Origin of the sequence: Pseudoalteromonas sp. PPB1 (genome assembly GCF_015356275.1) — a bacterium.
GTDB classification, from domain to species: Bacteria; Pseudomonadota; Gammaproteobacteria; order Enterobacterales; family Alteromonadaceae; genus Pseudoalteromonas; species Pseudoalteromonas rubra_D.
The window spans coordinates 115,343-173,013 of record NZ_JACEQV010000011.1 but is presented as its reverse complement, the minus strand read 5'-3'; the positions used below and the strand labels follow the sequence as shown (position 1 = coordinate 173,013).

The window sequence follows — 57,671 nt, the reverse complement described above, 5'->3', positions numbered from 1 at the left end:
CAACATACTGAAGTAGAGCCAACAAAGCCTAATATGCCCATAACGCCAAGCGTCACAAAAGCAATTGCCATAGGGAATGCTTTATCGAATAAACTGAGTGCGCCCAAAAAAACACCTAAACACGCTAACGCAACCAATATCAACGATGGTACCCAGCCAATTATGATTGAAATACCAATTATGAGTTGATTGCGGAATTCCATTGGTTACCTAACGCTTGCCGTAAACGGCACAAGATCGCAGGCTAAAATTAGCTACGAAGGAGCACAAGCCTGCTGTTTTGCGCCCCTTGATTAAAGCGTTTGTTAACTACAAAAAGATTCCCATTACTTTTTTATTTTCTGGGTTCACTAATATTCTTATTTCTTTTGCTTCATAACCTTGACTATGCACTTGGTAGACGAGTTCAAAGTGATAGGGAAGATTATCTACTTCATAATATGCTAGTTTTAAAACTGGTTTAACAACAAACTCTCCAGAAACACTTTTGGTAAGCTCAGATAAAAGCTCCTCGAAGTTATCTCTAGTAATCAACGACTTCAATCTGGCATCAGTGTGGTCATATAACTCTAAGCTATTGCCAGAAAAAATCTCTTTTACAAACTTTGCTTTACTTTTTGATTCGGATTCTAAAATATCAACATGCTCAATTTGAAATTGACTTATGTGGTTGTAAATTTGAGATATTTTACCTTTTAACACTTCCATTTCTGAAACATCAAAAGTAGCTTTATCAAATTTTAAAATATATGTAATCGCTCCATTTGCAAAAGATGCCGGATAAAAATCTATAGCACCTAACCTTGCAACATCCGTGATATCCAATGACTTTAAAATATAACGATTATCGAACGAAGATAACAGATTAAAATGCTCTTTGTTACGAATCTCATCAAAGCCAGTGTTAACAACTACTTTGTGAGCTTCCTTTACTTTTGCAGAACAACCAAAATCCAGTTGTGTTAAAACGAATACAACAAAAAGTACGATTAAAATTTTAATCAATTTATTCATTAATTTTCACTCATTGACCTAGGTAGGTCACAATTTGTAGCTAACGCCTGTTAACAGGCAATAAAATAGTTGGTTAAAATAAGCGAAAAAGGAACACAAGCCAACTGTTTTGTGTCCTTTGTTTAACGGCCTTGTTAGCCCTGCCAACCACTACCAATGCGCTCAATTAACAGGGTATCATTTATGACACCTCGAATAGGATACTCCATCTGTTTAGCTGATAACTCTCCAACTCGAACTTCCTTTTCGCCATCCCATAGCCACCAGACCTCAACAATACCCGACTTGTTTGCGACACCTGCTCGAAAAGTAGGAAAGTCTTGATATTCATCTTTAATTGCTATATTACCAATGACTCTAACAATTCCACGAGCTCAGGCTGCAGACAATGGGAAGAAAGTTGTGAATTGATGTTTTGTAGACAACAGTTCAGCGATATCTCCCACTTTTTGACTAATCTGGAAAACACGTAGCAAGGAACCATGCTGTTTATTCTTATGGGTATATTGAGCATAACCTGTTCCATTATTCGGTAATGGAATCTCAATAATGTCACCTAATTTTGGACGTTTACTCATAATTTCCTAGGAAGGGCTAACAATTTATTCTACCCCATTATGTCTAATGGATGCTTTATCCGGACACCCACCCCAATTTTTGGTAACTCTCCTACAGCTGAAACCAACCCGGTACTCGCCTGTAATCACAAACTAACAAAAATTGTCCATAATAAATAAGAAGTTTGTTAGATTGCTCTAAGGCACGCAGTTACAGGCTGACATGAAGGCACAGCCAGCGCTCACTCGTCGCAATGCTAAACAAAGCACTTTGTATCGTTAGCAAATATATTAAACACTAAAGGAAGCTCTATGAAAGCGTTATTACCAGTTCTACTTGTTTTGTTCCCTGTATTGGCAAATGCGGCGGATATCAACTGTAAAGGCAAAGTCACTTGGGTGATGGACTATCCTCAGCAATGTAATGGCAACACTGCATTCAGGACAAGCGGCTCTAATGGCAAGTGGATTTGTCCGCCGTCGGACAAAGGTAACGCCATTGTTTTGGCAGCACTCGCGGCAGGTAAAAGCATAGAAGTTTACATTGATGATAAAAATGGCTCCATTAGCTGCTCGTCACTTCCTGATTATGTGAGCGCCAGATACATAATCATTAACCCCTAAATTCTGAGTCATTACGCAGTGTCTGGGGTGACGCTGGGGCTTGTGAGTTCGGTTGCAACGGGGTGTTACTGCATCGTACGTTGGCATATCCCGGCTCACAAGCGTCCGGGATGACGGTGGTGGATGTCAGTTTTGAAAAAGAAATGCTAGTTTTGAAGTAGAAGTTCGGCCGGATCAGGTTTGACTGCCAGGTCGGAACTCATTCATACACTGTTTCGCTTTGATTTTGGTGCTTTCTGATAAAAATGCGCTACATCATGGATTCGCCATTACACCCCAAAACCTAATTGCTGTACTTTACTCAAAACCTGTTGATAGCGAATGTCTGCGCAGCTGCCAAACCCGGAGCGTTGTCTGAATTTTGAAGACGTTGCCAAAGGCGAGGTCATGCCGGTTAGGAATCGGGTCAGTATTGCCAGGCTTGGCGTAACGCCAATTTGGGTCAAATGCTGTTTTAGCGCATTTAAGTCGCTTCGTAATGTGTCGTCCGAGGGAAATTCTGTCTGCTTAGACTGGGTTAATTGTGCAACCTGGCCTCGGCACGCTGAGCAGTGTCCGCATTGCTCTGGGGCATTTTCATCATCAAAATAACGCGCTAAGTTGTAACTCAAACACGTATTTAACTCAAAAAAGCGCAGCATGGCGGCGATGCGTTTAACCTCAGCTTGCTCCTTCTCTAAAAAATAATCGGCAAGCTCTTTGGCCAAATTAGGCTCTGCCAGCTTGGTTTCGTCTACCTGATAAACCTGCATCATGCGTTTTGACTCAAGCTCAATGTGCCCTTGCTCATGCAAGTAGTCCAGTGCCGCTACAATTCGATTTCTGTCGTGCCCTAGTTGCACTAAGGCCTGAATATCAACGGTGCCCCACACTTTCTTAAATTGCGTATTGGCAATTATCTGCTGGATAAATTGCTGACGGTTCGCATCGAACATGCTGATGACGTCCTGCTCTGTGCGTAACCACTTGAATCTAAAGTCGGCGTAAAAGGCGTATTTGGCCTCAATTACGCCTTTGAGTTCGAGCTGCACCAACAAGGTTTTTAATGCCAGCAATCGGATATTGCTGACTTTAGAGGCGCTGAGCTCCTGCATTTCCCATAACCCCTGCTGTTGCTGCGACTGAATTTCATCAATCAGTGCCTGAATGCTGGCTTGCTCTGGGGTGTCGGCGTAAACAAAGTTCTCAAGCGTCGCAACGCCATCTAAGTTAGCAAGGGTAATGCATTCAGAAAATTGCCCGTCGCGCCCTGCGCGGCCTATCTCCTGGCTGTAATTCTCTATCGATTTTGGCAGATCGTAGTGCACCACAAAACGAATATCGGATTTGTCTATGCCCATACCAAAGGCAATCGTGGCAACGATCACTTGTTTGTGATTGTTCATGAAGTCGTTTTGGATACTCTGACGAAGGCTGTCATCCAGTCCGGCATGATAGGCGGCAGCGTTTACGCCCGCTGCCTGCAATTGCTTAGCCACATGCTCAGCCTGTTGTTGCAGCGTGACATACACAATGCCTGCGCCAGCTTGTTGCTTTAAATAGCCAATTAGTGCCTGCACTTTTTGCTCTTCCGGATAGGCATATACACTTAAATCCAGGTTGGCGCGATAAAAGCCCGTTTGCACGATATGCTCGGGTTTTATATCAAACCGGTTCGCCATGTCGCGCTTTACTTTTTTGGTCGCGGTGGCGGTGAGCAGCAGCACTAATGGAATGTTTAACTCATTACGATAGTCGGGTAGCTTAAGGTAATCGGGCCTGAAATTGTGACCCCATTCAGAGATACAGTGCGCTTCATCAACCACCAGCATAGAAACAGGCACTTGCTTGATGAATTCTCTGAAACGTTCGTTCTTAAATCGCTCAACCGAGATCATCAGCACTTTAATGCTGCCATTTCTGACATTTTGCATCACAGACTGACTTTGCTCTCGAGTTAACGTTGAATCTAAACTGGCCGCATTGATATTTTTGCTGTGTAAAAACTCCAGCTGATCTTTCATGAGCGCCAGCAGAGGCGAAATAACTAAGGTTAAATTGGGGAGCTGCAAGGCCGTCAGCTGATAACACAAAGATTTACCAGAGCCGGTTGGGAAAATTGCGAGGCTAGAGTGACCGTTAACCAGCTGTGTGACAGTTTGTTCCTGGCCAGGTCTGAATGCTGAAAAGCCAAAGCGCTGCGATAAGGTCTGGTGGATCACCGATTCGTTCATGATGCAAAATTCCGTGTTAACAACTGTCGTGTAAGATAACACAATACTGATCTCCAGTAATACCTAACCAGTTTGACGGGTTGGATAGCAACTGAGTTACGGCGGGGTTGGTAGGGTTCGCGACTAAAAGGAACCACAGTATTGCTGGCCAGTAGATCCCGGCTCGCAAGCGTCCGAGATGACAGTGGGGTGTGTATGTTCGGATGCAACGGTGCACCACTGTGCCACACGTTGGTAAATCCCAGTTCACAGACATTCAGAAGACAGGAGTGGATATCCAACTCCCTAACCTCTGTGCTCGTACCTCTTAAGCATAACCTCTGTCATTAAAAAATACTCTGTGATTGACTCTTGCTCTCCATATACAATTTGCTTTTCGACCTTTGAAAACGGAAACATAATAAAATCAGGACGAATTTCAAGCGCGGGAACCCCTTCGATTATTACCCAACTACCACCATATTTCCTTAATAGAGCCTCACCTAAATACGAACCCAAAGTATCGACCAAAGTAAGGTCCTGATTACGATTAATAAATCCATCCAACCATTTAACAGATCTTTCAGAGTAATCAAATTCAAAATCTACTAACTTTGACATGGAAGAAACAACAAGCTTTGCATTCTCTTTGAGTTTAAACTCCAATTCTGAATTCATAGCCTCAGGGACAAGCTCAACGCTACTGGTTGATTGCACACCAGACGTCTGACAGCCTAAGATAGGCAAAATTAAAATAAACAATAATAGAATCTTCGACATTTCTTATTCCAAATAATAAAAATCTAGGCACGTATACGTATTAGAATTCAACACCGCGCAAGCGCCTTACTTAACTAATGCAGTGTTAGCAAGCTTTGCCAGACCCCTCCATAAATTCAGGCTTGTAGAGCAAAGGTGCTAAGCTGCCCCTATGGTTTTTTTAATGTGCAATGCTCGCGGTTATAGAGTCGATCCATATACTCATTGATGTTCGGAAAGTCATCCAGCAACTTTTGCTCTTGTCCCCAGCACAAGGTGTATGCAAGTACGATATCTGTAACCGAGAATTGGTCGTCAACCAGGTAGTCGTACCGGGAAAAGTGCTTTTCTAACGCTGTGGCCGATTTTTTATACAGCATGTTATTTTGCGGGACAATTTCCCGAACGTGTTGCTCTGCTGGTAAAACAAAATCCATTGAGTTGATCTCGGTTGACTGTACAAAAGGCTCCAGCTCACTCAATGTAAAACAAACCCATTGATTATGCAGGTTTCTCGACCAACTTGAAGGCGCTGCTATCAACTTCTTATCTGGCACTAGATCGGCTATCGCCGTGACAATGGCCGCTGACTCAAAAAGAGGCTGTCCATTGATTAATACCGCGGGTAACTTGCCCAATGGGTGAATATTTAACAGCTCCGTAGACTTAAATATCTCTACTCCGTTTTGCACTGACTCGAATGTTAGCCCTGCCTCAAGCAATGCCCAGCGTACCCGGGCAGACCTTGTCGGGCCTAGTTCAAACAATTTGATACTAATCTCTTCAACCATAATCGCTAGTTAGTTTATTTATCCGAAGTTGTAATGATTTTGCTGCTTACTACTTACGACCTTACAGCAGGGTACCTGGTAGCATACCCATAATAAAAACAAATGGCTAAGTGTTTACTACAAAGTGGTTTGTCAGGTACTTGACCAGAAGGAACTTCTGCATTGCAGGTTAGCCGCTCCCTGCTCGCAAGCGTCCGGATGACAGTGGAGTTTGTTACGTTCAGCTCAACAAAGAGCTCGGACCCTTACGAATCAATCCACTATCAATAAACGTAAAGCCGCTTTTTATCCAAGCTCTACAGAGGGCTTATGCATAACAGAAACCATATAAAAAGCAAGCACTCACAAACAACACTTCATGTAATCTGAGCAACACAGATCATGCATACCTGCCGAACGTTATTTTTGTGTAATAGGATGTAATAAAATTTGGGAAACCTTGCTGATACACTCAAAGACTGTTGAAAAATTAATCTACCGATAATTTTTGCACAGCAAGGAAAGTAAACCATGAGTAAGCAAGACCCCATTGCGCAATTACAAATTGAAATTGCGCAACTTCAATCAGCATTTGAAGATCTGAGCAAACACTGTTCTGAAACCAATACCCACGGCGCCATATTACGCTGCGCTTCATGCATCCCTCAGCAGCTTAACTGCACAGACAAGCCCACTAACCCGCAACAGCCGAATTTTGTGCCAGATTTTAATGTGCCGCTCATTGCAGCCGGTGGTGGCGATCAAAACTGTGAGATCCTTGAAAAGCTCGGGCCATTGGCCGGGTTAATTGGGACCTGGGTTAGCACACGATACGGGGGATTTAATGTTATGCCGATCCCGCAAGATAATGCCCCGAATGGCTTCATCTTAAAAAATATCCCCTACTACGAGGTCATGACCTTTAGCGCGATTCAGGGCAAAGTGGCTAACCGGGCGGGTAATTACGAGCAAGATGCCTACACCATTTTTTATTCGCAACGGGTATTTTTTGCCGATGGCCCGCAAAAAGATGAGCTCGTCCATGCTGAAAATGGCAGTTGGTTACATCAGGTGATTGCACCTCAGGGGCAAGGTACCCTGAACAAGAAACCCTGGGTGCCGGATACCCCCGATCCGCTCCCGATGCAAGCACCGGACCTGACTATTGTAAAACAAGTGTCTGTACCGCATGGAAATTCAATTTTGGCTATTGGAGGGCACGATTGCTTCAAAGGTGCGCCCAGCATTCCTGTTGCCAACGCCCTGCCCACGGCTGGCGGTGCAAGCTTTAAAGTCCCTTATGGTCCTGATATTCCTGAAAACCCCAATGTGAACCCCAACATTGTTCTGCAAGTTGCTTTAGACAGTCTTTACCAGCAAGGCATAGGCGTAATCGACACCACAGTGCTGGATGTCGATACGCAAGCCGACGGCAATATCGCCAACACGCCCTTTATGCAAACGCACTCCAATGTGCCTCGTTTCAAAACCACTATGTGGTTAGAGCGACTATCCAATGGCCAGAATATGCTGCAGTACAGTCAGGATATTACGCTGGACTTTAGTTTAATAAACGGCAAAGACCCCAGCAAACGAAGCCGTTACATGTTTCCACACATAACGGCCAACACCCTGTTTAAAGTGCAATAAGTTCCCTATTGCAATGTGATGAATGTGTCTTTTAAAGACATGCTGTTTGCCACTTATGACATGTGCGGCAAGCAACAAACCTAGGTTGTTTTTGGTACTCGATACCAAATAACACAATAAACTTAACTTAAGGAAAGTATGATGAGCGAACAAGCTATCAAAGAACTTCAGTTACAGGTAACTGAGCTCACCTCAAAGTCAAAGCACTAGAAGCACGCTGTAACCCGTCTGGCATTGCCGACTGTGCTGTATGTTACTACTGCACACCTTGTGCTCCATGTGCCGCACCAACAATCCTGTGTGTCCCGTGCACTACCACACTATGTGCAACCTGTGCACCTGTTGGTACTAGCTATCAGCCGCTGGGCCCACCTACCCCCTGTGTAGCCTGCATACAATGTGAGACGACCCATAAGTGTGTAACCTGTGAGCCAGTTACTAACTGTGTCACTTGCTATCCCTGCATTGTTAATTTCTGTGCGCTCTGTCAACCGGGCCAGACTCTGCAATGTCAGCAATGTGCACCTGTCACTCAATGTGATACTTGCTACCCTTGTATTGTTAACTTCTGTCAGCAATGCACTCCAATCACGCAATGCGTCTACTGCTATCCATGTACCGTTACCCTCTGTCAACAATGTGAGTCTGTCACTCAGTGTGATACTTGTTATCCATGTATTGTGACTTTCTGTGTTATGTGCCAGCCGGGTCAAAACGGGCAATGCCAGCTATGTGCCACCAGAAAGTGCGAAACCTGTTATCCGTGCATCGTTAACTTCTGCCAGCAGTGCCAGCCGGTTACCAAGTGTGACACCTGTTACCCATGCACCGTGAATTTCTGCGCTTTGTGTCAAACGGAACAAAAGGCACATTGCCAGCAGTGTGCACACATCACCAAATGTGATACCTGCTACCCCTGTGTGGTGAACTTCTGTGCGCAGTGTTATCAGTGTGCGTCTCAATGTGTGCAATGCGCTCAACAGTGTCTTCAATGCACTTATCATTGTGCTCAGTGCACCCAACAATGTGTGCAGTGTGCTCATCAATGTCTTCAATGCACCCACCAGTGTTTGCAGTGTACCCATCAATGCGTTCAGTGTACCCAGCAGTGTTTGCAGTGTACTCATCAATGCGTTCAGTGCACCCATCAGTGTGTGCAGGGTTACCAATGCGTAACATGCACACCATGCAGCACCGGCGGCTAGCACGCAGTTATTGACACTCCCCGCTTTGTGCGAGGAGTGTCTTAAGAAATTGGATGTTTAATTTATGAAAAAGCTAAGATTGACCCCGGCTGCGAGCATTAATCCCAACAGCAATGGTGTGTTATTAAGTTCAGATTTGGGAGACTTCCAGATTCACGGTCGCGATACCTCCGACTTTGTTGAAAAAATCCTGCCATTGCTTAAGGGAGAGCTGACACAGGCTGAAATTTGCACCCGTTTACCTGAATATGGGGATGCAAGTATTGAGGCCGTGCTGCAACTGCTCAGCCAGTATGGTTTGTTGGAAGAAGTCTCTGAACAACTTGAATTTCAGCCGCCCGGTTTAGTACAAACCCGCTTTTTACGCCCCTGGCAGCAAGCAAGCCAACAACCACATAGCCAGGACCAGGTATACTCTCTTGATCCCTGCCGGGTACTCGTTATCGGCCTTGAACCCTGGGCTGTCACGCTACTGGAAGAGCTGGGTACTGCGGGTGTCGGCCATGTTCATTTATTAGATAAAGAAAATATCACCAACGACGATTTAACATGCCACCGCTTTCTCACGCCACAAGACATTGGTAAACCCAGAGCACAGGTCTTTACAGCAGCACTGCAACAGCGCAACCCCTGGATGCAGATCAGCCACTCTGAGCTCACCTGCGATAACCCCCAGTTAGGCAGCCCATCAAATGACTGGGATTTGGCCATTGTCACGTTAAGTAAAGATGCCCACTTTTGGTCGCATAAAGTCTCTGAATATGTGCATCAGCACACGATTAAAACACTTTATGGCCACCTCGACGGTCTGGAGAGCTGGATAGGTCCGGTGGTCAATTTAGATGACACCACCTCAGGCTCATGCTGGAACTGCTTAAGACTCAGAAAGCTGGGCACAGAACAACACGGTGAGCTTGCACACGAATTAGAAAAAAGCCATAAAAAGAATCGTGACGGCCGTGCCCGCAGTATGCTTACACCCATGTCTGCCATCACGGGCCAACAGCTTGCCATGGAGGCATTAAAAATACTCTGGGGCTATAGCGAAAGCGAACTGGTATCGCGTGTCATGGTACAAAACCTGGTTACGCACCAGGCAGAAAAACATGCCATTATCCCTATTCCCTGGTGTGATGTTTGTGGTTTTGATCATAGCAATATGAATACCCACGCGTTATCCATACACCGAGATACCCACTCTGCCACTAACCCGCTAAATCAACTCCAGGATGTTGAGCAATTTAAATCGCTATTTGAAGGCTGGGTCGATCCCCTCACAGGGATCGTCCGCCAGCTCACGGGACATGCGCCACATTTACCTGACTTCCCGATCACAGCATCTGCCGGGGTATCCTCGTTTACGGAGGGCGAATTTGACCCAAGAGCCTCAGGTCAGGTTGGCTCAGGTAAAGGGTTGGATACTATTTCAGCGCATATTAGTGCCGTCGGTGAGGCTCTGGAGCGCTACTCGGCGGCCAGATACCAATTGAGTGATTGCAAATATGCGTCAATTAGCCAGTTAAACGGTGACTATGTCGATCCGGATACTTTAGTGTTGTATTCCAATAAGCAATACAGCACGCCTAATTTCCCGTTTCACAAATGGCACAGAAAACAAAAAATACACTGGTGCCGCGGCAACTGGCTGGCAACCAAAGAGCCTGTCTGGGTGCCGGCATTGGTCAGCTATTTTAACTTTGCCTGCCCTTATAAAGAGCAGTTTAGTCAGGTGTCATCAAATGGGCTCGCGGCTGGCCAAAACAACGATGATGCTGCACTCAGAGCCTGTTATGAACTCATAGAACGCGACGCCATGATGCTCACCTGGTATGCACAGCTGCCCTGCGAACGTCTCAGTTACGAGGCGCTAAACCAGGGAAAAATGCGCGTTATGATTGAAGAGTTAACTGAGCTGGGCATTGAGCTCGAATGCTACTTACTGGATGTGGGATTACACGTGCCAACGGTCGTGTGTTTAGCGCTGGGAGATGGCTATCGCACCCCTGCAGTCTCAGTGGCCCTGGCCACGCATGGAGATATCAAAGTAGCCATGCGCAAAGCATTGCTAGAACAAGGCCATGTAATGCCTTATCTGTGCCAGTTAATGCGCTCTGGACAGGCAATTCCTCAGCAAGTCAGTGACGTAACAAGCCTGGAAGATCACGCGGCCTATTATTTTAGTAAAAGCAAACTCGCGGCCTTTGACTTTATGCGCCGACCCATCAGCGAGGCGAAAACGCTGGAAGACTGGCCGTATGAGGTGATCACACACGTCGGCCAGCTTAAGCAACGCCTGGATACAGCTGGGGTCGAAGTTGCCATTGTGGATGTTACCTCACCAGATATGGCACTCAGCCCGTTCAGGGTTGCGCGTGCTATTGGTGTCAACATGCAACCCATTCACTTTGGTGAGCAATTTAAACGGGTAGACAACCCAAGGCTGCGCAAATTGTTGCAAGGGCGGCCGGTTAACCAAGAGCCACATCCAATTGCTTAGAAAAAGGATAATATTATGAAAGTACTCGTTTGTGGTACCCACTATGGTTCCACGTATATTCGCGCTTTAACTCAGTTTCCACAAGACAGCTTCACCTGTGTGGGTGTCCTGTCAAAAGGCAGTGAACATTCTCAACAGATCGCACACCAACTGGGTGTGCCCTATTACACTGATGTCAGTGCAGTTCCGGCTAACTCTATTGATATCGTATGTGTCGCAGTATCGGGCGATGCGGGTCAAGCCATTGTCTTATCTTTGCTAAAGCAAGGCGTTTCTGTGTTGTGTGAGCACCCCGTTGATCAGGCGTTTGTACAAAAAGCACTGGCACTAGCCGAGCAGCACCAGGTGTATTTTCACGTCAATGGGCACTTTGCCGACCTCTACGCTCCTCAGGCATTTTTACAATCCATCCTGAACGCGTATCAGCAAGGGTTTGGTTGTATGCACTATGCCATGGGTGCCAATTTAAGAACGCTTTATTCAGCGCTGGATCTGTTAGGCCGTGCACTGGGAGGGTTTGAAGGACTCGAGGTCATCAAATACAACGGCAAGCCAATGGCGTTTCAGCCTGTCATGCTCAAAACCGACAGCCTTACTGTCTCTGTCTTATGCCAGAACTTTTCGTCTGCTGAAGATGACGGCAGCGCTACTTTTTTAAACCATCAGTGCTCTGCGCTATTTCCGCATGGTACTTTAACACTCAGCGAAACCACAGGCCCGTTAAGCTGGTTTCCTTCAAGCCAAAGCCTGCCGAGTGAAACATGGCGAACCTATATGCCTGTTGAGCTTGTCCCCATGGACAAACAGCAATTAATGACCCACAGAGATCAGTGTAACCTCAACGCCATTGCGGCATTGGCAGCCACAATACAAGGCGAAACACAGCCGCTATATCAGCAGCCAGATTATTTATCAGCATTAAGCGGGTTATGGCAGGCAGTATTAATGGAATTACAGCCCCAGGCCAAAGACGACTGCGCTGCATAACAGTCAATGTGCTTTCCACCGGGTATAGTTTGTACCCGCTGGAAAGACAAAAAGTGTTGTATTTTAACGTAGAACATACCCGAAAAGTATAGGTGGATATCCACACTGTATCTTCCTTGTAGTACCCTTTGTTATCAGTTTTGGGTGGGTCTCAACAAAATGGCATTCAATGTTGGCTTTACTTCGCCATTGTCAGCATTGATATGACACATCGTTTTTGTGAGGGAAAATAAAGGTCGTGCGCATTAAGGAACACTTTTACCGGCTTTCCCATTGCAAATGCGGCAAGCGCAGCAGAAACAAGGTGTGTATCACTTTTCCTTATTGCAGCAACACCTGTATTGCAATCGGCCGACTCAAAGCCGCCTTCAATTTGTAATTGGACTACATCCGGATGGCTTGACATATTTGCACCAGCAAAGGCAATCGAAGTGATTTTGCCCTCATTAGCCGCAAAAACGCTGGATGAAAGGGCACTTAAAAATAAGCCTAACACTATTTTATTTTTCATAATTTCCTCAGATATGGAGTGGTCGAACAGACTTGGCTTTGACATGTATGCAATGCGCGCTGTTCATTGTTTGATCAGGCCGCTGCCAGAATATCGTATTCTGTTAACATCCTGGTTGCTTTATTGGAGTAGCTTTTGATGAACAAGCTGTACGCGCTTTGATTCCTAACGCAACTTATTTCTGTCAGCGTTCTCATTTACCTTTATTAGAACCAATTTATTACTATTATACAAGCACCTATGGCGCAATCAGGCGATTCATAGCAAGAGTTTTTGGTGCTTTTGGTTGACAGTTCCCGGCTCGCACGCGTCCGCGATAATGGCGCTGCATGTGATAACAGCCCTGCTTTCAACCCTTTATTTTCAATCACAGTTTTGTGAAAAACTTCATGTAATTTGTCCATGAAACGGCCCTGACGTCGAGGATCGGTCCTTTTCTCACCTCAAAACGAAGCCAGGTGTATTTCTACCTGACAACTTTAGAGTTTAAACTCTTTTCTTCACACTTCTTGCACTTTTCACGCCTATATTTGCCGCGGTTGCTCGTACAGGGTGCGTAAATAGCGCCCTGGTTAAGGACCAGCATCACACTAAAAGGAGAGGATTTTTACTATGAAACCAAGCAATACACCGGCGCTGCTGTTGGCAGGTGCGGTAGCAACATCTTGCCTATCATTTGCAGTAAGCGCCGCAATAGAAACCGATGATGAGAAAGTCACCCGACTGGATCTGCAAGGGCAGATAGACAACTTTGCGCCATTTTCTAAAACCCTGTGGGCCGGGGCGCACAATGCCTATGCCTCACATGCCTGGAGCAAAGGTACCTATACCGACGTCAATCAATACTATTCACCCAAAAGTCTGCTTAAGCGCGGCATTCGGGTAATGGAGTTTGATATCTATCCGGAAGGCACCTTTGATTCAACCCCTATGCTGTGTCACAACTCACTGGAAAATAAAGCTATTTGCTCCAGCTTTCACGCTAAGTTGTCGGAAGGGTTAGACGACATAAAAGACTTTCTGAAAGACAACCCGGACGAGGTTGTTTTACTGAAGATCGAATCATACAAGCATAACGACCATAAAAACTGGCACAACAAAATTGGCGAACGTCTGGAAAAAGACATCGGCGACTATCTGCTGATGCCGTCGGACTGGGGCTATGCCGATAAGAGCTGCGCATCCTTGCCAGTGTCGCACCTCACCAAACGCGACATTCTGGCTGCGGGTAAGCAGCTGGTTGCCGTAGTGCAAACCCCCAGAGATCACAGCAATTTGTGCTCCTATCACAGCAGCGGTAGCTACTCCAAGTTCTGGAACACCGTGTTTATCGGCGTAGATGCCTTTGATGCCAATGGTAACCTGCAAAGCAATCAGCCATTTTGTCAAAACGGCAGCAATGAGTGTGTAAATGGCGACCAAACCGCGCATTACCTAGCCAACAATATGACAGTGATCATTGATGGCGCGACTCAGCTCAACCCGGATGGCCCGAGCTCAAGTAAAACCGGTAGCAATGTGATCAGCAAGTGGGCTAACAAAGGCGCACAAATTCTCGAACTGGCGCTGGTCGAGGCCAATAACACCAGTGCTGCCAGCGGCTATGGTGCCAATGAGGTCCAGATTGAGGACTTTATCTGGTCGTGGAAATCAAACCGACCCAATGGCTCTGGTGACTGTGCGAGTCTCGAAAGCGACGCTGCAATTGTCGACAAAGCCTGCTCCACTTATCAGTACCATGCTTGTGTGGATGACAACCGCAACTGGCAGCTGACCACCAGCAAAGGCAGCTGGGACATGGGCTTTGCGAACTGTCAGAGCCTGGGCGGCAGCTATCAGTTTGCGATGCCATTCAACGCCTATGAACATGTTCAGCTGCAAAACGCCATCGGCAACAGTTCAGAGCACCATTGGGTGAACTATTACAAGGCATTCGACTCTTTCTGGTTGTCTAACTCTGCTGAATATATCGACTGGCAGTACGTGAAAAACAACGCAATAGGCTCGACCAGTAAAGGCGACGCCTTCAACGATATTGCTTTATTAAAGCGTAAAGCTCTGGTGGGCGGCACCTTTAACCTCAGCTCAGTACGGGTTCGCTCAAACAATCGGGTGGATGGGTTTCAGGCTTGTTACGAGACCAAACAAAGCCTGTCACATGCTAGTGTGGGCACATCCGAGTTTTGTGTTACTTACGGTGGCAGCGGCGGTAGCTGGGGCAATAAACTGACCTTTGATACCAGCAAAGGCGAGCATCTGAAGAGTCTGCAGATCTGTAAAGACGATGGCAAATATGGCTACGATACCGTGTACTACCTGAAGCTGACTTCCAGCAATGGCAATTTGGTCAAAGGGGGGACAGCCTCTGGCAGTTGTACAACCTACTCAGCCAGTGCCAGCCAGCAATTGTTTGCCTTTCATGGCACCGAGAATAAAGAACTGAACTCACTGGGAGTTTACCGTATCGCCAGTTCACAGGTCAACGGCGGCCTCTATGCAACAGGCTGGCTTGACCGCGATGACCCGGCCAGTGGTGATAACGAGCTGTTCAGCTCACACCAGTCTGCGGGCAACATTGCAGCTAGTTGCAGCACCAATGATGTTGCAGGCGTCGTTGCGCGAGTCAAAGGCAGCAAGCTGGACTCAAGCCTGAGCGGGCAAAACCTGGTCAACAACAGCTCTGGCTTTGCCTGCTGGAACTCCAGTAATGGCGGGAACAGCAGTTATACCACCTGCGAAGACTATGAAGTGAGATACTTTTTTACCAAGTCTAGCTGTTTGCCGTAAGTAAGCGTATAAACCACTGCACTCTATCTGCCATAGAGTGCAGTAACACAAAGCGCGATTACAGCTAATCTACCTCTACATGAGTTACTTTGCAGCTACCGCCAGGAGTATCCTGAGAGTAAGCAACCGTAGAAAGCTTTCGATTCGCCATCTTGGCCGCCATCACAAGCGAGTAGAAGTTTTCACATTCCTTTGAAGCGATTGGGCAATAGAGGTTACTCCATGCACAATCTGTTGAAAACGGCTTATCAAAAGACATATAAAATACCTGGCCAGCATGGCTACCCAGACGCTTGATATTCACCTGATGTTGCGTAAAGTGCTTAGTACTTGCTTGTGTGCTTATACATATAAAAGACAGAACAATTAAAAAGTATTTCATTAAAAATCCATTTGTTGGTGACTGAATTATGAGACAGCCTGTTATTGTCCCTTTATTGTACACCAGCAAGTGGAGTGTATGAAATGTAAACAACCTTTTTGCCTGATAAATTCCGTCTCTCGCACAACAACTCAGTGCTATCTAATTTGATATCGCTATTTCGTTATGGGTCCACATTCGGCGTCAACACTTGCGTCGACGACAGGGTTTCCTGCGGCCCCACCTTAGCCGCGCCGCCGATAATATGGAGTTGCTCGTTTAACGAGACAGAGCCATGTCCGTGACGTGGCTGAGGCAAGTCCGGCAGCGCCTGCCACCGATTGGTCTGCGGATCGTACGCCCAAACCTCATCGAAGGCTTTACCTGCCTGCCAGTTACCTTTCGGGCCAAACACCTCGCCGCCCGACACTATGATTTTGCCATCCAGAACACTGGCCGACAAACCGCCGGAAGCCACCGGCAGCGGCGCAATAGGCGTCCAGGTTTCAGCTTTTGTATCATACACTTCCGCGTAACTCAGATTAGCACCATCCTGGCCTGATGTACGTCCACCAATAACATAGATCTTATGACCAATGACTGCACTGGCAGCAGAATTTCTGACCAGGCTCGCTGATTTCAGCTTTCGCCAGTAGGAGTTGTTAATAAGCACATAGTGGGCGTCGGTATCGACATTTTTACCAGTCTCTCTAGAAACCGTTTTACCGCCAATCACATGAATATTCTTACCGACATTGGCATACACAGATTCAGCCAATGGAATAGGCAGCGACGGGCCGGTGCGCCACACTTGTAAATTACCATCCAGGCGGAATACAGAGCTTTGAATTTCCCAGGCGCTGCCTTTAGCGCCCGTAAAGCCACCGATACCATAAATGAAGTGCCGATTACTAACCATACCAAGGTGGTGACGTGGCGCAGGTAAGGACGGTGCTTTTGTCCAGAATTCTTTTGCCGGGTTAAGTAGAAAGACGTCTGTGCTTGGACCTAGCCCCGAAAAGGACGGAGAGTCAGAGGGTGTGAATCCGCCCCCAACAAAAATACGTTCATTAAATACAGCAGGATATACTTCTTGCAGTGCCATGGGTAAGTCTGGACCTGCTGTCCAGTTGTAGGCCTGGCTTGGTGTGTTGCTCTGGGTGGCCTGAAGTGAACCCGATAGCAGCAGACATAGGATACTTGCTGATAAATGTCGCATTCTTGCTCCTTAAAACTCTGTGATCTGGTTATACGTTGTTGTAATAGCACAAGATCAGATATTGTGCCGTCATCTGACGTACTGTTACCGTAAAATATTACCGACATCAACAAAAAGCCGTTGTATACACTGCCCAAAGAGTCAGACTGTGGATTTGCGCTGACACTCAGTGAACAGGTCCCGTTTAACCAAATCAAAAATTACATAAAATTATCATATGTAATCTCGCGTAATAACATTAAGCAGGTACTGCACTACATTCTCTGGCGACAATACTGTCAATTGAGGGAATGAACATGAGCAAGAAAACGCTAACGAATGAAGTGGGTGCTCCTATTCGTCAGGATAGTGCCAGCATTACTGTCGGTAAAGAAGGGCCACTGACTTTTGACAATATCCATTTATTCCAGAAGCTCTCGCATTTTTCTCGCGAGCGCACACCTGAACGGGTACTCCATGCCAGAGGCACCGGAGTTTTTGGTACCTTTAAACTAGACAACGATCAAAGCGCAATTACACACGCAAAGTTCTTAAACGGAACAGGCAAAGAAACCAAAGTCTTTGTCCGCTTTTCAACGATATTCGGTGGGATTGACTCAAGCGACTACGAGCGGGATCTACGTGGGTTTGCCGTAAAGTTTTACACCGAAGACGGTAACTACGATTTATTAATGCTGAGCTCACCAGTATTTACGGTGCGCGATCCATTAAAACTACCGGATTTTGCTCACTCAGAAAGAAAAAACCCAAAAACCAATCTTCCCAGTCCGCAAAGCAAACTGGAGTTTGTCAGCAAACAGCCACAAACCCTCTCTGCATTTACCTTTGTTAACTCTGACCGTGGCATACCTGCGTCTTATGCCAATATGAACGGCTTCAGTATTAACGCCTTTGTATTCTATAACAAAGCGGGTCAACGCTGTTTTGGTAAGTACAAATTCCAGACTCAGCAGGGAATTAAAAACCTGATCGGGACTGAAATCGCCAGCGCTGATCCCAATGGCGCACAAAAGAAAATGGTTGAAAGCATTGAAAACGGCGATTTTCCTAAATATGCCGTCATGCTACAAACCATGACAGAAACGCAAATTGAGCAGTTTGAGCAGCGCTTTGGTTACAACCCATTTGATGCAACAACAACCTGGCCAGAAGATGTTTACCCGTATGAAAGAATTGGCGAATTGACGCTCAATGAAAACGTCTCAAATAACTTTGCCGAAAATGAACAGTCAGCATTTAACCCAGCCAACTTTGTGCCAGGTATAGGCTTGTCACCTGATCGCGTGTTGCAAGGGCGCATGTTCATTTATAATTTAACGCAACAACATCGGGTTGGCACGAATGTTAATCAGTTAGATGTCAACAAACCACGCTGCCCGGCAGGCTTTCACGACTATCAACGTGACGGCAATATGGCCCTAGGTGATAATCAGGGCAGTGGTCCGAACTTTTTCCCCAATGGCGATCCTAACGCCCCACAGCCAGCGCCCTCTGCGCAAGACCCTTATATCATCGCTGGAAGTGATGTAGCCGTAGATAACTACGATACAATCAATGACGACAACTATTCTGAACCCAGAAAGTTGTTTCTGGCCATGGCTGATGATGAGCAGAAGCGTCTTGCGGTAAACATCGCTGACGCATTAAAAGGTGCCAACGACGATACGATTACCGATGCGATTCTGACCGACCTGAGTAATATTGATGACAAGTATTTAAGTCTGGTTAAGCAAGCGCTGGAGTCCGACGATATTTATCGATATCTTCCTCAGGGCTCATATCGCCTCACTTCACAAAATGCCACAGTAGAATTGCAGTGTGAAGCGAGCGATGCAGATGGCGTGGTACGCGAGGTGTCGACTTCTATTGAGCACCTCATTGGCGGGCTGCGTTACGAGCATAGCCAACTATTACCGGAACCCGCAGACGAGCCTTATGATGGTTTTATTCCAACTGGCAGCTATCGTGAACACTGTACTAATATCCGTCTGATATTGACGGCAAGCTGTCAAAAGGAAGATAAAAGCTGGCAGGTGTCTAAGCTGGATATCACTAACCTGCTCTATCCATCAAGCATCGAAAATATAGACGGGGTGCTGACAATTCGCTAATTGGTCAGGTTTGAAGAAACGCCGTTAACGGGGCCGCGCTGAATGTACACATTGCGACAGTCAGCCTGGCCCTTTTTTATCTAAATCAAGCCAAAAGTTCCTTACGCACGATTTCAGCGCCGGCACTAAGTGCATTCAGTTTGCCCCGGGCAATGTCACGGGCAAGCGGTGCCATACCACAATTGGTGCAGGGATAAAGCTTATCGGCATCCACATATCTCAGTGCTTCTCTAAGTGTCGCTGCGACTTCCTCAGGCGTTTCTATGGTATCCGTTGCCACATCAATGGCTCCCACCATGACTTTTTTGCCTCGAACCAGGGATAATAACTCAACAGGCACCCGCGAGTTGTGGCACTCCAGCGAGATAATGTCTATGTTCGACTTTTGCAGCTTAGGAAATACTTCCTCGTACTGACGCCACTCTGAACCCAACGTTTTTTTCCAGTCAGTGTTGGCTTTAATACCGTAGCCATAGCAAATGTGTACCGCAGTTTCGCACTTAAGGCCTTCGATGGCCCGCTCCAAACAGGCAATGCCCCAGTCATTCACTTCATCAAAGAAGACATTAAAAGCAGGTTCATCAAACTGGATAATGTCGACACCGGCCGCTTCCAACTCTTTAGCTTCCTGATTCAATACCTTGGCGAACTCCCAGGCCAGCTTTTCGCGGCTCTTATAGTGAGCGTCGTATAAGGTATCCACCATGGTCATCGGACCGGGCAGTGCCCATTTGATAGGTTGATTGGTCTGCTGGCGTAAAAACCGAGCATCCTCAACAAAGACCGGCTTCTGACGACTGATCGGTCCAACCACCGTGGGTACACTGGCATCATAGCGGTCGCGAATTTTAACTGTTTTACGGTTTTCGAAATCCACACCGTCGAGGTGCTCAATAAAGGTGGTCACAAAGTGCTGACGGGTTTGCTCGCCATCGCTGACAATATCAATCCCTGCCAGTTGCTGCTCCAGCAACGACACTCGCAGTGCATCTTGTTTGCCGTCAACGAGCGCCTGATCTTCAAGTTTCCAGGGAGACCACAACACCTCAGGCTGTGCCAGCCATGAAGGTTTAGGTAAGCTACCAGCGGTGGACGTAGGTAAAAGTGTTTTCATAATATTTGCCGTTTATTCTCGTTAACTATCAGGCGTAGTTCGCCGACCACTGCTCAAGCACACTTTGGTAAGGTTTAATAAAGTGCTCATGGGCAAATTTACCCTGCTCCACCGCCAGTCTGCTGCGCTCCTCACGGTCATAAACGATTTGCGTCAGAGAATGGTCCTGGTTTTTCAGATTTGGCTGATAGCGCTGACCGGCAACCGCATTGGCGTTATAAATCTCAGGGCGATAGATCTTCTGAAACGTTTCCATGGTGCTGATAGTGCTGATCAACTCCAGGTTAGTGTAGTCATTCAACAGATCGCCAAAGAAGTAGAATGCCAGCGGGGCAACACTATTTGGCGGCATAAAGTAGCGTACTTGCAGGCCCATTTTCTTAAAGTATTGTTCGGTCAACGAGGACTCATTAGGCTCATATTCATAGCCCAGCACCGGATGCTGATTTTCAGTTCTTTGGTAGATTTTGCTGTCTGACACGCTCAGGCAGATAACCGGCAGTTTTTTAAAGTTTTGTTTATAGGCGCTTGAATTCACGAAATGTTTGAACAGTTTGCCGTGCAACTCACCAAAGCCTTCAGGAATGCTAAACTGTGACTTACCTTTATTGTGGTCCAGCAGTACCACACTGAAATCATAGTCTCGTACATACGATGAGAAGTTATTGCCGACTATACCTTCGATGCGATCACCGGTTTTGTGATCGATGATGTTGGTTTTTAGCACTTCAATTGATGGGAAAGCCTCTTTGTTACCCGCCACGTCGATATCGACCGAGATGATTTCCAGCTCAATGGCATAGCGGTCACCGTTGGGATTATCCCAGTTAGCCAGCGCATTGAAACGATTGTCTATCATCTTTAGTGCATTACGCAGGTTGGCCTGGCGGCTTTCCCCTCTGGCCAGGTTAGCAAAGTTAGTGGTGATCCGTGTGCTGTCTGACGGATGGTAGTTTTCATCAAAAATGATGCTTTTAACTGTAAAAGTAAACTCGTTATTCATGGCGTTCTGGTATCCAATATTCTGTGATTAACCCAAATGTACAATGTGCTCTTCCCGGTGCAGCGCATGCACTTAGCCATCGTTAAGCTAGCCTGGCGTTTGGAGCAATTACATTGTTACCCGGACAAGCACTTGAAGAAAAACGGTTTAATTTCACCTAAAACTTGAGTTGTATTCATGGTTGTTGCGAGACTCTGGCATTTTGCAGGGGGCTCATAGAAAAATGGCAACCAAAACACCTAGAAATAAAAACATCTAGCCATCCAGATGCTTAAATTGAATTTACTTCATGTAAAACGTGAGGAATATTCAAAGCTTATCTGAAAAGCCACAGACATTATCTTGATATACTCGCTCAGAACGTGGCGAACCGGTTACCAACAGACGAACCGTCGATATGCTCGCCACCCGTCTAACCCCATATAATATAATGAGAAAAACGGAATGAGTGACTTGTTGTTATTGATAGCATGCTGCGCCTTATTAGGCAGCGGTGTTGGTTTTCTGGCCGGGCTCCTTGGCATTGGTGGAGGGCTGGTTATTGTCCCGGTCCTGAGCAGTATTTTGCTGTATTTTGCGGTCCTGCCTGCGGAGCAGGTGATAGTTGCCGCCATCGCTACCTCTTTGGCCTCTATTCTGTTTACCTCAACTTCATCAGCCATCGCCCACCATAAAAATGGCAATGTGCCCTGGGAACTTGCCCCCTGGATTATGACCGGGGTTGCGCTGGGTGCGCTGATCAGTGGTTTTTTAGCCGCCATGTTGCCCGAGCAAATCGTGCGCTGGGTCTTCGCCGTCAGTGTGGTCTTGATCGCTCTCAAAATGTTTTTTGGCAGTAACAAATCCGCTTCAGACGAGCGTAGCATGCCAAATAAAGGACTGTTAACGGGGTTTACAACCATCACAGGCGGGCTCTCAGCTATGATTGGTATCGGTGGCGGTGCACTGCTGGTGCCCCTGCTGACGTTTTTCTCTATTGATATGAAAAAAGCCATTGGCTGTGCCTCAGCCTGCGGTATCGTGATTGCTCTATTTGGTTCTGTAGGTTACATCACATCGGGCAGTGCACAGTTTGCCTTGTCAGATGGGTTTGCCGGGTTTGTGTATTTACCCGCCCTATTGGGCATCGTATGTACCTCGTGGTTTACCGCGCCGCTGGGGGCCAAGTCTGTGCAGCATTTGCCCGTTCCGACTATCAAGAAGCTATTCGCGGGCTTGCTGGTCTTGGTGGCTGGGAACATGATTGCCTTTTAGCCCAGGACAACAGGCAGCTGCTTGGCTGCCTGCAATTTTCTCACCTATTCAAATCAGAAAGGATTGATAGAACAAGGCCTGTCAGAGTATATGTAGCAAGGATTTTCGATGGTTTTGCTCGACATCGTGATAGAGTAGTCACCCGATAAATCAATATACAAAGATGCGCCTTCAATTTTTGTTGCTGATGAACTTAACCTGATGTATTGCCCAGCGGCTAAGCTCTTAAGTCTGTCCTTCACCGATACGCCCAGTTGACCAAATCTGTCGTCAGGAATCGCTTTGTCGAGTGAGAACAAAGAAGCACTCCAGCCATCGGTTTTCGTATTAAGATAACCATGGATTTTGCTGCTAATAATACCTTCAACTTTGTTATTAATGTAATTGCTGAGCAAAGGTACGCTAATACCAAAAATCCGGGAGTCGACATCAATGTTTAGATTAATCGGATTCACGTTAAGACCATAAGCCTGGCCTGTGACAAAGTCATACTTTGCCGTAACGACAATATTTTGCGCCGAAACACGCGCATATGCTTTCGCAATGAAAGACGGCACATTCTTGATGGTGTATTTTGCTTTGGCGTTAAACCCAAAACCGTTAACGTTTGCCAGGATCTCTCCATTACCATTTGCCGAGAGTTTAGTAGAGAGGTTCCCAGTCAAGTCCGTATTGGTATATCTGTGCTCTACCAAACCGGTGGCGTTGTTTCGCAGCTCCTGATCCAGCTTAGTATGCAACTCGCTCTTCAACTGGTTGCGCATCGCAACCTGTTTTGACAGAACACGGTAAACGGAATTATGTAAATCAGGCGACACCCGCACACATTTCGTTGAGTTACCCGCTTTGATCCAGACCCTTTGAACGGTCTCATATTGTACATAGCGGTCCATGTTCAGACCAATCATTAAGTCATCACATTCACCGGGCATAGATGCCTGCGCATTTGCAGCAAACAAACCACTGAATACCAAAGGTAAAACGAACTTAGTAACTTTCACACATTTCTCCTTAATTGTTTAATTGCAGTACAAGTTCACACAAACGGTACAATGTTAACGCGAAATTAACCAGTTAAATTGAGGTTACATTTAAATAATTTTTTTGTGACTGTAAAGCCAGCGGTACACTAATGGATTTTCTGCAACTTTGCCATTGTATTTCCTTACACATGATTCAAAGCCAAACATATGAACTATATCCATAACAATATCTTGCTCTCATTGAGGGATAAATAGATTAGGCAATCACTGCCAACATCACCTAACTTGTTTCACTAAAAAGCACATTGCAATTATTCTCATACGCGACACAGAATGAAACAACACAGTAATCATTCAAAAAGACTGACTAAACATGATGATCAATATTGTGAATATCAAAGAGACAACTTACACATGAGGTGACTTTGCCGGATGAGTAGCGTTTAAAGGGTAGCAAAGCAATGCCTTAACGAGTGATTGAACGGACTATCAGACATGACTCACCGCATTACCAGCTCCCTTATCTGCCAACATGTACTTCTTTGGACATTGTTTTGGCATTTAGCCATCGGTTTCATCAGGTGATATGGCAACTCAGGTATTTGTTGAGTTGCCATATATATTCGCCCGACTATCAGAAATCGGGGAACAGGTTACACGCTGTATCGGCGTATATATAACAGGGGTTTTGGAATACCTTGTTACTCATACTGATGGAAAAGTCGCCGGACAGGTCAACATAGAACGACGCACCATCCATCTTTTGTACAGAAGAAGACATCTTGATGTACTTACCTGGCAGCAAGCTGGTCAGTCTGTTTTTCACAGACACGCCCAATGAACCAAATTTGTCATCCGGAATTGCCTTGTCCAGTGAGAACATAGCCTTACTCCAGCCGTTGGTCTTTGAATTCAGGTAGTCTTCAATCTTGTCGCGGATCACGCCTTCAACTCGGCTATTGATGAAATTACTCAGCACAGGGACACTGATACCAAAGATCCTGGAATCAACATCCACATCTAAATGGAGCGGATCAACTTTAAGGTCATAGGCCTCACCTTTCACAAAGTCATATTTTGCGTTAACAGAAATACGCTCAACCTTAACCGTTGCGTAGGCGCTCGCAATCATTGAAGGGACATTTTTCAGGGTATATTTTGCTTTGGCGTAAAACCCGAAGCCATTCACATTGGCGAGGATCTCACCATTGTGATTGGCCGTCAGGGTTGTAGACAGGCCACCTTTTAGTTCAAAGTTGGTGTATCTGTGTCTGAGTGAGCTGTTAATGCCATTTTTCAACTCCTCATCCAGCCTGGTTCTGAGTTCCGTCTCCAACTGGTTGCGCAGTGAGCGCTGTCGGGCAAGTACATCATAAACAGGATTGTGAAGATCTGGCGACATACGTACGCACTTTGACTGACTACCAGCACTGATCCAGAGCCTTTGTACTTCTTCTGATTCATGATAGCGGTTCATTTGAGAAGTGATCATAAAATCATCACACTCTCCGGGCGCTGATGCCTTAGCATCAGTTACATAAGAGGCAGCAAGGCTACTAACGAGTAGAGGTAAAACGAACTTAACGACTTTCACTGTCATTCTCCTTATATCATTTGTGATTTGAGTTCGAAGAAATGGTACACAGCGAAAAATCGCGCAACAATTGAAAACAGGGACAAAAAAGCTCAAGTTTCATCAAGAAACATAAAATTAGCCATATCTTGTAACAGATTTTGCTTTCTTGTCACCGCATTTAAGCTTAACCCTATGATTTATAATAATAGAAAAAGAAAATGTGAGGCACTGCTGCATGGCGAAATAAATGCAGCAGCCAACCCTAAATTGTAATCTATGCCCTTGAAATCTGTTAAAACACCGTGGCAATGGGCTGCTTTGCTGTCAGGGTAAAACGCTGCGTTAACCCCAGACGCTTGTATTTAGCACGCATGGCTAGCTGCTTTTCGTTGTTTTTGCCGTACAAGCCATTGTGAAATCGCAGCCCTTGCTTGTGATCAACGCCAACAAATTTACCCATCACCACGATTTGATCAATTTCGCCCTGGTCGCCATGGTGTGCGGTTTGAGGTGACAGCATCAAACCTTCAATGTGCTTTTGGGTCTCTCCCTGGGTCATAAAAACCTGCGCATGGATGGCTTTAAACAGCGTATTGTGAGCCTGTTTAAACTCCTCGACGGACAAATGGCCATTCTTATCGGTATCCGCCTTTGGAAAACTCAATGGGTCGATGGCCACCACCAGATAGGCACCTGACTCGTCAAAGTTCAGTGTGCCCTGCTCGGCCACCATTAAATGTGCATGGGCTGCGCTGCTGAGTGAAAGGCCAGCGGCCATCAGTAACCCTGTGATGAAATTGTGCATGCTTAAACCTCCGGTCACTACAACTGACCTTTGACACAACGCTGAAAATACGGGTAAGTATCGGTGGCATAGTAATGATAGATCCCCTGAGGGAACTCAGGTGTTACGCCATAACGGCCATTACATTCATCCAGATCGCCACTGCCTGCAACGTATTCCCAATCCTGTGCAAACGTCCCTAAGGCGTAAACTGATGTGGCTGGCCGACTACTGCTGACGTTTTGTACCAGCTGATAACTGCCCGTCATCACCTTTAACGCCGACCCAGCGTCCTGTGCATCGCTGTAACCGTAGCGGGCATAAATGGGAAAGCCGTCAGCCGCCCAGCCAATCAGGGTCATACTGGACTCTGAACCACCACGCATCGCAATAAACCCTTCCGGCATTCCGTGATAATGATATGAACCATTAGGCTGAACATGGGCATTGTTATCATCGGTGCCAAAGTCAAAGCTTGTCTGACCAAGCGCTTCTATGTGCCAGTTGCCTGTGTTACCAACCAAGCTACAACTATTGCCCGAGTCGTCACAGGAACCCGCAGTATTCGCATCAATCTTAACGCCATTCAACACATAACCCGTTGCCCCTCTCGGCCCTCCCAGTGTTGATACCGTGTCAGTCTGTTCAGGCGTAAGGGTATAACTGATGGACACCGCCGTTTCACTGATAGTATTGGGGTTCCCCGGGTTGGGAAAAGTGCCTGTCTGATGATCAGGAATGCCGTTCGCAGTGAGTTGCCGGGTGGTGCCTGTGCAACTCCAGTCAGCATTACTGGTCATTTGCACCGACGCAGAGTCATTAAACTCATTATAAAAGTAATCACACAGTACCCCATCGGTCGACCCCGCCGTTAGCGCGGATCCTGTATCCGTATTCAATTCGGGGTCTTCTGACGCTGAATCATCAGACGCGGTGCTATTATCGCCTGTATTGTCCGTCGTACTATCGCTCACTGTTACTGAGCCAGAACTGCTGCCACTGACCTCACCGCTTGGTGAACTCGACTGCGCCTGAGTACTGTTATCATCCCCAGATCCTGAGCCACCGCATGCGGACAACACCAACACTGATACCCACACTGCCAACAACGACCTTTTATGCACTGTATTCATACTAATCACTCCCACAGAGCTGAACACCTGATAGCCTTGCTGCTATCTCTGATCTCACTATATGAGTGGATTGTGCAAACACCGCGCAAAGAAAGTGCAAATACTGTGCAAGGTAAAAATACTGCACTGCCAACCAGAAGCCGATTCACCAAAGCAACAACGAGAGCCCAGAAGATGAGAAGTTGTACTTAACCCCTATATCTGAATGTTTTGCCCAGTGTCGCATATCGAGTAGTTGTTTCACCTGATATTTCCATCACTTCCTCTGAGCGTTGGCGCTACCACCTACTTAAACTCTCAATAAATGAAAAGTGACTAATCAACTAAATAGGTACTATTATGCCAAACGAAAAAATCAGATCTATCAAGCAAAATACCTGGTTACATGCCGGCGGAGGTCCCTCAGCAGGGGGCGTGTGTTATGGAATGTGTAACTATATTGAGTCCAAAGATGGCCCCTGGTTTCAGGTCAACAACTATGAAAACGCCGTAAAAAATGCCAGAGATTTCACAGCCATCACAGCAATGATGAATTTCGCAAAAAGTCAGCAAGTGCGTAATTCTCCTTTTCACATCAGTGACGGCATTGAAAATGGCGAACTGGCGTTCAATCGGTTATATCGCATGACAATATGGGTTGGAAAGACGAGTGTACCCAAGTCAAAGCGAGCAAGAAACCATGAGTTAATCGTATGTACCGGGTCAAATCACGATGAGATAGTCTATTTCGACCCTAACTTTGGTTTCTTTCACCCGAGCGAAGCAGGGAAAAACAACAGAGAAGCATTAGAGTACTGTATTGCCCGCATGTATGCCGACAATAACAGCGATGTTGATCTGTTTGGATACACAAATATCAGGGCCCTGAACAAAAAATCCCCACAGGGGTACCCAGCAGGATAAGCACCGATTCAATCAGAGCAGTTGATATTACTGTAGTACTTTAATAGCGTCATAACCAATCAGGTGAATGATAAACGGGAGCCTCATTCATGAGGCTCCCATCTTGTACGCGATGAATTTAATATCGGGTTTGCAGAGCAACAGCCAGCACCGACCTTTGAGCTGGTAAAATCACACTTATCACCCCAACAGAGCAAAACATGCAGTAAGACAAACGTTAGAGTAACTTCTCCATGAACAGTAACGACTGGCCATGATATTCACCCTGATCAAACTGATTATATCCCTGCTTTTGATAAATATGGAGCCCGCGGGCATTTTCACTAAACACATCCAGCCAAATACGTTTACGTCCAAGCACGTCGATGCAGTATTGTTCCATGCTGCTCATTGCATGTTGACCAATCCCACGGCCTTTTTCACTAACCACAATTCTGCGAAACTCGACACTGGAAGCACTTTCCAGGGAAAGAATGATAAAGCCAACCAGAACTTGGCTCTGGTAGATAGATAAATAAATTACCTGGGCTTGTGCCATCGCGGCAAGGTGTTGCTCTGCGCTATAGGGAAGAATAAAACCTGCGGTATCACTCGCACTTTCCATCTCCACAAAACGCTCAACCTCTACAATTTTTGATTCTTTTAATTCGATCACTAGACTTGCCTTAAAATGACCCCATACCTGAGTCTCTATCTGTTTGTATATTCACGGGCAGCGGGTTTAACCGCTGTCAGCTACTTTAACAGGATAAGACTCAACTGTACCAGGCGTTATGCAGACGTTTCCTGGCTGTGTGGAGACCACGAAATGCACTGTATTTGCGGCACCCAGATATACCCTTGCTTGTCGCAGCCATAGGTCATCCCCTTGGAAAGCGTGAGTGAGACGCCCAACTAAAAAAGGTACAATTGTATTTTTAAACAATAAAGAACGGCTTACTGACCAGTGAGCCCTTGGGAACTATATCCATGAACAAATATCTGACAGTTACGTTGCCCTTTGTAATGCTATGTGCAGGCGCTATTGCAGAAGTACCATCTAACTACACGGTCGTTAGTAACATCATTACGCCAAAACAAGGCCAACAGTCAGGTCCATGCGACGGCACCATGTTTCATGTCAAAAATAATTTATCTGGAAAGGTAAGAGCTATTTACATTCCAGAGCCCTGTAAAGTCGTTAATTTCTCACATGAAAACAATGAAAACCCAACAAACTGGAGCGCGTACAACTCATACCAGATATCCAGGCAGAGCTCTTACACCAAGCAGAGTACAACTCATTGGCACTATGTAAATAGAACTGGCGACTGCAATGTAATGACTTTTAATTTTGTAAATGTTACTACGAATAGAGATAAGAAATTCACTATCAATAATGCATGTACAAAGATCAACTTTTACCATGACAGGGTAAAGAAACACCATAGTGCGCTTACCTCTCAAGTTTTGGCTTTCTTTAATGAAAAAACAAACCTTGGGTGCGACATTATTGTCAATGATTCAGACTCTCTTGAAAGAGGGCTAAAATCAGTGCCTAATTATCCGACAGACAATAATGGATATTTGATTTGCTTAGAATCGGGCGAGTATGGGCCCGTGCGTATAGATGGGAAAAACAACTTAACTTTATTAGCAATCAATGGAATGGCAAATTTCTCTGCGACAATCCCATATACAGATGACTCCCTTACAACTGCAACTTTTGAGATTTCGTCTTCAAATAACGTAGAACTAGTCAATTTAAATGTTACTAATGACCATGAGTTTAGAGAACTTAACGACGATGGTGAGCCAGGAAATACAAAGCAACAGGTTTCACGAGCTATGTATATCAGTGATTCAAACAATATTGGATTTCACTATGGCAACATCTCGGGCCGCGGCAAACAAACTGTAAACGTAGATAATTCCTATGTCACTATGAACAATACCAGTATCTCCTGCTATTACTTCTGTATTGACTCATCATACTCAAATGTAAACACTGCCAATCTATCCTTGTACGTATCCCATGCAGAGCGCTCTGGAGATACACATTCCGTACTGTGGACCGACTTTTCAGACTACTACCTTAAAAATACGACCGTCATTGCAAAGTCAGGCAAAGGTTTAGTCTCCGGTTCAGCTTTTCCGGATCGAAACAAAATTATTGTTGAAGGATTTGTTGAAGCACAGGGTAACTTGGAAGGGTGGGTTCAGAATCACCCGAACTATTACGGTATTAAACTATACCTGATGGAATCTGCAAATAGCTTCTACCCGAAGCATTTGGCAGATTTCTATGATAGTAGGTACCAAGGGGGGGGCGACTCATTCAATAATCAAGTTCTGAGAATGAAGGCAAACTAAGCAGTCATGACCCCTATAACCGTGCATTCAAGCACGGTTATAATCTCCGGGTTCAGCGCCTTTAACACAAGGCACAGAGACGCAAATGGTTAGTTCACCGTACCTCGGTGGCCAGTTTTAGTAAATGTGCACTGAAGTTCAGGCCACGCCGCTTTGCATCCGTCAGGTTAACGCGAAAACTGAGATTATTGGCATCGGCTATCAGACCTATCATGGCCCCCTGACGAAACCCTTCGCTGGTATCGGCCACCACTAACACCGGAGACTGTTCCAGATCTTCCAGCCAGTATTGGGTTTGTTGGCGGTTTTGCTGGCTTAAAAATAGAATATCGCATTGCGATACTTGCGCGTTGTCGGGCAACTCAATGACTTCCGTGTCATCATCCACTTCCTGTTCGTGCAGCAAAGAATTAATGGCCTTAAAGAGATCGGGGTTTCCGACCACACAAAAGCTCAGTTTATCGGGCGGAGGCGGTGGCCATTTACTAAACTGACTAAAACGATATAAAAACGCCGCCTTAAGCTCGTTTTCACTGAGGTTCTGAGCCTTTCCCTCAGACCAGAACAATAAAAAAAATACCGCAACAAGCAGCTTAATCATTGTTCCAGCTCCAGTTAACCGACAAGTGCACCTGACGACGACGTTGCAGATAAGGCACAAACCCGTCGTCGGTAATATCGAGTATTTCTTTGTCGGTAATATTCCTGACTCCCAGAGCAACGAATAAGTCCTCCTCGTTTTGCCAGTTTACACTGACATCATGACTGGCAAAGCCCGGTAAATGACTGTCAAAGGTTCTTCTTTTACTGACGGCATAAGAATTCAAACTCAGCGTAAAGCCTGAACGACCAAGCGGTAAGCTAAAACGCACCTTACCGATAAACTCCGGCGAGTTGGCAATACCAAACCCACCTTTTAGTCGCGAGCGCTGAATAGCTGTGCTGGCGATCAGTGACATACCATTGGCCCAGCGTTTGTCCGCGCCAAACTCAAAGCCATGACTGCGAATAGGTGGCGGATTAAAGTAGATTGGCCGGAAGAAATCCTGATGGATGAGGTTGTCTATGTTGGCGTAATACAGCGTACTAAACGACGACAGCGAATCACTCCATCGCTGTACCAGGCTGATTTCATTATAATCAATGGTTTCATTGTTTGGATTAGGCTCATTGAATACGTTGTTCGCATTTCGTTCGAGGAAGTTTGCAACTCTGAACGCCCGGCTATGGCGCAGTAACAAGTGGTGGCCTTCTGTGACACTGTATTTGGCAGTAAAACTGGGTGACCATCTGGCTGAACTAAAGTCAGAATTATCATACCTCAGCGCCCACTGAAATTTGAACTTAGGGGTAATACGCCACAAGTCCTGAACATATACACCATAGCGATTTTCATTGCTTTTTTGCTCAAAATTAAACTGCGTGGGAAGGCTGGAGCGAGAGCTAAACTCCTGCCGGTGGTCTTTTTGAAAGTCTATTCCCACCATAAATTCGTGATTTTCGACCCCCAAAAACACCAGCTGACCGTCTACATTGCTCCAGCGCCCCGAATTCATTGGGCGGACAAATTCAAGCCCGCCATCAGGCAAGATAAGCGGAAAGTTACGGATCAGATCATTACCATGGGTCGAGATATGAAAATACGCCTCTATGTCATCCGAGATGGTGTCATCAAAGGTCAGCGCCACAAAATAGGCTTCATTATCGAGCGTCTCAAGCTCCGGCGTCGTATTCACCGGCGCTCCCGAGCGCAGTACACTAAACCCATCAGGGAAACTGCGTTGGCGCCGAGAAGCTGCTGCCTGAAACTGAAAACTGCCACTTTGATGGCTGAACATGGCTCTGCTGCTACTTTCTTTGTTCAAATGTTGCCAGGCCAGCAGTTCGGGCGGTGCGCCCGGTACAGGAAAGTCGATAGAGCGTAACTTAGAGCCGCTCAAAGAAAGCCAGCTATCCGCGCCGCCTTGTGAACGAAACCCGGCGGTTATCCGGCCATGCTGTGTTTCATCGTTGGTTGCAGAGAACGCGGTGTTCAGGCCACGTAGTTTGCTGCTGGTCTTAGTGACTATGTTAATGACTCCAAGCAGCGCGTTATTCCCATACAAAGCCGCAGATGCACCTGGGCTATACTCCACCCGCTCAATCAGTCCCACATCGACAAAATTTTCGTAGCCTATGAGCCCGGCATCTAATAGGTTTTCGTTCATTCTGGTGCCATCCAGCAAAAACAAAAAACGCGAATTAAAGTCCCCGGGCCGACCTATTCCCCTTGCGCCTAGGTAAATGAATGAGCTGTTATCCCGGGTCGTGATCCCAACAAACATAGCCAGAATGTCTGCCAGTGATTGCAGGTTAAACTGCCTGATGTCCTTGTCGGTGACCACATGAGTCACAGCCATGCTGTCACTGCTGGAGCGTTCAATTCTGGAACCCGCAGAAATTTGCGTATTACTGGGTAACTGATTGAGCTGCTGACTCAGTAAATCTTCCAGATCGGGCAGCGGGTCGTTTTGAGCCAGTGCGTTAGCTGAGAGCAAGTAAATGAACCCGGCGATAAGATACAGCTGCTTCATACGGGTGCCTGTTTGCTAAATACCTTAAAGTTATTTTTTCCTGCGCGCTTGGCTGCATACATAGCATCGTCGGCGCAATTGAGCAGATCCATAGGCGCGTCAGCATCCAGCGGCGTATAAGCAAGACCAATACTAATACCGATTGGCATCACAGTGTCTTTAACCATGATAGGCCGATTAATAATAGTCACTATCCGTGCGGCCAGCTTCTCGGCATTCTCTGTTGATTCAATGCTGGGCAGCAATAACGCAAATTCGTCACCGCCCAGTCGACAGAGCAGATCATCGCTGCGGATCATGGCGCTGATCCGATTTCCAACCTCAATCAGGGTTTCATCACCCGCATCATGACCATAGTTGTCGTTGACGAACTTAAAGTTATCCAGGTCAATGAACATCAGACAGCTAAGCGGCCTGGGATTACATCCCTCGCAGGTTATTTCTTTGAGTAACTGATTCAGGGCAACCCGGTTTGGTAAATTGGTGAGCGGATCGGTGCGTACCATTTGTTTGAGTTGCTGACCCTGGGCCTGCTCCTGCTCCAATTGTTGTTTCAGCTCCGCCTGAGAAATGTCCACACGCTTGAGTAACTCATTGAAGCTACGCGTTAGAATACCTATCTCATCATCCCGGATCACATTGGCGCGCAACTGAAAATTGTGCTCACTGGACACTCGCTGAGCCAACTCCGACAAAGTGATCAGGGGCATCAGAGCCTGACGCTGCACACGTGCCAACAAAAACACAGACCCAGTGAACAAAGCGGCGATCAGTAACGCCAGCATAAGCACCAACTGCAAATACCAGTACATCATGCCGGTTAAGTCGAGCACCATGATCAGGTCACCTTCAAGTTTGCCCTTGATTGACACCGGGTAATATAAGCGCATTCGCACGCCTTCGTATTCGCGCTGGGATTCAGTACCAACTTGTTGATATAGAGAAGAAGACGGCACAAAACTGGGCTTGGCATACTCACTGAACACTTCACCTTTGGCATTGCGCAAAGACACAAACAGCACATCTTTATTGATCCCGACTAACTCAAGCTCTTTGCTGGCAGTTTCTGCGTCATTAAAAACCAGCATAGGCACCACGTTATGCGCCAGCTGAGCAAGGTTAATTTCTGCGGTTTCAGCCTGACGGTCGCGAACCACAAACCACAGTAATATCGAGGTTAGCGAAAAGACCAATAGCATACTGCTTGCCATCACCGACAAGTTAAGCTGAGTTAATCTCTTCACAAGAGACATAGAAGGTAACGGCTCGCTCAAGTGCCCCCCAACAAACCAGATGACTGTATTGTCTTAATAAATATAGAAGAGAGCTGTTCAAAAAACAGTAAGTAGCAGGTAATTAGAGAAATTTATTGAGTTTATCGCAATGAAAATGACGCTCGAACACGGCACCATCTCCCTGAGTCATCGCAATAACTTAGAGGCACTTGGCCACTTGATGCTCTTTTAGCAATGCCGATAAGGTTTGCTGCGATCGATAGCCCTGAGTGTAAAACACCAGTTCACCTTGATGATTAAAGATCAATGTCATCGGAACTGGCGGGTTTGCCCCTAACGCCTGAATCAACTCACGACTGCTCAAAAAGGCGGGGAATTCATTGTGCTTTCGCTTGAGTGCGCGACGCAAATCACGACGATTACCGTTCACCCCCATCATCACGGGCTGAACGTCAGCACAGGACTCGACCAGGTTGCTCAGTGCGACGTGCTGCTTTTCACACCAGCGACAGTTTGGCATAAAAAAGGACATCAGCACTGGCGCACCGGTAAACGGGGCCAGCGTTTGCTGCTCGCCATAGGCAGCGTCATCAAGACGCTGCATAGGCTGCGTATAAAAGTCAGTCGCCTGACTCTTAGATACCAGGCAGGTAGCCAGCAACATGGCCACCCATTTAAAACTCATAGGTGAGTCCAAGGTAAGCCTGCCTGCCTCTGAGTGGGCCATGAATATATACCACATCATAACCCCCTTCAGCATCGTACATCAGCGGGCTACCCATATCTTCAGCCTGATTATAATCAAACAGATTGCTGGCACCGGCATAGAGGCTTAGAGATTCTGAAAGCGGCTTAACCACTTTTAAATCAACTGTGACATAACTCTCAGCTGTGGTCGGTTTGGCAAACTCCCCATTGGCATCGTTAAAGCCTTCATAACCATAATCTGTCAGATCTCGACTCGCCACCCAGATTGCACTGGTTATGATTTCCCAATCATTAATATGTAAGTCGGTGCTGAGCGTCGCGCGCTTTTCAATCGGTGCAATCCCAAAGGACGCTTTGAATGTTTCATCATAATGATATTGCTCAGCGATTGCGGACACAGTCAGAGTATCCGAAACCTGCCAGTTTGCCGAAATATCGACAGCGGTCACTGCGGCAGTTTCTGTCAGCTGAGTAAGCACCGGCGTGCCTGAATCGGTATGGGACAAAGTGGCCAGGTGCTCCACTTTGGTATGTGCGGCTGAGGCTGTGACAGTCAGCATTTCTGTCTCATAGCTGAGCGAGTAAGTAGCCGATTTTGAGCGCTCGGGTTCACTGACCTCTACCTGAAAGCCTTTGCCGGAATCCAGTATGCCGTGGTCACTTTCAAAGAAGGATAAAGGCGCACGATAACCCTGACCCAACGACAAACGTGAGGTAAAAGTGTCATTGTGGAAGTAACGCATGTCGACCCTGGGCGACAGAATGGTTTTGTCTATTTCAATGCCTGGTTTTTGCGGATCTACAAAGTCGGCCTGGATCTGATCCAGACGTAACGCAGCAGAGACTTCAATTGACTGGTTTGGTAACCAGGTATCCTGTATATAAAGTCCCGTTGTATCGTAATCAAAACTATCGGATACATAATTTGCTGCACTTTCCAGCGCAGCAGACGAAGAACGCATCTTCTCATCTCGCTTATCCGCACCAAAGGTAAGCAGATGCTGAGCATTCAGATCATAGTTAAAACGCACCGAGTAATAGTACATAGTGTCTTCAGCATAGTAATCTGTGCTTTCGTAGAACGAATCCTGAATATGGTCCACGTATGCCAAGCTTGACGTCACATTCAGACGGGATGAAATTTCGTGTAACCAGCTGAGACTGGCTTCTTCGCGCTCTGTTTTAACCCATTCTGCAGTTTCCCAGGCATTGCCGATGTAGCGATTTCTCACATCATCATTCACAAATAAGGAATCAGCTTCGCCCTGACTGACACTGGACAAAGTGGCAGAAATACTGGTTGCCGTATCACCCAGAACCGGACCACCAAACACTTCTGATTGGGTTTGATTCAGCCGCACACGGATATTGTCTGAATAACCAATATCGTGAGAGACCATTAACGTCAGTGACTGATTGGTCAGGGCCGGGTTTTCGCTTACACCGTTGCCGTCGCCATCAAACTGGTCTTTGTTGTCATACTGACCAATCAGAGTTGCACGGGTATTGCCGTCTGAACTAATGCCACTTGCCAGCGCAGAGATCAGCTTATATCCATCGCTACCCGTCGCCATATCCAGTTCAATTTTATCTTCGCTGGGCTGCGCCGTAACCAGGTTAACCGTACCACCAATGGCTTCCGGCGCAGTGAGTGATGCACCGGCACCACGGGCAATTTCAATACGCCCAATGCCGGACGCAGCCACTGAGTCCATGCCGTAAAAACCAGAAATCATAGTATGCATGGGGATGCCGTCAACCAATACATTGGTGTGCTCCCCTTTAAGTCCATTGATCATGATCCGCTTTGCGCCACACATAGCACATTCATTAGACACGCGAATGCCAATGGCATTTTGGATTGCATCTGCCAGACTGGAAGACTGAGTGTTTTTTATATACTCGTTTGAGAGTAGCTCCGTTTTGGCAATATCGTCTTTTAAGGCACCCGACTTGATCAGACGTGAGCGCACCCCTTGTACTTCAATTTTTTCTACTGACTTTTCCACCCCGATTGCAGGCGCAGATGCAGCTGACGCAATAACCATCAGCGTTGACAAAAGCAATGACATATTTGTGAGATCCTAGTTCTTATCTTAGTTACAACGCCCAAAATGTTATAATATAACATTTCAACAATCATCAAATTGGGGTTAATTACTAAAAACGTAAGACGAAGTGAATAATTTAGTCAGATGACCGGTGCGAACTGCCACAAAAATCGTGCACACTTAGGCTAATTTTTACCATTAAGCCCCTTGCCAAACTCTATCTCAGCCGATTTAATAACTTCAGCCCTGTTCAAAATCGCAGCGGCAAACATGGTTCATTTAAGGAGAATTGACATGTCAGAACCCACTCACATTGATCTGGTTGAGGCTTATATTCGCGCCTACAACGCCTTTGATATCGCCGCTATGCTGGCACTGTTAGATGAACAGATCGTGTTTGAAAACGAATCAAATGGCGAGATCACCGCCAGCGCGCATGGTAAAGTGGCGTTTGAGCAACTCGCTGTAAAAGGAGCTGCGTTATTCGAAACCCGCCAACAGACAATCATAGAATTAGCACTCGAAGAGCACGCAGCCACAGCCTACATTCAATACCAGGCAACGCTTGCAGTGGATCTGCCGAATGGCTTAAGTGCCGGAGATACGTTCCAGCTTGAGGGTGAAACCCGGTTCCGCTTCCACAACAACAAAATAAGTTACATTAAAGACGTGAGCTGAGGTACGATCAGCGAGAATAGTTTTTGAGCTCAAAAGGAGAAATTGCATGACCATTGAACACTATATGGCATTGTTTATCGCAATGTTTGTTGTCGCCATCATACCCGGACCTGCCGTATTCGCCATTACATCGGCCTCCGTTGCCAGTGGATACAAACGAGGCATATGTATGACTGCGGGCCTGCTGCTGGCCGATTATGTGTTCATTTTACTTGCAATTTCTGGTCTGGCGGTCGTTGCCGAGGTGTTGGGTGGCGCTTTTGTTATCATCAAATATCTCTGTGCCGCTTACTTGATCTGGATGGGCATCTCCTTGCTACTGTCAAAGCCCGGTGCTTCGGTCGCAGACACGGCAACACATAGCACCCAATCGGCCGTACTGAGTGGTTTTTTGCTGACGCTGAGTAACCCAAAAGCCATTGTTTTTTATGTTGCTTTGTTTCCTACCTTTGTCGCCATAGAAAGTATGACCGCTACGGACATTTTAGGGATCATGGCATGTGCAACGCTGGCATTTGGCTCAGTAAATCTGGGGTATGTTTATCTGGGCAATCAGGCCAGAAAGCTAATATCGACACCACGACGACTGACCCTGCTCAACCGCTGTGCCGGCTCGGTATTAGCAGCATCGGGCGTAACGGTTGCCGTTCGCTGATCTTATCGGCAAAGACCACACTGTTATCTGTGTGGTCTGAATAAGGTTTGATTGAGTATCAAAAACTCTGTTCAGTTCACGCTCAAAGCTCTATAGCCAGAATACAGCTATTTTGTGAGCCCGCACTGCGCTTTTCCGGATCATGAAAAGTATCAAGGATATGAAATCCGGCTTTTCGCATCATACCTGCCGAAGCCAGGTTCTCCTCATGTCGCTCAATTAACACCACTTCAGCGCCAACTTGTCTGGCCTGCGTGATACACGCCTGTAACAGAGCTGTGGCAATGCCTTTCCCGCCATGCTGACTTGCAACCACCACATCGCCGATAAAGTACATCAATTTCTGGTGCGTGTATTTGTTGAGGTAATCCGGGCTATGTGTTGCGTCAATCAGTACCGAGCAGCCGATAATTTCGTCATCCTGTACTGCCACCACGGCACTTGCAGCCCCACGTTCGAGCAACTCAAACTCGGCATTCACCCCGTCTTCGGTGAGGTAATTCCATTCATTCTGACCATGCTGCCATAGCAGGGCTTTTAGCGTGTCGGCTTCAGTCGGCAAAGCGAGTCGATAAGTGATCATCTGGGTATTCCTTACGTTGTTATTATCTGTCAGACCTGATTTAGCCACCCTGCCAAGAACGTACCATACACTTTGTCTTTCAAAGCCGTGATGATACACGCAAGTGTAAATGCCCTTTACACTACATTCGGTCAAAGCGTGGTCATCGTTCCCGATAACTGTACCACTATTTCCTTTAAGACCGGTAATACAGAGATCACCAGGAGTCCCGCCATCGCCAGATTAAAGCGCTGACGACTGGCGGTACTGTTCAGCCAGGTTTTTAGCAGCGAGCCAAACAACAACCAGACACCAACACAAGGAAAGGACACCAATAAAAAAGTGGTAGCAATCAGCATAGTCTGAGTATCAACGCCACCACCCACAGAGGTAAAGGCGGCAATCGCGCCTGTCGCCACCACCCAGGCTTTACCATTGATCCATTGAAACAAAGCGCCTTTCAAAAATGAGAGCGGCTCTCCCTGGCTGTCCGTCTCCTGGTTCTCGGCTGAACGCGCAATCAACCAGGCCAGATACAGCAAATACAGCACGCCCGCACATTTGATGATCAAATGTAGCGCGGGAAACCATTCAAACAAGCGAGAAAAACCAAGCCCAACTAACAGCAGCATAAAGGCAAAACCAATGCATATACCGCTCAACAAAGGCAGACTCTTTTTTACGCCAAAGTTTACGCCAGAGGTCATGACCATAATGTTGTTAGGGCCAGGTGTAACAGAGGACGAAATCGCAAAGAGGATGATTGCGTAGAGATATTCCATATTGAGCGTTTCCTTTTTTGCTGTTTAATCCTTTTTTACAGAACTATTTTCAAACACTCAAGAATAGGGTGGAGAAATAAAGGAACCTGCACTTATTACTTTGTTAATTTTCTCAAACTAAGCCTATACTCCTAGCACAATTCACTATTGCGACGGCTCTATGCACAGACTAGAAAAGGAACTTTACGAACGCATTAAAAATGATCCCGCGTTGTTTGAGTTTGTTCAGGAATCTTCGCTGGACGGGATCTGGTTTTGGGATCTTGAAAACCCCGAAGAAGAGTGGATGAGTGATAAGCTCTGGCGGACTCTGGGCTATGACCCTGACACAAAAACACATAATATATCCGAGTGGCAGTCAATCATTAATCAGGACGACTTAGCAAAAGCCATGGAAAACTTTAACCGCCACGCCGAAGACCCTGCCCACCCTTACGACCAAATTGTGCGTTATCAGCATGCCAATGGTTCAACTGTGTGGATCCGTTGCAGAGGGATGATACTCAGAAATGACCAGGGAAAGCCCATACGTATGCTCGGCGCGCATACGGATGTCACCAAAGTAAAAGAAAGCGAGCAACAGGCTATTGACGCTTTGCGTGCCAGAGATCGCTTTTTTGCCCGTATGTCTCATGAAATTCGCACGCCTTTGTTTGGTATGCTGGGCGTGGCTGAATCATTAAAAAGCAGCGTGCAAGACCCCGATATTTTACGTGATTTACACACTATTTTAGATTGCGGTGAGCAACTACAATCGCTGCTCAATGACATACTCACACTGACGAAACTGGAAGTAGGAAAACTGACCACCAGCCTTGAAACCGTCTCATTGCAGCACGTATTTTTGCACCTCCAGCGGCTTTATGACGACACGGCAAGAAAGAAAGGGCTGACCTTAGAAGTCGCACAGGCGGATTGCGAGACATTATTTTGTCAAACTGACAAGGTCCGTCTAACTCAGATCCTCAGCAATCTTCTCAGCAACGCCATAAAATATACTAAACAAGGTAAGGTCTCACTCTCAGCCAACTATCACAATGGCCAATGTGAGCTGATCATTCAGGACACCGGTGTTGGGATAAAAGACATAGCCACAGTGTGTGAGCCCTACTCACAGGAAAAACATGCAGATCTCACTGGAATCGGCAGCTCCGGCCTTGGACTGGATGTCGTCATTCAGCTGTGTGATATGCTCGGGTACGAATTTTCGCTGCAATCAGAAGTAAACACAGGCACTACAGCCACCATAGGTTTGACGGCGCAGCAGGATTTATCACAACGAAACAGAGAACAGGAACATCAACAGCACAATCTTGAGCCGACTTTGCAACTGGGTAATGTGCTCGTGGTTGACGATAATGCCATCAATCTGATTGTGGCAAACCGAATGTTAGAAGGCCACTGTACATTATTAGACAATGCTCAAAACGGGATAGAAGCCCTTAACAAACTCCAAAGTGGTCCGCACTATGACGTTGTGTTGCTTGACATCAATATGCCCGGTATGAGCGGCTATGATGTGCTTAAACAACTCACAGCGCTCAGTTTACCGACCACACCAAAGATAGTGATGCTATCAGCAGATGCTTATGAAGCCACCAAAGTCACTTGCCTTGAGCTTGGCGCGCATGATTATCTGGTAAAACCTTACTCTCAAAATCAGCTCTTTACCGTCCTAGATAGATTACTTCAGTAAGCACCTGCTGTCAGTGTCAAAGCTCAGTATGTTTACTAAACACAGTCGCAAAATGTGGCAGCACTCGCTGGCTGATGCGCTCACCAAAGCGGCTACTGTGGTCGCCTTCAAACACTTCTACCTGTACCTTGCTATTGCTGGCCCGACTCAGCTCACCAAGGCGCATACTGCCTTCTGAGATCCAACGGTATTCGTCTTTATTACCCACCTCTACATGTACAGTGTGCAACTTGCTCAGGACACTCGGGTTGGTATATAACCTGAGTAACTCACCAAACCCGCTTTGCCAGACGCCTTTCGTACTCTCAACCTCAGTATAATGAGGGCCAAACGCATCACTTTGTGTTCCTGCAAACGCACTGCCATAAGCAAGTACGAGCGCCAGATTAGAGTGATCGACCCCTTGCTGCCAAAGTTTTAGCCCCTGATAATCGGCAAATGCATTTGCCATAAATGTCGCCGGGTCGCTTGCTTTTGCCAGTTGCTGACGAAATTGCTTATAACCCGCTACCGCTTTCTCATCAGCCAGATAGGAATCTTGCATGCCCTGCTCGGAAAACAGACCTGGGCTCATTGCATAAACATGGTTGAAGTGTTGCGGATATTTGGCGGCAAAACGCAATGCGCCTGTCCCGCCCATAGAAAATCCAGCAATGGCTGTGTCTCCGGGTTGCTTGCTGGTCCGGTAGTTCGCAGCAACAAAAGGCAAGGCTTCTTTCATCACAAAGTCTTCAAAATTACCGTGTGTTTTTGAATTAACGTAGAAGCTGCCACGCAGAGGGGTATCCCCGTCTAGCATAACAACAATAAAGTCCATACTGTGCCCATTTTGTATGAATGTATCGAAGCGCTTAGCCAGGCTCTGAGCAAATCGATCGGGCCAGTTATATGCCCCCAGAAAATACAATACCGGATAATTTTTTTTGCTGGTGTCATAGTCTTTAGGCAGATAGACGCTGATAGTTCGGTTAGGGTCAGTGCCGATATAACTGCCTTCAATGGCTTGCGAATAATAGGGGTGTTGTACCAACTTTGCCTGAACGGCTGCACTGACCAGAGCTGCACATGTCAGCAATGCGGTTAATAGTCTCTGCATCATCATTATTCCTTTTTGTTATTTGCATCTAAGCTACCCAAAGCATATTGTTTAATCCAATATATAAATTACCTTTATTTATATCTAATGAATATAGATTGGCTCGATCTCAGAAAACTCCGCTATCTGGTCACCGTTGCTCAGGAACTCAGCTTCAGCAAAGCTGCCCGCCGACTAAACATGGCCCAGCCCCCGTTAAGTCAGCAAATCAAAAAAATTGAACAGCAACTGGGATTTACCGTTTTTGAACGTTCAACACGCCAGGTCTCATTGACACGCAGAGGCGAACGACTGATCCAACATGCCGATCAGGTGCTGGAAAGTCATTATGCGTTAATGCGTTACCTGGGGGCTGAGCAGTCAGGTGAGCTACTCCCTTTGCGCTTAGGTGCCATCGGCCTGGCAATCGATGTGTTAATTGCGCCCCGTATTGCGCTATTTCACCAACAGCATCCGGATTATCTGATTGACCTGGAAGAAGGCACCACCCAACAGCTAATCTCACAATGTCACGCCCAGTTGCTGGATGCTGCAATTATCAGACTGCATCAGCATGCCCTGTCGGATGAGCATTTGTATCTTCTGAAAAAAGAGCCCTATGTACTGGCAGTGCCGCGAGCATGGCAATTCACCACATCAGAACTGTGTCTGTCAGCACTGGCCAGGAAACCCTATATTAGCTATCCACGCGATTTACATCCTGAATTGTATGATGAAATTAATCAGGCCTTTGCCATCGCACATGTGCGTCCCAAACTGGTCCAGCAAGTCAAAACCAAATCCGCCACACTGGCTCTGGTTGCTAACCAGGTTGGCTTTGCAATCGTACCGGCGTCATTATCTGAATCAGACAGCAGGCACATTGATTTCATACCAATAAAACAAACCTTGCCCAGCGTAGATTACTACCTATATTGTCGTGACTTAGAGCGGCACCCAGGACTCAAAGCACTGCTACGTTTGCTAAAAGAAGAGCTAAACGATGTGACTCCTCCTGCGCGTTAAGCTGAAAAAAGATGATCTGGATTTAGTTAAAAATTAATATTTATTTCTTTGACATTTAATAACAAAAATAGATAGCTTGTTACCGGAAATTAAAACACAAAGGAAATGAAAAATGATCACAAAAGTAAAAGCATTGACACTTGCAGCGGTTTTAAGCACTGGTTTTGTGCCAGGTATGGCATCAGCCGCTATCAACAACAATATTGGCGAGTGTGATTTCTACAGCTTATTTGAGCAAAACTATCGGGACGATTATGTGACCCGGGTTACCGCATCTGTTTCTTACAAAGGCTATCAGGGCTGCGCACTGGACAGAAACAACTATGTGAAATCTGTGCTGGCAAAAACCTCTGCGCGCAGAAATGCGCTTGAGGCAGACATCCGCCAAAAGATTTATCAGAGCGTCGACGCTAACCTGAATGGCAGCTTTGACCTTGACTATGTTAACACCAACCTCAATGGCCCTATGGTATTTGAGCTACGTGAATCAGGCGGTCGGATCTTAGCAAAAGTAGGTGGTGTCGGTATCAGCTCTACCGCAAAAATAACCTTAAAAAATACCCCATCTTTTATTTTTAAAGCGTATGGCAGGATCAATTCCCCTGAAATCTGGGCAACCGCAGATTACAATGCCTTCAGTGGTGAAGTGAGTAACATCAGAGTGAATCCGGTGAATCTGAATATTGACTTTGAAACGCGCTTTTTGGGGATCAGCATCCCAGGCCTGTCAAACCTGATAGACAACTTTGTTGAGTCCAAGCTATCGAGCATGGCATATGCCGCTATTAACAGTGATAAGTTAAGCGGTTCTCGCACTATTTTCTCCCTGGATAAAGCGATCCCGAGCGGTGAGTTTTTCTACGGTGGTGAAGATTTGGGTGTGAAGGCAAAAGATGCGATTCGCCACATCATCAGTGGTCAGTCCGTCCGTATCTCAGTCTCTGGTAATTCACTGGGCTATACCACGCATTCAGCGTCTTTAAACGTCAAGCTCTCTGACACGCTGGAAATACAATTAGATAGTCAACGCAGAAAGAACCCGCTGGGCCCTGATAACTGCCCGGTCACTTGCCACTAAAAAATTTAAAAAGTAATCTGAGGCACCGCTGTCAGTGCCTCATATTTCTATACTCAACGCGTGCTTACTTGATCTCCCACTTTAGGTAAGGCGCGTTTATCAAGCAGCTTAAAGTCACGCAAATCGATCAGGGCACTGAAAACCTGCTCCTGTCGGCGATACACTATCAGTAAATTGCCCTGTTTGTTTACAGCCTGTGTTATCAGATCGCTGTAACCACTGATGATTTCGGTGTAGCCGGAGCCATCAAGACGACTCAAAGCAAAAATGAATTCATCATTGTAATCCAGCTGCTGATCCGCATTGCTGTCTTCATTGATAAGCTCGTAGAAAATCGCCTGATTTTGCTCACTCAGCCGAGTGCCTTCTTGCTCCAGGGTATCAAAGCGATAGATAAGCTGATCCACTGAGTCGAACAGCCAGCGAGATTCATTGGTACTGGCGTTGACCAAAATGGCATTTTTCATACGCGACTCTCGATAACTGCTAAACATTTTGTGTGGCCTGCTTTGGCGCTTGAAGCCTTCTATTGCTTAGGACTCTGCTACCGTCGCATCGGACAGTTAGCTTCTCGAATTCTAGAAAAATAAGAAAGCAATAACAAAACACAAAAAGAACGATTTATTGACATTAAATTGACACAATAAACAAAAAGAAATACATTAGCACCCAAATTGAATACAAAAGGAAATAGAAATGAGTCTTATATCAAAAGTTAAGGTCCTGACATTGGCAGCAATATTAAGCTGGGGTTTTGCACCAGGTACAGCTTCTGCGGCATTCAATGAGACCGGGGAATGCGACTTTAATGAACTCTTTGAACAATATAACAGTAACGACTACGTTACCCGGGTGAGTGCATCTGTCTCTTATAAAGGATTTAAAAAATGTGTTCTGGACAGAGACAACAAAATCAGAAGAATACTGGCTGATACGTCCTCACGGCGCAAAGAGCTGTCAGAAGCAATTAAACAAAAAGTTTATCAAAGCGTCGACTCCAACCTAAATGGCAGCTTTGATCTCGACTATGTAAATACCAGCCTGATAGGGGCGATGAATTTTGAACTTAAGGAATCAAACGGCCGGATCTTAGCGAAAGCGGGCGGGGTTGGTATTAAATCCAAAGCAAAGATTACACTTAAAAGAACGCCCTCTTTCATTTTTAAGGCATATGGACGTATCAACTCACCAGAGATCTGGGCAACTGCCGACTACAATCCAACCAATGGTGTTGTCAGCAACATCCGAGTCACCCCAGTCAACCTGAATATTGACTTCGAAACCCGTTTTCTGGGGATCAGTATTCCAGTTTTGTCTACCCTGATTAATCGTTACGTTGAATCAGAAATTGCCAAATCAATCAAGCAAGCCATAAACAACGATAAACTCACTGGTTCTCGCACCATTTTCTCACTAGACCAAGCTATCCCTAGCGGTGAATTTGTCCACGGTGGCGAAGACCTGGGTGTGAAGGCCAAAGATGCCATACGGCAAATTATCAGCGGTCAGTCAGTACGAATTTCCGTTTCTGGTAACTCGCTAATCAATCGCCAACACTCAGCGTCTATTAAAGTTAAATTCTCTGACACGCTGGAAATCCATTTAGAAAGCAAGCGCAGAAAAAACCCATTGGGCCCGGATAATTGCCCAACAATGGATTGTGAAGAATAACCCATGTTCGTAGAGGATATGAATTAACGAACACACGCCTATTATCTGACAAAAAAAGGCGCTGTTCACAGCGCCTTCTCATCATGGATGTTATGCCTAAGAGGTTATGGGCTCAGCGCCAATTGGCTGTGCCTTCACTTCCTGCGCATACACACGTTTCGTTGCGGCCATACAAATGGCCGCCAATAGCAGCAGCATAGTATCAACCAGCAAAACATCCCGCAGTGCAGCACCGTCGAGCAGACTCGACGTACTGTAGAACAAGGTCCAGTCGCTGATAGCCGTCATTGCAAACAGCGCAGCAGACGCACTCAGCAACGCCTTACAAAACAGCTTTTGATTACTCATAAGCTGTGACACCACAATACTGATAACCCAGATAAGATAGAAACTTCGTTCAATCAACTCAGCCCGCCCCAGAAACTCAACCGGCAGCGCTCGTGCCAGTGCGAACCCTGCCGCGGTAGCCGCCACAACGCCAATAAAGCTCCCTGAGGTTAAACGCCTTACAAAGTTGAGGCTACGCTGGCTCTGATTTCGTTGTTTAGCGCGTTTGGCAATCCACATCAGGTTACCTGTGATGATCACATAGGCAGTCGCCAGACCAAACAAGAAAAACGCCAGGCGCATACCATAGCCAGCAAAATCACCGAAATGCAGGCTGGCAATGGTCGACAATCCGCCACGCACGGCATTGTCATAGTTGTCCATAGTCAGATAGATTTGCTCCTGACTACTCATCAGATAGCGTACTTCGCGCCACAAAGAGAAGTCTTCGTTACTGGTCGCTGCAAACACCAAAATCGCATTCTCATCACCAAAGTGCTCAATGCTGATCCTTTGTATAGTGACATCGCCCATAGTAGCCATAGCTCGACGATACATGTCATCGACGCCTGTCATGGCCATACGCTTATCGACTTCTTCCAGGTGAGGCTGATCGAACCCGGCCGCATCCAGCAAGGCTTCCTGATTGCCCTGATACAAAATCACCGCGTAGGAGATCTGGTAAATAATCACCAGATTAAATACCAGGCCTGTAAATGCATACATAAGATGCATCGGCAAGCCCATAGTACCTATCAGGTTATGTGCATCAAGCCACTTATCTTTATTGCCCTCTTTTCGATACTGAAAGAACTTGCTAAACAGTTTGCGCCAGTGGATCACAATGCCACTCAGGATCGCCACAAAAAAGAACAGGGTAACCAGGCCAACAAAATATAAGCCTGCGCGTCCCAGCCCCAGGTCATAGTGCATTTTGTACAGGAAGTGCGCATAGTTATGCGTATCGCTGCTGGCTACAATTTCTCCCGTAATAGCGTCCAGTAACAAGGCCTGATGAAGATGGTCTTCACCTGTGATCGGATCTGGCTGATCCAGCTCGCTCTCAAATCGGGCCTCAATAAACGGGTTGTGCTGGTCAGGGGCATACATAAACATGCCACCATGCATATCCACCTGATAATTTTTCTCAATGGTGGCTATGGCTTTATCAAACGCCGGATGCTCAGTGTTATGCGCAGCATCAACCAACAAAGGAGTGCGCTCCCAGCTGGTGATATTGTCCTTAAACAAAGTAATAGCACCGGCAAAAAACACCACAAACAAGACGGTAGAAATGATCAGACCGACCCAGGCGTGCGCATTGGTCAGTGATTTAAGGGTTTGATTATTCATTGTCTGATTTACCTCAGCACCATCAGGGCAGTATTAAGTAAAACGGATGGCACCAGCGCCAACATCAAGGCCCTGAAAGACTTCCAGGCCGAAGGAAATGAATAGGCCCATACCAGCGCCGCTGCCCAAATGGGAAACGCCAGAATAAGGCCAATTAAGAGGCGGGTTCCCTCTGAAAACGGCAACAGTAAATTCAGGTTAAGCACCACAGAGATGGATAAGAACAGGCCAATGAACAAACCCGATAGTGTTTTAGGCCACATAGCTTGCTCCCCCAAAAAGCAGGCTAAACAAACACACGCCTCCCGTAATCGACAAGGTGCGCCCTCTGGAATAACCCGAGCTAATCGTCACCGTAAACAAACTCAGCATAAACACCACCAGCGCCGCCAACATCGACGAAACCCAAGGGTAATCAAAGCTAAAAGTTACAATACCAATTAAAAATAAAGACATAGCGCCAAACCCAGCCAAAGGTTTGGGTAATGCACGCGTGATGATAATTTGTCGCTGGCTGCCGAGGTACAAACTCAGTGCGGCCAGCCAAAGCGGGATAATTGCAATAAAACTCATATTTATACTAATCGTTATCATTTGCAATTATGGTACGGTTTTAAACCCAGACATTCAACTACAAAGCACAAAATATAGTCGCTCGAGCGCGCAGATTACCCCTATTCGGTCATTATCTGTATGCCCCAGTCAAGGCTAATCAGATTCATTAAAGTTTTGTTTCTTTAAACAATTTCCGCTTGCAACCCCTGTCGCTTTGGGATTAGATGAATTCAGGGCTGCAAGAACAGGGTCCTCACTAGCCGATACATAAAGTATTGCTGCATATCCACGCACTCTGACGAAATAACCACAAACAGAACAAGGAAAGGACAATGCATATTGAACTAAAGCAAGCTTGCGATACCGACAAACCCTATCTGTTAAACCTACGTCTGCAAACTATGGTGGAACATCTGGAACGGGAAGGAGTTTTCCTCAGTGACGAGGCGCATCTGTGCCGGCTTGAGGAAGACTATGCTCATTCTCATTTGCTGATCATTGATCAGGTGAGGGTCGGAACCCTCAAATTCCGACTGCGAGACAAACAAGTGGAGGTGATGCAGTTACAAATTGATCCGCAATATCAAAAGCAAGGGCTGGGACGCAACACACTCAGGCACATGTTTGAACAATATCCCGAGAACCCGTTTTTCCTGACTGTGCTCAAACACAACCCGGCCCGTCATTTGTATTTCTCACTGGGCTTCAAAACTTACGATGAAGACGAATTTGAATACCATATGCGCCGACCAGCACAGTGCACGCTTACTGCTTAGTTTGCACAGAACCGGATAACAGGCGCTGAAAATGTAAATCTATCAACCCGTCAATCGCCGCCTGATTGCGCACAATAGCCAAGTTGAATTGCTGCAATTGTTGCTCACTGAACAGGCCTGGCCGGATCATATAATGCGCGGGGTTTTTATGTACGGTCAAACGGCTTGCCCTCACATGCGCCTTGTAGGGGTCACGTTTAATTAAATAAATACCGGTGAACAAATCTTCCACCACATAGTCGACACGCTTTTTGACCAACAAGTCAAAACGCTCTGTGGCCAGGTTAATGTCCACCACACAATCCGGGCACTGCTGAACTATGCGTGAAAAGGCATCACCATAGACACTGCCGCGATTCACGGCCACGATAGACTTGGTCAAAAAGCTTAAGGTAGGCGCAAATGCACTTTGCGGACTCAAAGGGTTATCAACGTGGCGAAACAACTGCATCACCTCATCCCGATACGGCAAGCTGAACTCCGAAAACCGGCGTCGTTCCTGGGTAAAGCTGGCTGCAAAAATCACATCGACTTTACCTTTTTTAAATTCTTCAAAAGTCCGGCTGGATGAGGGGAATGATACATAGCGCCAACATAAATTGGCACTTTTCAGGACCAGCTCGAGGATCTCAATATCCAGTCCGTGATATTGCTCATCTACCCGATAGGAATAGGGTGGCCAGTTGTCGCTGGCACTGACTGTAACAGTTTGCGCACAGGTCTGTGCCGCTGTACTAAATGCACTTAAGCATAGCAGGCTGACAAATATGAATGTTAAGTAGTCTCGACCTAATTGCACTTTTACCCTACCTACTGAAACAGGTACCTAAGCTTATAACATATCAGGCACTTTTTCCGCCAGTTGCCGGAGTAAAATAGTCTGTCACTCGCAACAATTCTCGTCAAAGCACCTCGCTATCAATCCAGATAAACTGTCCAGCCAAAGCTCGCTGACAAGGTCGGCATCACTGTTTAACTCAACGACCAGACCAACATCTTGATCGCGAACAAAACGAACCTGTAACCAGTGATAACGCTGTTCAAAGGCAAATACCTGCTCGTCTGTCAGCCAATCCTGCCCGCTCAGACCAAACCTTGGCTGAGCAAACAACTGCTGCTCCGGCAAATCACCCAGATCTGCAAAAGCAACCGACACTCTGGGTGCCTGGGTTTGCACCAGCGTTTTAAATGCCTCATCCGTGCTAAACATACTTAGCCAGCCATAACTGTGCCCACCCACCGGGTATCTGGCTAAATCCGCTTGCGTCAGTGCCAATTGTGAATCTGGTTCCTCACCCGCATGCAGCAGCAACGGCGCACTGTGAGCAAACCAGCCCACTGCCTGCCCCACTTCCACCGAGATCCCGCTGACACTGCCTGTGAAAGGCTGTCTGCCATTGTTTTCCAGTGCGACAGCAACGGCACTGTCACCGCTACATTGATAGTAACTGTGTGCCAAGGCAGCAAACAACACCGCTTGTAGTGATGTGCCCTGACGGGCTAAGCGCGGTAATAACAAAGCTAGCTGCTGTGGGGTGGCTAATTGTACCTGGCTATAGATAGGCTTGTTGTTATGAAGCTTTACGAGTTTACGTTCCGCTTCCTGACAAAATGCACCACGTGTGTTCAACGCTTCCCGCCAGTAGCTAAGATCGGCATTAAAATGGCCCGCCATGACCGCATTGTGACATTGCCGCTGCCAATGCAATAGCGCCCAGTCTCGCTGTCTGTCGAAGTGTTTGGGGGCGTTCAGCAGGCTTTCGAGGTCGCTACTGAGTACTTGCAAACTGATATCATCCACCAATAAGTGGCTGATCCCCAGGGCGACTATGTGTCCATAACGACTGCGATAACTAGCAATGGTCACCAATTGCTCTGATAATGAAGACTCAGCCAAACAAGCTTTAAATGCCGCCCGGGCTTGCTGTTTAAAATCATCAAAGCTCGCTACCGTGAGCTCAGCACTCAAGTGTAAAGCCCCTTTACTCACACGCTGCGTCATGTTTATTGGGTCAAAGCGCAGCCTTAAAGCCGGGTATTTCAGCAGTAATATACGCACAACCTGATGGACTTTTTCACAGCTCAGCTGTTGTTGAGTGAACAACATAGTACATACCTGCCAGCGCTCAATCCCATCGATATGGATCATGGCCAGCTTATTAGGCAGAGCAAAGTTAAGCAACGCTGGCTCAAAACGTAATGAGGTGCGAGCCGAAGAAGACGTTAACCGGGCCAGAGGTACATCGCTGAGCAACTGGCTTAACGATACTGACCAGCCATGTTGTCTGGCACGGGTTTGTAACGTCAGCGCTTTCAGTGAGTCACCTCCCTGTGCTTTGTAGCCCTTGTTACTATTGAGATAAGCCAAGGGCACATTCAGACTCTGTGCGACTAACTCTGGCAAGGTCGCCACCTGTTTGCGTTGCTCTAATCTAAGTTCAGCAACGCGCTTTAAAGCTGGCTTATCAATTTTACCAATCGCGGTGGTTGGCAGCTGCGTATAGTAAAAAAACTGTGCTGGCAACATATAGGCAGGTAATGCCTCGCTCAGCATTTTACGCAGCGCGGTCGTATCCGCATCATTGAGGTCGCCCGCCAGGAAAGCGATCAGCTGAGTGCCAACACACAATACCGCCGAACTGCGGATGCCCGGGTACTGATCCAGCACGGCTTCAATGCCTTCTAACTCAATCCGATGGCCAAGCAGGTTAACCTGATTGTCCAGCCGCCCAAGATAGGTGATCAGCCCCTGCTCATCCCGGCACACCAGATCGCCACTGCGATAGAATCGCTGCGTCCTGCCAAGCGCGCCATTGAAATAAACTGCTGAGCTGTTTTTTGCGGCTCTGCCAGATATTCCAGCGCCACCCCTTCACCACCGATCAGTAACTCACCTTGTCTGGCCGGTCTGCCATGCTCGTCCACAATCAGCAAAATACTGCCCGCCGAAGGCCTGCCAATAGGCACCCGACTGCGCTTTAAGTCTGCCTGAGTTACCTGATGTAAGCAGGAGGTCACTGTGGCTTCGGATGGGCCATATTCGTTGTATAACGCAATGTGTTCAAACAAATTAAGTCTGTCCCATTGACGTACTATGTTGTGACTGAACTCTTCACCGCCAAGGATCACCGTACTCAGGTGCATGCTCGACAGCCAGTCACGGGCTTTGGGATCTGCCAAAAAGTTCGCCATCAAGCTGGGGGGCACATCAATATGGGTGATTGTCTGCGAGATGCAGACCTTTGCAAACTCGGCTGGATCAAGCACTGAACCTTGTGTGAAACACACACAAGCCCCGGCCGAGAGAAACATCAATAATTGCTGCAAAAAGGCGTCTGTTGAGCTGGATAAAATACATAAGGCACGATTGCCCGGTGTCAGCTGGTATTGTTGCTGAGCAGCCTGGATCTGCTGAGCCAGGCTGTGCCGTGAAATCGCGATGCCCTTTGGCTGGCCGGTGCTGCCAGAGGTATACACATGGTAGGCAACGCGCGTAGTCTCATCCTGATTGTCTGTCGATACGTCACAAGTCGCCGATGCATCATCGGCCAAAACGCAATCCAGCTCGACTCGACAACTTGGACCACCTAAACCTGGGTCATCCTGACTATAAAGTACAACGCGCGCGTGGCTGCGTGCCAACATATGCTGCTTGCGTGTAACAGGAAAATGCACGTCCAGACAGACAAAAGTACCGCCAAGCAACAGTACGCTGATTATCCCCACGGCGCTTAAGCGCGGATCATCGCCATACACAGCAACACAATCATTTGACTGAATTCCCAAGCTGCGCAGCTGCTTAACACATCTCATCACTTGCCCGCGCAGTTCGCCATAATTGCAGGTCCAGTTATCGCCCTGAAGTGCCACAGCCTGACTCGGCTGATTCAGGATATTGGCGACCATATCGGCCAGGTTGACTGCGCTCATGCCGACTCCCTGTGGGGTGCAAGCCCGGTAAAGCCATTGACACCGAGCAGCATATTGCTCCAATGTATCAGCTCCTGACCTTCCATCCAGGGCTCATCATTATCAAAGGTGTATTTACGGGTAAACGCCAGCCCGGGCCGGCTGTGTTCAACCAGCTCGTCATGAAAGGTGGCCACCAGCAGAGCGACCTGAGCATTTGGGCACACTTGCTCAAGCGTCGCTTTTAATTGCAGCGTGTTAGCCAGGATCTCGTCCGGCGTTTCAAACTGCCAGTCGGCATTTTCTTCCAGCGCCACACTTAAAAAAAACAGCACACTGTCAAGTTCGGCCAGTTCAGAAAAGAAGCGATTGCAAATACCATCAAACTTCTCACGAAATACGGGATACTCACGCACCAGATCATGATTTTCAACCGCAAAGTCATGGGCAGAAAGATATCCCGCTGAGCGATCGGCGTATTTTCGATATTCTTTGCAATCAGGTTCATAAGGCTCCAGGTTCTCCAGTAAGAGTACCTCTTTGCACCGCGTTTGCAGTGCCTTATCGAGATCGGCGACAGAACGACCACCGATCCAGTCAAATGGTCCGCGTCGACAGCCCAGCTCCAGCTGGCGGGTCAAATGACGGGGCCGGCAATCCATACCCAGACTGTGTACTCGGCTATACTGACCCGCAATAAACGGGTTGCCGGTTTGGGCTACAAAGTAATTGCTCATGCGCACGCTCCTTTGCCTTGTAGTTTGTTCAGACAGACTCGTCCTATCACCCGCCACCAGGTTGGCACTTCCAGCAGCACGCGTGCAAATGGGATCAGAAACAACTTCAGCTTATGGTGGGGGATGGTACGAAATTCATCGCTGGCTTTGCTGTACAACCAGAAGGTTTCAACAAAGCCCAGTGCCGTCCACGCCAGAACCAGGGCCATGCCGACAGTACTGCTGATAAGAAATGCCATCAGTAATATCAGCGGCATTAATAAAAAAATGCTCACTGAAATCATATCGATCCGATGGCGCAGTCCTAATACGGTTTTCTCTGCCATCTGATTGCGATAAAACGCCGCTTTATGCAGCGCGACCTCTACAAACCCCTGCGACCAGCGCCGACGTTGATGCAGTAAAGCAGCGAAGGTTTGCGGCGGCTGTGTCAGCGCCTCAATCTGAGGTGCATAAAATACCGTATAGCCCAGCTCCAGACCCAGCAAACACGTTTCTCTGTCTTCACCGCTGCGCAGCCCGCTGTGCCGGGACAACAGATCCTCTATGACTGGCCGCTTATACAAGCAGCCCGCACCCGGCATAATAGGCACACTGCCCTCATTCTTACTGAATTGATAACTCGCTCGCTCCAGCGCATATTCCAGCATCTGAAACTGCACCGCGGGCGTGTTACCGGCTGTGGGGCGCATACTGAAATAGCAACCCATTGCAGTGGCGTCCGCCGCTAACTTGTTGTGTATATCAGGCAGGTTATCCAGACCCTGAAGCTCAGTATCAAAGTCGGTGAAAATGATGTACTGATGAGATAAAGCTTGGATCACAGTGTAAAGCGCCCCAATCTTTTGACCATTTGGCGTCACCCGGCTGAGGCTAAGATGTGTTAGCTGCTCTGTGTTGGCCGAGAAGGGTTGATCGGTAGAGCCGTCATCAATGAGGATAATATCAAGTTCGGGATGACGGGCTGCCAGCCCATCAAAGTAAGCCAGTCGCTCAGCAAAGTGTGTTTTATCACCTGCTTCATTATAAAACGGCACCAATATTGCCGTCGTTTGCGTTGTCACCCTTGGTGCCAACCAGGTTAACTGATAATCTTTCATAGCAAGCTCCTTAGTGGGATTTAACCAGCGACAACGACTGTGCCGGATAGGGATGAAGCTGACCATCACGCATCAGGTAATGGCAGTCACAACAATCAAAGTACGCCTCATCATGGGTGATCACGAACAGGGTTTTACCCATAGCCTTGAGTGTCGGTAACCACTGGCGGTAAAACACCTGACGACTTTCGGGGTCGATGTTGGCGGCAAATTCGTCCAGCACCAGAATAGGACGCTCTTCCATCAAAGCCTGCACCAGGGCCAGGCGCTTCATCTGGCCCGTCGACAAGCGGGTATTGGTAAAGCGGCCGTCACGAAACTGCACTTTGTCGCTCAACGCCAGCTTGTCCAGCCATTGATTGATCAACGCTTCATGCATCGGCTGACCATAGCGATCAGCAAACACCACACTGTCCGCCGAGATACCGGAAAACAGCTGGCGATAAGCCAATAACTGAGCATCATCCAACTGGGTATTATCAAGCCAGATCTGGCCACTTCGCGGCGTATACAAGCCACTGAGTAAGCGCATAAAGGTGGTTTTACCGGAGCCATTACCGCCAGATATAAACACGATATCTCCCTGATTAACCTCCAGATTAACAGGTCCCACGGTAAACCCTTGCTGGTACTCAAACATCAACTTGTGGAGCGTCAGCCGATGCGAAAACGACACGTCTGATGGCACAATGCTCTGCTCCCCGGCTTCGCAGGCCAGTTGTTTGATTTCAGCCAGCTTTTGTTGCGAAACCTGGAGCTGACTAAGCACCCGAAATAACTCCATACTGCTGTGGAACGGGCTCACCATAAACAAAGTGATGATCACAAAGCTGATACTCTGCTGGGGCGATAAGGCAAACCACAGCGGCGCAACAAATACCGCCACCGCAGCCAATAGATAAAGTGCGGCCATCAACATCAGCTGATTATGCGCAAAACGACATTCCGCCATGATTTTATTGTGCTGGACTGCAGTCGCATCCCGGGTCAGGTGTTCCTGATACAGCGAGTCATTGCGCACAGCATTTTGCTTCACTTCCCGGATCCCCATCAACAGATCATGCAAGTGCGTAAAGAAGCTGTCCTCAGCCTCTCGCGCACGTTCATATCCCTGATGAATGCGGGCAAAGCGTAAGCAATAGGCCGTCACAGCAAGCGCTATCAGACCCAGTGCAAGTAATGCCCCCATAGGCGCAATCACAAACATGTAAATCAGTGCCGCAATCACGGTAAATAAGTGGCCCACACTTAACGCGACGAACTGATTAAGCTGGCTGAGTGTGTTGGCATCATAAGCAATCGCCGAGAGGATCCGCTCCTGGCCAAATTGCTCGATCATCTGCAATCGCGCATGGCGCACCGCATCAAGAATATCCAGCCGCACGGTCTTGATGGTGGTTTCAGTCAGTCGGATCACGCTGCGCTGAAAGATCAGCTGCACCACCACAAAGCCAATGAAAGCCACTGAGAACCACACGGCGCCCTGAGCCAGGCTGGCCGAATTACTGCTATCCAGTTGCAGTGCCATGGTGAAGGTATGTAGGATCAAAATGGTGGTGCAGGCGCTCAAGCTGCTCAATAAAACCAGTTTGAGTGACAGCACCTGCCATAGGGCTCTGCATTTTTCTATCATGCCTGTCCTCCCAGACTGCGGGCATACAAGCGCGGTGAAAGCTGCCATAAAACGCCACCGAGTAACAACGAGCCGTAATATCGCAGGTAACCATGAGTGCGGAACTTTCGCTCGTTATGAACAAAATGACTTTGACTAAGCCACACATAATGCCCACCCTCACGCTGGCAACGCACGCCCAGATCGGTGTCTTCGCCACGTAATAAACGCGTATTAAAGCCACCAACGGTTTCAAACAAGTCAGCCGACACAAAACAATTGCCGCCCATGCTCTGGTGACGCTGGTTAAAACGATTGATATCCGTCGCGACAAAACGACCGAGCCAGTGACCACTGTCGCTCTTCAGTGGCGCCGTACCATACACAGCTCTGTGACTGTCCTTGGCAAACTGAGCAATCTGCGCTGGTAATTGCGCACTACACACGGTATCGGCATCAAGAAACAGCAGCATGTTGCCATTTGCCTTTGCAGCGCCATAATTACGCGTTGCAGCGGCACTGCCTGCGGAAATAGTAAATACCTGCTCAGTATAGGCCCGCGCCACCTGCACGGTTGCATCCGAACAGGTATCACAGACCACGATCAGCTCAGCATCCAGAGGCAACTGTTCAACCAGTAACGGCAAAGTAACTGCTAAAGTTTTTGCTTCATTATGAGCAGGCAAGATCACGGACAACATGCGCACCTCTAGAGCAAAAAGTTATGTGCATCGGGACACGCGTTGAGCACCTTTAGACTTTGCTCACGCATCGTCTTTGCTGCACGCTGGTATGGCTCAGAAGCAATGAGCTCCTCAATTGGGGTATCAAGCACATTACCAAATACCAGATCAGGGAACTGCTTGGTCATCACCAGCTTGCCACCAATATCAACATCCAGTTTCACACCCATTTTGAGATAATGTGGCCGTGCTGGCATTTTGCCGCGATAGTACTGACGGATTTCATCCGCATCATAATCCGGCCCGAACAACACGGGGATCTGTGCCGGATAGGCACGCAATGTATCTATAGTGTCGATGACATGCTCAATGTAATCCGAGCGAAAGTCCCCCATATCAAATCCGGTATAGGAATTAGGCACAGTATCAAAGTCTTCACAAAAGCGGTGATATTCGCTGCGCGCCATCATGTCCACGACCCAC

53 protein-coding genes (2 of these 53 running past the window's edge) are annotated in these 57,671 nt (G+C 47.1%); 16 read left to right on the top strand and 37 right to left on the bottom strand.

The annotated features are described in order from the left end of the window. From IY568_RS13190 to IY568_RS13180, 3 genes are all read right to left on the bottom strand, one after another. Positions 1–203: the 5' portion of a hypothetical protein gene (locus IY568_RS13190; RefSeq protein ID WP_194867820.1), read on the bottom strand. Its footprint begins 220 nt before the window's first position; 203 of the gene's 423 nt are visible here — the first part of the coding sequence; it begins with the start codon at positions 201–203; the stop codon falls past the left edge of the window. A 106-nt stretch (positions 204–309) separates the two neighbouring features. After that, positions 310–1,014, bottom strand: coding sequence for a hypothetical protein (locus IY568_RS13185; protein ID WP_194867819.1), 705 nt, complete (start codon positions 1,012–1,014; stop codon positions 310–312). A 374-nt stretch (positions 1,015–1,388) separates the two neighbouring features. Then, positions 1,389–1,592: a hypothetical protein gene (locus IY568_RS13180; RefSeq protein WP_194867818.1), complete on the bottom strand. Its 204-nt coding sequence runs from the start codon at positions 1,590–1,592 to the stop codon at positions 1,389–1,391. A 291-nt stretch (positions 1,593–1,883) separates the two neighbouring features. Here IY568_RS13180 and IY568_RS13175 point away from each other — a divergent pair, with 291 nt between their 5' ends. Further along, complete coding sequence (locus tag IY568_RS13175) at positions 1,884–2,195, top strand: hypothetical protein (protein ID WP_194867817.1); 312 nt, start codon at positions 1,884–1,886, stop codon at positions 2,193–2,195. A 269-nt stretch (positions 2,196–2,464) separates the two neighbouring features. Here IY568_RS13175 and IY568_RS13170 read toward each other — a convergent pair whose 3' ends face one another. The 3 genes from IY568_RS13170 to IY568_RS13160 form a co-directional block, all read right to left on the bottom strand. After that, positions 2,465–4,408: a RecQ family ATP-dependent DNA helicase gene (locus IY568_RS13170; protein WP_194867816.1), complete on the bottom strand. Its 1,944-nt coding sequence runs from the start codon at positions 4,406–4,408 to the stop codon at positions 2,465–2,467. Positions 4,409–4,693: 285 nt separating this feature from the next. Further along, positions 4,694–5,167, bottom strand: a complete 474-nt coding sequence (locus IY568_RS13165; protein WP_194867815.1) for a hypothetical protein — start codon at positions 5,165–5,167, stop codon at positions 4,694–4,696. Between the two features lie 149 nt (positions 5,168–5,316). Further along, positions 5,317–5,937, bottom strand: coding sequence for a glutathione S-transferase family protein (locus IY568_RS13160; protein ID WP_194867814.1), 621 nt, complete (start codon positions 5,935–5,937; stop codon positions 5,317–5,319). 510 nt (positions 5,938–6,447) lie between these two features. On the opposite strand from IY568_RS13160, the gene IY568_RS13155 reads away from it, so the two are divergent. Continuing rightward, positions 6,448–7,566, top strand: a complete 1,119-nt coding sequence (locus IY568_RS13155) for a heme-binding protein (protein ID WP_194867813.1) — start codon at positions 6,448–6,450, stop codon at positions 7,564–7,566. A gap of 728 nt (positions 7,567–8,294) precedes the next feature. Here the strand turns inward: IY568_RS13155 and IY568_RS13150 are convergent. Next, the gene (locus IY568_RS13150; RefSeq protein WP_194867812.1) at positions 8,295–8,693 is read right to left on the bottom strand and encodes a hypothetical protein; all 399 of its coding nucleotides are present in this window, start codon (positions 8,691–8,693) and stop codon (positions 8,295–8,297) included. A 142-nt stretch (positions 8,694–8,835) separates the two neighbouring features. On the opposite strand from IY568_RS13150, the gene IY568_RS13145 reads away from it, so the two are divergent. Next, the gene (locus IY568_RS13145; protein WP_194867811.1) at positions 8,836–11,268 is read left to right on the top strand and encodes a TOMM precursor leader peptide-binding protein; all 2,433 of its coding nucleotides are present in this window, start codon (positions 8,836–8,838) and stop codon (positions 11,266–11,268) included. Between the two features lie 15 nt (positions 11,269–11,283). Continuing rightward, positions 11,284–12,255, top strand: coding sequence for a Gfo/Idh/MocA family oxidoreductase (locus IY568_RS13140; protein WP_194867810.1), 972 nt, complete (start codon positions 11,284–11,286; stop codon positions 12,253–12,255). A gap of 178 nt (positions 12,256–12,433) precedes the next feature. Here IY568_RS13140 and IY568_RS13135 read toward each other — a convergent pair whose 3' ends face one another. Next, positions 12,434–12,766 carry a hypothetical protein gene (locus tag IY568_RS13135; protein WP_125560538.1) on the bottom strand — a complete coding sequence of 111 codons (333 nt, stop codon included), beginning with the start codon at positions 12,764–12,766 and terminating at the stop codon, positions 12,434–12,436. A 612-nt stretch (positions 12,767–13,378) separates the two neighbouring features. Here IY568_RS13135 and IY568_RS13130 point away from each other — a divergent pair. After that, positions 13,379–15,553, top strand: coding sequence for a phosphatidylinositol-specific phospholipase C domain-containing protein (locus IY568_RS13130; protein ID WP_194867809.1), 2,175 nt, complete (start codon positions 13,379–13,381; stop codon positions 15,551–15,553). Positions 15,554–15,617: 64 nt separating this feature from the next. On the opposite strand, the gene IY568_RS13125 is transcribed toward IY568_RS13130, so the two are convergent. After that, positions 15,618–15,935 carry a hypothetical protein gene (locus tag IY568_RS13125; protein ID WP_194867808.1) on the bottom strand — a complete coding sequence of 106 codons (318 nt, stop codon included), beginning with the start codon at positions 15,933–15,935 and terminating at the stop codon, positions 15,618–15,620. A gap of 163 nt (positions 15,936–16,098) precedes the next feature. Next, entirely contained in the window at positions 16,099–17,133 is a 1,035-nt protein-coding gene (locus IY568_RS13120) for a Kelch repeat-containing protein (protein WP_194867807.1), read from the bottom strand. Between the two features lie 296 nt (positions 17,134–17,429). Here IY568_RS13120 and IY568_RS13115 point away from each other — a divergent pair, with 296 nt between their 5' ends. Beyond that, positions 17,430–19,244 carry a catalase gene (locus IY568_RS13115; RefSeq protein WP_194867806.1) on the top strand — a complete coding sequence of 605 codons (1,815 nt, stop codon included), beginning with the start codon at positions 17,430–17,432 and terminating at the stop codon, positions 19,242–19,244. 85 nt (positions 19,245–19,329) lie between these two features. Here the strand turns inward: IY568_RS13115 and IY568_RS13110 are convergent, their stop codons facing one another. Further along, the gene (locus IY568_RS13110) at positions 19,330–20,358 is read right to left on the bottom strand and encodes a methionine synthase (protein WP_194867805.1); all 1,029 of its coding nucleotides are present in this window, start codon (positions 20,356–20,358) and stop codon (positions 19,330–19,332) included. Positions 20,359–20,386: 28 nt separating this feature from the next. Further along, positions 20,387–21,361 carry a DUF1852 domain-containing protein gene (locus tag IY568_RS13105; protein ID WP_194867804.1) on the bottom strand — a complete coding sequence of 325 codons (975 nt, stop codon included), beginning with the start codon at positions 21,359–21,361 and terminating at the stop codon, positions 20,387–20,389. A gap of 444 nt (positions 21,362–21,805) precedes the next feature. Between IY568_RS13105 and IY568_RS13100 the strand changes: the two genes are divergently transcribed. After that, entirely contained in the window at positions 21,806–22,615 is an 810-nt protein-coding gene (locus tag IY568_RS13100; RefSeq protein WP_125560524.1) for a sulfite exporter TauE/SafE family protein, read from the top strand. Positions 22,616–22,668: 53 nt separating this feature from the next. On the opposite strand, the gene IY568_RS13095 is transcribed toward IY568_RS13100, so the two are convergent. The 4 genes from IY568_RS13095 to IY568_RS13080 all read right to left on the bottom strand — a co-directional run bounded on the left by IY568_RS13095 (position 22,669) and on the right by IY568_RS13080 (position 27,091). Beyond that, a complete protein-coding gene (locus IY568_RS13095) occupies positions 22,669–23,616 on the bottom strand; it encodes a hypothetical protein (protein WP_194867803.1) in 948 nt (315 codons plus the stop codon). Between the two features lie 616 nt (positions 23,617–24,232). Continuing rightward, complete coding sequence (locus IY568_RS13090) at positions 24,233–25,192, bottom strand: hypothetical protein (protein ID WP_194867802.1); 960 nt, start codon at positions 25,190–25,192, stop codon at positions 24,233–24,235. 274 nt (positions 25,193–25,466) lie between these two features. Next, positions 25,467–25,979, bottom strand: a complete 513-nt coding sequence (locus IY568_RS13085) for a hypothetical protein (RefSeq protein WP_194867801.1) — start codon at positions 25,977–25,979, stop codon at positions 25,467–25,469. Between the two features lie 17 nt (positions 25,980–25,996). Next, a complete protein-coding gene (locus IY568_RS13080) occupies positions 25,997–27,091 on the bottom strand; it encodes a YHYH protein (RefSeq protein WP_194867800.1) in 1,095 nt (364 codons plus the stop codon). A gap of 339 nt (positions 27,092–27,430) precedes the next feature. On the opposite strand from IY568_RS13080, the gene IY568_RS13075 reads away from it, so the two are divergent. Beyond that, positions 27,431–27,994, top strand: coding sequence for a hypothetical protein (locus IY568_RS13075; protein WP_194867799.1), 564 nt, complete (start codon positions 27,431–27,433; stop codon positions 27,992–27,994). 217 nt (positions 27,995–28,211) lie between these two features. Here IY568_RS13075 and IY568_RS13070 read toward each other — a convergent pair whose 3' ends face one another. Further along, complete coding sequence (locus IY568_RS13070) at positions 28,212–28,649, bottom strand: GNAT family N-acetyltransferase (protein ID WP_194867798.1); 438 nt, start codon at positions 28,647–28,649, stop codon at positions 28,212–28,214. 314 nt (positions 28,650–28,963) lie between these two features. Between IY568_RS13070 and IY568_RS13065 the strand changes: the two genes are divergently transcribed. Further along, a complete protein-coding gene (locus IY568_RS13065) occupies positions 28,964–30,346 on the top strand; it encodes a hypothetical protein (protein ID WP_194867797.1) in 1,383 nt (460 codons plus the stop codon). Positions 30,347–30,440: 94 nt separating this feature from the next. On the opposite strand, the gene IY568_RS13060 is transcribed toward IY568_RS13065, so the two are convergent. The 5 genes from IY568_RS13060 to IY568_RS13040 all read right to left on the bottom strand — a co-directional run bounded on the left by IY568_RS13060 (position 30,441) and on the right by IY568_RS13040 (position 36,934). Beyond that, complete coding sequence (locus tag IY568_RS13060; RefSeq protein WP_125560508.1) at positions 30,441–30,947, bottom strand: YfiR family protein; 507 nt, start codon at positions 30,945–30,947, stop codon at positions 30,441–30,443. Continuing rightward, complete coding sequence (locus IY568_RS13055; protein WP_194867796.1) at positions 30,940–32,919, bottom strand: TonB-dependent receptor plug domain-containing protein; 1,980 nt, start codon at positions 32,917–32,919, stop codon at positions 30,940–30,942. The genes IY568_RS13060 and IY568_RS13055 overlap by 8 nt, the downstream gene beginning before the upstream one ends. After that, complete coding sequence (locus tag IY568_RS13050) at positions 32,916–34,193, bottom strand: sensor domain-containing diguanylate cyclase (protein ID WP_194867795.1); 1,278 nt, start codon at positions 34,191–34,193, stop codon at positions 32,916–32,918. The genes IY568_RS13055 and IY568_RS13050 overlap by 4 nt, the downstream gene beginning before the upstream one ends. A 160-nt stretch (positions 34,194–34,353) precedes the next feature. After that, positions 34,354–34,839 (bottom strand): TlpA family protein disulfide reductase, encoded by a 486-nt coding sequence (locus IY568_RS13045; protein ID WP_164517538.1) that lies wholly within the window; start codon positions 34,837–34,839, stop codon positions 34,354–34,356. Then, a complete protein-coding gene (locus IY568_RS13040) occupies positions 34,829–36,934 on the bottom strand; it encodes a TonB-dependent receptor plug domain-containing protein (RefSeq protein ID WP_194867794.1) in 2,106 nt (701 codons plus the stop codon). Before IY568_RS13040 ends, IY568_RS13045 begins: the two co-directional genes overlap by 11 nt. Positions 36,935–37,207: 273 nt before the next feature. On the opposite strand from IY568_RS13040, the gene IY568_RS13035 reads away from it, so the two are divergent. Continuing rightward, the gene (locus IY568_RS13035) at positions 37,208–37,591 is read left to right on the top strand and encodes a nuclear transport factor 2 family protein (RefSeq protein ID WP_194867793.1); all 384 of its coding nucleotides are present in this window, start codon (positions 37,208–37,210) and stop codon (positions 37,589–37,591) included. Between the two features lie 46 nt (positions 37,592–37,637). Then, positions 37,638–38,246 (top strand): LysE family translocator, encoded by a 609-nt coding sequence (locus tag IY568_RS13030; RefSeq protein WP_194867792.1) that lies wholly within the window; start codon positions 37,638–37,640, stop codon positions 38,244–38,246. Between the two features lie 82 nt (positions 38,247–38,328). Here IY568_RS13030 and IY568_RS13025 read toward each other — a convergent pair whose 3' ends face one another. Both IY568_RS13025 and IY568_RS13020 read right to left on the bottom strand, forming a co-directional pair. Then, positions 38,329–38,829, bottom strand: a complete 501-nt coding sequence (locus IY568_RS13025; protein ID WP_194867791.1) for a GNAT family N-acetyltransferase — start codon at positions 38,827–38,829, stop codon at positions 38,329–38,331. Positions 38,830–38,960: 131 nt separating this feature from the next. Next, positions 38,961–39,590, bottom strand: a complete 630-nt coding sequence (locus IY568_RS13020; protein WP_194867790.1) for a LysE family translocator — start codon at positions 39,588–39,590, stop codon at positions 38,961–38,963. A gap of 160 nt (positions 39,591–39,750) precedes the next feature. Here IY568_RS13020 and IY568_RS13015 point away from each other — a divergent pair, with 160 nt between their 5' ends. Beyond that, positions 39,751–41,286: a PAS domain-containing hybrid sensor histidine kinase/response regulator gene (locus IY568_RS13015; RefSeq protein ID WP_194867789.1), complete on the top strand. Its 1,536-nt coding sequence runs from the start codon at positions 39,751–39,753 to the stop codon at positions 41,284–41,286. 16 nt (positions 41,287–41,302) lie between these two features. Here IY568_RS13015 and IY568_RS13010 read toward each other — a convergent pair whose 3' ends face one another. After that, positions 41,303–42,385, bottom strand: a complete 1,083-nt coding sequence (locus IY568_RS13010) for an alpha/beta hydrolase (protein WP_194867788.1) — start codon at positions 42,383–42,385, stop codon at positions 41,303–41,305. 84 nt (positions 42,386–42,469) lie between these two features. Here IY568_RS13010 and IY568_RS13005 point away from each other — a divergent pair, with 84 nt between their 5' ends. Beyond that, positions 42,470–43,387, top strand: coding sequence for a LysR family transcriptional regulator (locus IY568_RS13005; protein ID WP_194867787.1), 918 nt, complete (start codon positions 42,470–42,472; stop codon positions 43,385–43,387). Positions 43,388–43,499: 112 nt separating this feature from the next. After that, positions 43,500–44,465 (top strand): hypothetical protein, encoded by a 966-nt coding sequence (locus IY568_RS13000; protein ID WP_125560484.1) that lies wholly within the window; start codon positions 43,500–43,502, stop codon positions 44,463–44,465. Positions 44,466–44,518: 53 nt separating this feature from the next. On the opposite strand, the gene IY568_RS12995 is transcribed toward IY568_RS13000, so the two are convergent. Further along, positions 44,519–44,932: a hypothetical protein gene (locus tag IY568_RS12995; RefSeq protein WP_194867786.1), complete on the bottom strand. Its 414-nt coding sequence runs from the start codon at positions 44,930–44,932 to the stop codon at positions 44,519–44,521. Positions 44,933–45,161: 229 nt separating this feature from the next. On the opposite strand from IY568_RS12995, the gene IY568_RS12990 reads away from it, so the two are divergent. Next, positions 45,162–46,136 carry a hypothetical protein gene (locus tag IY568_RS12990; RefSeq protein ID WP_194867785.1) on the top strand — a complete coding sequence of 325 codons (975 nt, stop codon included), beginning with the start codon at positions 45,162–45,164 and terminating at the stop codon, positions 46,134–46,136. A 96-nt stretch (positions 46,137–46,232) separates the two neighbouring features. On the opposite strand, the gene IY568_RS12985 is transcribed toward IY568_RS12990, so the two are convergent. Genes IY568_RS12985 through IY568_RS12975 form a run of 3 tightly spaced genes read right to left on the bottom strand, consistent with a single transcriptional unit; the run spans position 46,233 to position 48,389 of the window. After that, positions 46,233–47,816, bottom strand: a complete 1,584-nt coding sequence (locus tag IY568_RS12985; RefSeq protein ID WP_194867784.1) for a PepSY-associated TM helix domain-containing protein — start codon at positions 47,814–47,816, stop codon at positions 46,233–46,235. A gap of 8 nt (positions 47,817–47,824) precedes the next feature. Beyond that, on the bottom strand, positions 47,825–48,079 hold the full coding sequence (locus tag IY568_RS12980) for a hypothetical protein (RefSeq protein ID WP_010384346.1): 255 nt from the start codon (positions 48,077–48,079) through the stop codon (positions 47,825–47,827). Next, positions 48,069–48,389: a hypothetical protein gene (locus IY568_RS12975; protein WP_194867783.1), complete on the bottom strand. Its 321-nt coding sequence runs from the start codon at positions 48,387–48,389 to the stop codon at positions 48,069–48,071. The genes IY568_RS12980 and IY568_RS12975 overlap by 11 nt, the downstream gene beginning before the upstream one ends. Before the next feature lie 314 nt (positions 48,390–48,703). Here IY568_RS12975 and IY568_RS12970 point away from each other — a divergent pair, with 314 nt between their 5' ends. Beyond that, positions 48,704–49,147 carry a GNAT family N-acetyltransferase gene (locus tag IY568_RS12970; protein WP_125560474.1) on the top strand — a complete coding sequence of 148 codons (444 nt, stop codon included), beginning with the start codon at positions 48,704–48,706 and terminating at the stop codon, positions 49,145–49,147. On the opposite strand, the gene IY568_RS12965 is transcribed toward IY568_RS12970, so the two are convergent. From IY568_RS12965 to IY568_RS12930, 8 genes are all read right to left on the bottom strand, one after another. Then, positions 49,137–49,946 (bottom strand): substrate-binding periplasmic protein, encoded by an 810-nt coding sequence (locus IY568_RS12965; protein ID WP_194867782.1) that lies wholly within the window; start codon positions 49,944–49,946, stop codon positions 49,137–49,139. The two genes, IY568_RS12970 and IY568_RS12965, sit on opposite strands and share 11 nt — an antisense overlap. Before the next feature lie 84 nt (positions 49,947–50,030). Next, entirely contained in the window at positions 50,031–51,914 is a 1,884-nt protein-coding gene (locus IY568_RS12960; RefSeq protein ID WP_194867781.1) for a condensation domain-containing protein, read from the bottom strand. After that, positions 51,890–53,077, bottom strand: a complete 1,188-nt coding sequence (locus IY568_RS12955) for an AMP-binding protein (protein ID WP_194867780.1) — start codon at positions 53,075–53,077, stop codon at positions 51,890–51,892. The genes IY568_RS12960 and IY568_RS12955 overlap by 25 nt, the downstream gene beginning before the upstream one ends. Beyond that, positions 53,074–53,793: a DUF1796 family putative cysteine peptidase gene (locus tag IY568_RS12950; RefSeq protein ID WP_194867779.1), complete on the bottom strand. Its 720-nt coding sequence runs from the start codon at positions 53,791–53,793 to the stop codon at positions 53,074–53,076. Before IY568_RS12950 ends, IY568_RS12955 begins: the two co-directional genes overlap by 4 nt. Continuing rightward, a complete protein-coding gene (locus IY568_RS12945) occupies positions 53,790–54,893 on the bottom strand; it encodes a glycosyltransferase (RefSeq protein WP_194867778.1) in 1,104 nt (367 codons plus the stop codon). Before IY568_RS12945 ends, IY568_RS12950 begins: the two co-directional genes overlap by 4 nt. Before the next feature lie 10 nt (positions 54,894–54,903). Then, the gene (locus IY568_RS12940; protein WP_194867777.1) at positions 54,904–56,526 is read right to left on the bottom strand and encodes an ATP-binding cassette domain-containing protein; all 1,623 of its coding nucleotides are present in this window, start codon (positions 56,524–56,526) and stop codon (positions 54,904–54,906) included. Continuing rightward, positions 56,523–57,206 carry a glycosyltransferase gene (locus IY568_RS12935; RefSeq protein ID WP_194867776.1) on the bottom strand — a complete coding sequence of 228 codons (684 nt, stop codon included), beginning with the start codon at positions 57,204–57,206 and terminating at the stop codon, positions 56,523–56,525. Before IY568_RS12935 ends, IY568_RS12940 begins: the two co-directional genes overlap by 4 nt. A gap of 8 nt (positions 57,207–57,214) precedes the next feature. Next, a protein-coding gene (locus tag IY568_RS12930) for a radical SAM protein (RefSeq protein ID WP_194867775.1) crosses the window boundary here: on the bottom strand, positions 57,215–57,671 show its end. It continues 716 nt past the right edge of the window; the window shows 457 of its 1,173 coding nt (coding positions 717–1,173); its start codon lies beyond the right edge, outside the window; the stop codon is at positions 57,215–57,217.

Bases quoted from the DNA above. Each gene is read 5' to 3' on its own strand.
- IY568_RS12940 (WP_194867777.1), bottom strand. From the start codon at position 56,526: ATGATAGAAAAATGCAGAGCCCTATGGCAGGTGCTGTCACTCAAACTG.
- IY568_RS13015 (WP_194867789.1), top strand. From the start codon at position 39,751: ATGCACAGACTAGAAAAGGAACTTTACGAACGCATTAAAAATGATCCC.
- IY568_RS13105 (WP_194867804.1), bottom strand. From the start codon at position 21,361: ATGAATAACGAGTTTACTTTTACAGTTAAAAGCATCATTTTTGATGAA.
- IY568_RS13025 (WP_194867791.1), bottom strand. From the start codon at position 38,829: ATGATCACTTATCGACTCGCTTTGCCGACTGAAGCCGACACGCTAAAA.
- IY568_RS13140 (WP_194867810.1), top strand. From the start codon at position 11,284: ATGAAAGTACTCGTTTGTGGTACCCACTATGGTTCCACGTATATTCGC.
- IY568_RS13165 (WP_194867815.1), bottom strand. From the start codon at position 5,167: ATGTCGAAGATTCTATTATTGTTTATTTTAATTTTGCCTATCTTAGGC.
- IY568_RS12970 (WP_125560474.1), top strand. From the start codon at position 48,704: ATGCATATTGAACTAAAGCAAGCTTGCGATACCGACAAACCCTATCTG.
- IY568_RS12980 (WP_010384346.1), bottom strand. From the start codon at position 48,079: ATGTGGCCTAAAACACTATCGGGTTTGTTCATTGGCCTGTTCTTATCC.
- IY568_RS13150 (WP_194867812.1), bottom strand. From the start codon at position 8,693: ATGAGTACACTGCAAACACTGCTGGGTACACTGAACGCATTGATGGGT.
- IY568_RS13125 (WP_194867808.1), bottom strand. From the start codon at position 15,935: ATGAAATACTTTTTAATTGTTCTGTCTTTTATATGTATAAGCACACAA.
- IY568_RS13080 (WP_194867800.1), bottom strand. From the start codon at position 27,091: ATGAATACAGTGCATAAAAGGTCGTTGTTGGCAGTGTGGGTATCAGTG.
- IY568_RS13075 (WP_194867799.1), top strand. From the start codon at position 27,431: ATGCCAAACGAAAAAATCAGATCTATCAAGCAAAATACCTGGTTACAT.
- IY568_RS13000 (WP_125560484.1), top strand. From the start codon at position 43,500: ATGATCACAAAAGTAAAAGCATTGACACTTGCAGCGGTTTTAAGCACT.
- IY568_RS13040 (WP_194867794.1), bottom strand. From the start codon at position 36,934: ATGTCATTGCTTTTGTCAACGCTGATGGTTATTGCGTCAGCTGCATCT.
- IY568_RS13145 (WP_194867811.1), top strand. From the start codon at position 8,836: ATGAAAAAGCTAAGATTGACCCCGGCTGCGAGCATTAATCCCAACAGC.
- IY568_RS13180 (WP_194867818.1), bottom strand. From the start codon at position 1,592: ATGAGTAAACGTCCAAAATTAGGTGACATTATTGAGATTCCATTACCG.
- IY568_RS13155 (WP_194867813.1), top strand. From the start codon at position 6,448: ATGAGTAAGCAAGACCCCATTGCGCAATTACAAATTGAAATTGCGCAA.
- IY568_RS13030 (WP_194867792.1), top strand. From the start codon at position 37,638: ATGACCATTGAACACTATATGGCATTGTTTATCGCAATGTTTGTTGTC.
- IY568_RS13115 (WP_194867806.1), top strand. From the start codon at position 17,430: ATGAGCAAGAAAACGCTAACGAATGAAGTGGGTGCTCCTATTCGTCAG.
- IY568_RS13085 (WP_194867801.1), bottom strand. From the start codon at position 25,979: ATGCACAATTTCATCACAGGGTTACTGATGGCCGCTGGCCTTTCACTC.
- IY568_RS12990 (WP_194867785.1), top strand. From the start codon at position 45,162: ATGAGTCTTATATCAAAAGTTAAGGTCCTGACATTGGCAGCAATATTA.
- IY568_RS13170 (WP_194867816.1), bottom strand. From the start codon at position 4,408: ATGAACGAATCGGTGATCCACCAGACCTTATCGCAGCGCTTTGGCTTT.
- IY568_RS13065 (WP_194867797.1), top strand. From the start codon at position 28,964: ATGAACAAATATCTGACAGTTACGTTGCCCTTTGTAATGCTATGTGCA.
- IY568_RS13135 (WP_125560538.1), bottom strand. From the start codon at position 12,766: ATGAAAAATAAAATAGTGTTAGGCTTATTTTTAAGTGCCCTTTCATCC.
- IY568_RS13160 (WP_194867814.1), bottom strand. From the start codon at position 5,937: ATGGTTGAAGAGATTAGTATCAAATTGTTTGAACTAGGCCCGACAAGG.
- IY568_RS13060 (WP_125560508.1), bottom strand. From the start codon at position 30,947: ATGATTAAGCTGCTTGTTGCGGTATTTTTTTTATTGTTCTGGTCTGAG.
- IY568_RS12935 (WP_194867776.1), bottom strand. From the start codon at position 57,206: ATGTTGTCCGTGATCTTGCCTGCTCATAATGAAGCAAAAACTTTAGCA.
- IY568_RS13035 (WP_194867793.1), top strand. From the start codon at position 37,208: ATGTCAGAACCCACTCACATTGATCTGGTTGAGGCTTATATTCGCGCC.
- IY568_RS12995 (WP_194867786.1), bottom strand. From the start codon at position 44,932: ATGAAAAATGCCATTTTGGTCAACGCCAGTACCAATGAATCTCGCTGG.
- IY568_RS13110 (WP_194867805.1), bottom strand. From the start codon at position 20,358: ATGAAAACACTTTTACCTACGTCCACCGCTGGTAGCTTACCTAAACCT.
- IY568_RS13045 (WP_164517538.1), bottom strand. From the start codon at position 34,839: ATGAGTTTTAAATGGGTGGCCATGTTGCTGGCTACCTGCCTGGTATCT.
- IY568_RS13185 (WP_194867819.1), bottom strand. From the start codon at position 1,014: ATGAATAAATTGATTAAAATTTTAATCGTACTTTTTGTTGTATTCGTT.
- IY568_RS12950 (WP_194867779.1), bottom strand. From the start codon at position 53,793: ATGAGCAATTACTTTGTAGCCCAAACCGGCAACCCGTTTATTGCGGGT.
- IY568_RS13010 (WP_194867788.1), bottom strand. From the start codon at position 42,385: ATGATGCAGAGACTATTAACCGCATTGCTGACATGTGCAGCTCTGGTC.
- IY568_RS12985 (WP_194867784.1), bottom strand. From the start codon at position 47,816: ATGAATAATCAAACCCTTAAATCACTGACCAATGCGCACGCCTGGGTC.
- IY568_RS12975 (WP_194867783.1), bottom strand. From the start codon at position 48,389: ATGAGTTTTATTGCAATTATCCCGCTTTGGCTGGCCGCACTGAGTTTG.
- IY568_RS13100 (WP_125560524.1), top strand. From the start codon at position 21,806: ATGAGTGACTTGTTGTTATTGATAGCATGCTGCGCCTTATTAGGCAGC.
- IY568_RS13020 (WP_194867790.1), bottom strand. From the start codon at position 39,590: ATGGAATATCTCTACGCAATCATCCTCTTTGCGATTTCGTCCTCTGTT.
- IY568_RS12945 (WP_194867778.1), bottom strand. From the start codon at position 54,893: ATGAAAGATTATCAGTTAACCTGGTTGGCACCAAGGGTGACAACGCAA.
- IY568_RS13175 (WP_194867817.1), top strand. From the start codon at position 1,884: ATGAAAGCGTTATTACCAGTTCTACTTGTTTTGTTCCCTGTATTGGCA.
- IY568_RS13130 (WP_194867809.1), top strand. From the start codon at position 13,379: ATGAAACCAAGCAATACACCGGCGCTGCTGTTGGCAGGTGCGGTAGCA.
- IY568_RS13005 (WP_194867787.1), top strand. From the start codon at position 42,470: ATGAATATAGATTGGCTCGATCTCAGAAAACTCCGCTATCTGGTCACC.
- IY568_RS12955 (WP_194867780.1), bottom strand. From the start codon at position 53,077: ATGAGCGCAGTCAACCTGGCCGATATGGTCGCCAATATCCTGAATCAG.
- IY568_RS13055 (WP_194867796.1), bottom strand. From the start codon at position 32,919: ATGAAGCAGCTGTATCTTATCGCCGGGTTCATTTACTTGCTCTCAGCT.
- IY568_RS13120 (WP_194867807.1), bottom strand. From the start codon at position 17,133: ATGCGACATTTATCAGCAAGTATCCTATGTCTGCTGCTATCGGGTTCA.